Annotated in this window: 59 protein-coding genes (1 of these 59 cut by a window edge); 24 read left to right on the top strand and 35 right to left on the bottom strand. The window is 38.0% G+C overall.

Annotation, left to right across the window (positions count from 1 at the left end; genetic code table 11):
• Positions 1 to 228: 228 nt before the first annotated feature.
• Positions 229 to 1179 (top strand): citrulline utilization hydrolase CtlX, encoded by a 951-nt coding sequence (gene ctlX / locus GVK91_RS15930; RefSeq protein ID WP_153845317.1) that lies wholly within the window; start codon positions 229 to 231, stop codon positions 1177 to 1179.
• A 159-nt stretch (positions 1180 to 1338) separates the two neighbouring features.
• On the opposite strand, the gene GVK91_RS15925 is transcribed toward ctlX, so the two are convergent.
• From GVK91_RS15925 to rpmB, 7 genes are all read right to left on the bottom strand, one after another.
• On the bottom strand, positions 1339 to 4524 hold the full coding sequence (locus GVK91_RS15925; RefSeq protein WP_153845316.1) for a TonB-dependent receptor: 3186 nt from the start codon (positions 4522 to 4524) through the stop codon (positions 1339 to 1341).
• A gap of 298 nt (positions 4525 to 4822) precedes the next feature.
• Positions 4823 to 6412 (bottom strand): bacillithiol biosynthesis cysteine-adding enzyme BshC, encoded by a 1590-nt coding sequence (bshC, locus tag GVK91_RS15920; protein ID WP_153845315.1) that lies wholly within the window; start codon positions 6410 to 6412, stop codon positions 4823 to 4825.
• A gap of 363 nt (positions 6413 to 6775) precedes the next feature.
• Complete coding sequence (gene rimO / locus GVK91_RS15915; protein ID WP_153845314.1) at positions 6776 to 8113, bottom strand: 30S ribosomal protein S12 methylthiotransferase RimO; 1338 nt, start codon at positions 8111 to 8113, stop codon at positions 6776 to 6778.
• A gap of 18 nt (positions 8114 to 8131) precedes the next feature.
• The gene (gene ftsY / locus GVK91_RS15910) at positions 8132 to 9094 is read right to left on the bottom strand and encodes a signal recognition particle-docking protein FtsY (RefSeq protein ID WP_153845313.1); all 963 of its coding nucleotides are present in this window, start codon (positions 9092 to 9094) and stop codon (positions 8132 to 8134) included.
• A gap of 139 nt (positions 9095 to 9233) precedes the next feature.
• Positions 9234 to 9395, bottom strand: coding sequence for a DUF4295 domain-containing protein (locus tag GVK91_RS15905; protein ID WP_153845312.1), 162 nt, complete (start codon positions 9393 to 9395; stop codon positions 9234 to 9236).
• Positions 9396 to 9446: 51 nt separating this feature from the next.
• A complete protein-coding gene (rpmG, locus tag GVK91_RS15900) occupies positions 9447 to 9629 on the bottom strand; it encodes a 50S ribosomal protein L33 (RefSeq protein ID WP_002998409.1) in 183 nt (60 codons plus the stop codon).
• 75 nt (positions 9630 to 9704) lie between these two features.
• Entirely contained in the window at positions 9705 to 9938 is a 234-nt protein-coding gene (gene rpmB / locus GVK91_RS15895; RefSeq protein WP_046672597.1) for a 50S ribosomal protein L28, read from the bottom strand.
• Positions 9939 to 10155: 217 nt separating this feature from the next.
• Here rpmB and GVK91_RS15890 point away from each other — a divergent pair, with 217 nt between their 5' ends.
• The 3 genes from GVK91_RS15890 (at position 10156) to GVK91_RS15880 (ending at position 11843) form a co-directional block, all read left to right on the top strand.
• A complete protein-coding gene (locus tag GVK91_RS15890; RefSeq protein ID WP_120335659.1) occupies positions 10156 to 10407 on the top strand; it encodes a signal peptidase in 252 nt (83 codons plus the stop codon).
• Positions 10391 to 11113 (top strand): DNA repair protein RecO, encoded by a 723-nt coding sequence (recO, locus tag GVK91_RS15885; protein WP_120335658.1) that lies wholly within the window; start codon positions 10391 to 10393, stop codon positions 11111 to 11113. The genes GVK91_RS15890 and recO overlap by 17 nt, the downstream gene beginning before the upstream one ends.
• Before the next feature lie 241 nt (positions 11114 to 11354).
• Entirely contained in the window at positions 11355 to 11843 is a 489-nt protein-coding gene (locus GVK91_RS15880) for a DUF805 domain-containing protein (protein ID WP_088159767.1), read from the top strand.
• 134 nt (positions 11844 to 11977) lie between these two features.
• Here the strand turns inward: GVK91_RS15880 and GVK91_RS15875 are convergent, their stop codons facing one another.
• Both GVK91_RS15875 and GVK91_RS15870 read right to left on the bottom strand, forming a co-directional pair.
• Positions 11978 to 12172, bottom strand: a complete 195-nt coding sequence (locus tag GVK91_RS15875) for a quinol oxidase subunit 4 (protein ID WP_088163406.1) — start codon at positions 12170 to 12172, stop codon at positions 11978 to 11980.
• A 201-nt stretch (positions 12173 to 12373) separates the two neighbouring features.
• Positions 12374 to 12565 carry a cold-shock protein gene (locus GVK91_RS15870; protein WP_046672593.1) on the bottom strand — a complete coding sequence of 64 codons (192 nt, stop codon included), beginning with the start codon at positions 12563 to 12565 and terminating at the stop codon, positions 12374 to 12376.
• Between the two features lie 162 nt (positions 12566 to 12727).
• Here GVK91_RS15870 and GVK91_RS15865 point away from each other — a divergent pair, with 162 nt between their 5' ends.
• The 6 genes from GVK91_RS15865 to gcvT all read left to right on the top strand — a co-directional run bounded on the left by GVK91_RS15865 (position 12728) and on the right by gcvT (position 17122).
• On the top strand, positions 12728 to 13444 hold the full coding sequence (locus GVK91_RS15865; protein WP_075990460.1) for an SIMPL domain-containing protein: 717 nt from the start codon (positions 12728 to 12730) through the stop codon (positions 13442 to 13444).
• 2 nt (positions 13445 to 13446) lie between these two features.
• Positions 13447 to 13938: a DUF4112 domain-containing protein gene (locus GVK91_RS15860; RefSeq protein WP_153845311.1), complete on the top strand. Its 492-nt coding sequence runs from the start codon at positions 13447 to 13449 to the stop codon at positions 13936 to 13938.
• A gap of 145 nt (positions 13939 to 14083) precedes the next feature.
• On the top strand, positions 14084 to 14452 hold the full coding sequence (locus GVK91_RS15855) for a DUF4359 domain-containing protein (RefSeq protein ID WP_159730024.1): 369 nt from the start codon (positions 14084 to 14086) through the stop codon (positions 14450 to 14452).
• 1 nt (position 14453) lies between these two features.
• Complete coding sequence (locus tag GVK91_RS15850) at positions 14454 to 15146, top strand: pseudouridine synthase (protein WP_159730022.1); 693 nt, start codon at positions 14454 to 14456, stop codon at positions 15144 to 15146.
• A gap of 168 nt (positions 15147 to 15314) precedes the next feature.
• Positions 15315 to 15959, top strand: coding sequence for a hypothetical protein (locus GVK91_RS15845; protein ID WP_159730020.1), 645 nt, complete (start codon positions 15315 to 15317; stop codon positions 15957 to 15959).
• Positions 15960 to 16039: 80 nt separating this feature from the next.
• The gene (gene gcvT, locus GVK91_RS15840; protein WP_159730018.1) at positions 16040 to 17122 is read left to right on the top strand and encodes a glycine cleavage system aminomethyltransferase GcvT; all 1083 of its coding nucleotides are present in this window, start codon (positions 16040 to 16042) and stop codon (positions 17120 to 17122) included.
• A gap of 29 nt (positions 17123 to 17151) precedes the next feature.
• On the opposite strand, the gene GVK91_RS15835 is transcribed toward gcvT, so the two are convergent.
• Genes GVK91_RS15835 through GVK91_RS15825 form a run of 3 tightly spaced genes read right to left on the bottom strand, consistent with a single transcriptional unit; the run spans position 17152 to position 17999 of the window.
• Positions 17152 to 17382: a DUF6358 family protein gene (locus GVK91_RS15835; RefSeq protein WP_046672586.1), complete on the bottom strand. Its 231-nt coding sequence runs from the start codon at positions 17380 to 17382 to the stop codon at positions 17152 to 17154.
• A 1-nt stretch (position 17383) separates the two neighbouring features.
• Positions 17384 to 17683, bottom strand: a complete 300-nt coding sequence (locus tag GVK91_RS15830) for a hypothetical protein (RefSeq protein ID WP_046672585.1) — start codon at positions 17681 to 17683, stop codon at positions 17384 to 17386.
• Position 17684: 1 nt separating this feature from the next.
• Positions 17685 to 17999 carry a rhodanese-like domain-containing protein gene (locus GVK91_RS15825; protein WP_070562591.1) on the bottom strand — a complete coding sequence of 105 codons (315 nt, stop codon included), beginning with the start codon at positions 17997 to 17999 and terminating at the stop codon, positions 17685 to 17687.
• A gap of 258 nt (positions 18000 to 18257) precedes the next feature.
• Here GVK91_RS15825 and GVK91_RS15820 point away from each other — a divergent pair, with 258 nt between their 5' ends.
• Complete coding sequence (locus GVK91_RS15820) at positions 18258 to 19562, top strand: M20/M25/M40 family metallo-hydrolase (RefSeq protein ID WP_159730016.1); 1305 nt, start codon at positions 18258 to 18260, stop codon at positions 19560 to 19562.
• On the opposite strand, the gene GVK91_RS15815 is transcribed toward GVK91_RS15820, so the two are convergent.
• The 8 genes from GVK91_RS15815 to surE all read right to left on the bottom strand — a co-directional run bounded on the left by GVK91_RS15815 (position 19559) and on the right by surE (position 27839).
• Positions 19559 to 20059, bottom strand: coding sequence for a GNAT family N-acetyltransferase (locus GVK91_RS15815; RefSeq protein WP_153845305.1), 501 nt, complete (start codon positions 20057 to 20059; stop codon positions 19559 to 19561). The genes GVK91_RS15820 and GVK91_RS15815 overlap by 4 nt on opposite strands.
• Positions 20056 to 20634 (bottom strand): thiamine diphosphokinase, encoded by a 579-nt coding sequence (locus GVK91_RS15810; RefSeq protein WP_159730014.1) that lies wholly within the window; start codon positions 20632 to 20634, stop codon positions 20056 to 20058. Before GVK91_RS15810 ends, GVK91_RS15815 begins: the two co-directional genes overlap by 4 nt.
• A gap of 7 nt (positions 20635 to 20641) precedes the next feature.
• Positions 20642 to 21832, bottom strand: a complete 1191-nt coding sequence (locus GVK91_RS15805; protein ID WP_153845303.1) for a M20 family metallopeptidase — start codon at positions 21830 to 21832, stop codon at positions 20642 to 20644.
• Positions 21833 to 21845: 13 nt separating this feature from the next.
• The gene (locus GVK91_RS15800; RefSeq protein ID WP_153845302.1) at positions 21846 to 22304 is read right to left on the bottom strand and encodes an SPOR domain-containing protein; all 459 of its coding nucleotides are present in this window, start codon (positions 22302 to 22304) and stop codon (positions 21846 to 21848) included.
• A gap of 20 nt (positions 22305 to 22324) precedes the next feature.
• The gene (gene secA / locus GVK91_RS15795; protein WP_153845301.1) at positions 22325 to 25612 is read right to left on the bottom strand and encodes a preprotein translocase subunit SecA; all 3288 of its coding nucleotides are present in this window, start codon (positions 25610 to 25612) and stop codon (positions 22325 to 22327) included.
• Positions 25613 to 25870: 258 nt separating this feature from the next.
• A complete protein-coding gene (locus GVK91_RS15790) occupies positions 25871 to 26740 on the bottom strand; it encodes a menaquinone biosynthesis family protein (RefSeq protein WP_159730012.1) in 870 nt (289 codons plus the stop codon).
• A gap of 48 nt (positions 26741 to 26788) precedes the next feature.
• Positions 26789 to 27049 carry a hypothetical protein gene (locus GVK91_RS15785; RefSeq protein WP_153845299.1) on the bottom strand — a complete coding sequence of 87 codons (261 nt, stop codon included), beginning with the start codon at positions 27047 to 27049 and terminating at the stop codon, positions 26789 to 26791.
• Entirely contained in the window at positions 27039 to 27839 is an 801-nt protein-coding gene (gene surE, locus GVK91_RS15780) for a 5'/3'-nucleotidase SurE (protein ID WP_075990445.1), read from the bottom strand. Before surE ends, GVK91_RS15785 begins: the two co-directional genes overlap by 11 nt.
• A gap of 553 nt (positions 27840 to 28392) precedes the next feature.
• On the opposite strand from surE, the gene kduI reads away from it, so the two are divergent.
• Genes kduI through GVK91_RS15765 form a run of 3 tightly spaced genes read left to right on the top strand, consistent with a single transcriptional unit; the run spans position 28393 to position 31131 of the window.
• Entirely contained in the window at positions 28393 to 29238 is an 846-nt protein-coding gene (gene kduI / locus GVK91_RS15775; RefSeq protein ID WP_159730010.1) for a 5-dehydro-4-deoxy-D-glucuronate isomerase, read from the top strand.
• Between the two features lies 1 nt (position 29239).
• Entirely contained in the window at positions 29240 to 30361 is a 1122-nt protein-coding gene (locus tag GVK91_RS15770) for a DUF4861 family protein (RefSeq protein ID WP_159730008.1), read from the top strand.
• 5 nt (positions 30362 to 30366) lie between these two features.
• Positions 30367 to 31131, top strand: a complete 765-nt coding sequence (locus GVK91_RS15765; protein WP_182333283.1) for an SDR family oxidoreductase — start codon at positions 30367 to 30369, stop codon at positions 31129 to 31131.
• Positions 31132 to 31157: 26 nt separating this feature from the next.
• On the opposite strand, the gene GVK91_RS15760 is transcribed toward GVK91_RS15765, so the two are convergent.
• From GVK91_RS15760 to dnaN, 10 genes are all read right to left on the bottom strand, one after another.
• A complete protein-coding gene (locus GVK91_RS15760) occupies positions 31158 to 31997 on the bottom strand; it encodes an SUMF1/EgtB/PvdO family nonheme iron enzyme (protein ID WP_159730004.1) in 840 nt (279 codons plus the stop codon).
• Entirely contained in the window at positions 31994 to 32776 is a 783-nt protein-coding gene (locus GVK91_RS15755; protein ID WP_159729995.1) for a hypothetical protein, read from the bottom strand. Before GVK91_RS15755 ends, GVK91_RS15760 begins: the two co-directional genes overlap by 4 nt.
• Positions 32757 to 33512 carry a hypothetical protein gene (locus GVK91_RS15750; RefSeq protein WP_153845293.1) on the bottom strand — a complete coding sequence of 252 codons (756 nt, stop codon included), beginning with the start codon at positions 33510 to 33512 and terminating at the stop codon, positions 32757 to 32759. The genes GVK91_RS15755 and GVK91_RS15750 overlap by 20 nt, the downstream gene beginning before the upstream one ends.
• A 222-nt stretch (positions 33513 to 33734) precedes the next feature.
• Complete coding sequence (gene nadD / locus GVK91_RS15745; protein ID WP_075990440.1) at positions 33735 to 34310, bottom strand: nicotinate (nicotinamide) nucleotide adenylyltransferase; 576 nt, start codon at positions 34308 to 34310, stop codon at positions 33735 to 33737.
• Between the two features lie 4 nt (positions 34311 to 34314).
• Complete coding sequence (gmk, locus tag GVK91_RS15740) at positions 34315 to 34884, bottom strand: guanylate kinase (RefSeq protein ID WP_075990439.1); 570 nt, start codon at positions 34882 to 34884, stop codon at positions 34315 to 34317.
• 2 nt (positions 34885 to 34886) lie between these two features.
• Positions 34887 to 35762: a YicC/YloC family endoribonuclease gene (locus GVK91_RS15735; protein WP_083663423.1), complete on the bottom strand. Its 876-nt coding sequence runs from the start codon at positions 35760 to 35762 to the stop codon at positions 34887 to 34889.
• An 84-nt stretch (positions 35763 to 35846) separates the two neighbouring features.
• Positions 35847 to 36419 carry a CAP domain-containing protein gene (locus GVK91_RS15730; RefSeq protein ID WP_159729993.1) on the bottom strand — a complete coding sequence of 191 codons (573 nt, stop codon included), beginning with the start codon at positions 36417 to 36419 and terminating at the stop codon, positions 35847 to 35849.
• A 172-nt stretch (positions 36420 to 36591) separates the two neighbouring features.
• Entirely contained in the window at positions 36592 to 37239 is a 648-nt protein-coding gene (locus tag GVK91_RS15725) for a DedA family protein (RefSeq protein ID WP_159729991.1), read from the bottom strand.
• A gap of 27 nt (positions 37240 to 37266) precedes the next feature.
• The gene (locus tag GVK91_RS15720; protein WP_159729989.1) at positions 37267 to 37929 is read right to left on the bottom strand and encodes a DedA family protein; all 663 of its coding nucleotides are present in this window, start codon (positions 37927 to 37929) and stop codon (positions 37267 to 37269) included.
• A 13-nt stretch (positions 37930 to 37942) separates the two neighbouring features.
• A complete protein-coding gene (gene dnaN / locus GVK91_RS15715) occupies positions 37943 to 39064 on the bottom strand; it encodes a DNA polymerase III subunit beta (RefSeq protein ID WP_088159749.1) in 1122 nt (373 codons plus the stop codon).
• Positions 39065 to 39273: 209 nt separating this feature from the next.
• On the opposite strand from dnaN, the gene GVK91_RS15710 reads away from it, so the two are divergent.
• The 7 genes from GVK91_RS15710 to GVK91_RS15680 all read left to right on the top strand — a co-directional run bounded on the left by GVK91_RS15710 (position 39274) and on the right by GVK91_RS15680 (position 45061).
• Positions 39274 to 40419 (top strand): ATP-binding protein, encoded by a 1146-nt coding sequence (locus tag GVK91_RS15710; RefSeq protein ID WP_153845288.1) that lies wholly within the window; start codon positions 39274 to 39276, stop codon positions 40417 to 40419.
• Positions 40420 to 40425: 6 nt separating this feature from the next.
• Positions 40426 to 41811 carry a regulatory iron-sulfur-containing complex subunit RicT gene (locus tag GVK91_RS15705; protein WP_200845643.1) on the top strand — a complete coding sequence of 462 codons (1386 nt, stop codon included), beginning with the start codon at positions 40426 to 40428 and terminating at the stop codon, positions 41809 to 41811.
• A gap of 53 nt (positions 41812 to 41864) precedes the next feature.
• Complete coding sequence (locus tag GVK91_RS15700) at positions 41865 to 42335, top strand: gliding motility lipoprotein GldH (protein WP_153845287.1); 471 nt, start codon at positions 41865 to 41867, stop codon at positions 42333 to 42335.
• Positions 42332 to 43381: a tetraacyldisaccharide 4'-kinase gene (gene lpxK / locus GVK91_RS15695; protein ID WP_153845286.1), complete on the top strand. Its 1050-nt coding sequence runs from the start codon at positions 42332 to 42334 to the stop codon at positions 43379 to 43381. The genes GVK91_RS15700 and lpxK overlap by 4 nt, the downstream gene beginning before the upstream one ends.
• Before the next feature lie 151 nt (positions 43382 to 43532).
• Complete coding sequence (locus GVK91_RS15690) at positions 43533 to 43901, top strand: hypothetical protein (RefSeq protein WP_145328250.1); 369 nt, start codon at positions 43533 to 43535, stop codon at positions 43899 to 43901.
• Between the two features lie 304 nt (positions 43902 to 44205).
• Complete coding sequence (locus GVK91_RS15685) at positions 44206 to 44589, top strand: hypothetical protein (RefSeq protein WP_159729987.1); 384 nt, start codon at positions 44206 to 44208, stop codon at positions 44587 to 44589.
• 64 nt (positions 44590 to 44653) lie between these two features.
• Positions 44654 to 45061: a hypothetical protein gene (locus GVK91_RS15680; protein ID WP_153845284.1), complete on the top strand. Its 408-nt coding sequence runs from the start codon at positions 44654 to 44656 to the stop codon at positions 45059 to 45061.
• Positions 45062 to 45206: 145 nt separating this feature from the next.
• Here the strand turns inward: GVK91_RS15680 and dnaA are convergent, their stop codons facing one another.
• Both dnaA and dxs read right to left on the bottom strand, forming a co-directional pair.
• Complete coding sequence (gene dnaA / locus GVK91_RS15675; protein WP_046672557.1) at positions 45207 to 46631, bottom strand: chromosomal replication initiator protein DnaA; 1425 nt, start codon at positions 46629 to 46631, stop codon at positions 45207 to 45209.
• 549 nt (positions 46632 to 47180) lie between these two features.
• On the bottom strand, positions 47181 to 49109 hold the full coding sequence (gene dxs, locus GVK91_RS15670) for a 1-deoxy-D-xylulose-5-phosphate synthase (RefSeq protein WP_153845283.1): 1929 nt from the start codon (positions 49107 to 49109) through the stop codon (positions 47181 to 47183).
• 160 nt (positions 49110 to 49269) lie between these two features.
• Here dxs and GVK91_RS15665 point away from each other — a divergent pair, with 160 nt between their 5' ends.
• Positions 49270 to 50058 (top strand): ScpA family protein, encoded by a 789-nt coding sequence (locus GVK91_RS15665; RefSeq protein WP_153845282.1) that lies wholly within the window; start codon positions 49270 to 49272, stop codon positions 50056 to 50058.
• A gap of 32 nt (positions 50059 to 50090) precedes the next feature.
• Here the strand turns inward: GVK91_RS15665 and thiL are convergent, their stop codons facing one another.
• On the bottom strand, positions 50091 to 51143 hold the full coding sequence (thiL, locus tag GVK91_RS15660) for a thiamine-phosphate kinase (protein ID WP_153845281.1): 1053 nt from the start codon (positions 51141 to 51143) through the stop codon (positions 50091 to 50093).
• A gap of 228 nt (positions 51144 to 51371) precedes the next feature.
• Entirely contained in the window at positions 51372 to 52367 is a 996-nt protein-coding gene (gene nadA, locus GVK91_RS15655; RefSeq protein ID WP_153845280.1) for a quinolinate synthase NadA, read from the bottom strand.
• A gap of 3130 nt (positions 52368 to 55497) precedes the next feature.
• On the opposite strand from nadA, the gene nadB reads away from it, so the two are divergent.
• Positions 55498 to 57090: an L-aspartate oxidase gene (gene nadB / locus GVK91_RS15650; RefSeq protein ID WP_088163399.1), complete on the top strand. Its 1593-nt coding sequence runs from the start codon at positions 55498 to 55500 to the stop codon at positions 57088 to 57090.
• 5 nt (positions 57091 to 57095) lie between these two features.
• Entirely contained in the window at positions 57096 to 57602 is a 507-nt protein-coding gene (locus tag GVK91_RS15645) for a gamma carbonic anhydrase family protein (protein ID WP_153847929.1), read from the top strand.
• A gap of 29 nt (positions 57603 to 57631) precedes the next feature.
• Here the strand turns inward: GVK91_RS15645 and GVK91_RS15640 are convergent, their stop codons facing one another.
• Positions 57632 to 57671, bottom strand: the 3' portion of a protein-coding gene (locus GVK91_RS15640) for an Ig-like domain-containing protein (protein WP_153847930.1). It continues 1661 nt past the right edge of the window; 40 of the gene's 1701 nt are visible here — the last part of the coding sequence; its start codon lies beyond the right edge, outside the window; the stop codon is at positions 57632 to 57634.

The raw sequence follows: 57671 nt of genomic DNA, 5'->3' as shown, positions 1-57671 counted from the left end.
TTTCAATAAATTAGTATATGTACCAATTGTAAAGTGACTTCGAAATAACGATATACACTTTTTTGCTAAGAACAACTGATATCAAGGGTATTTTGCTATCAGGAATCTTAACAAAGAAAACATTATCCAGCTAGGGAAGGATCTCTTTTGACAAATGTAAATTATCACAAAAAACGAATATCATTTCTTTTTAACGAATATAAAACAGCGAAGTAACGATTATAAACCATGAGAAAACAGGTAACAGACAGCGTTCTTTTAGTAAGACCCTCTGTCTTCCGTAAAAATGAACAGACTGCGGTCAACAATTTCTTCCAAAAGGATATCGAAAATCTCAGTATAGAAGAAGTCAACAAAGAAGCGCAAGGAGAGTTTGACGCGCTAGTAAATGAATTGAAGTCACATGGAATTTTGGTGACTGTCATTCAGGACGACGAGAAATCAGAAAGCCCCGACAGTATATTCCCCAATAATATTGTCTCCTTTCATCAGGATGGAAAAATAATTTTCTATCCCATGTTTGCTCCCAATCGTCGAAAAGAACATTTATTGGATTTCGAAGGTCCATTGAAGCAAAACGGTTATTATGTAAAACTAACCAAGGATCTCAGTGAAGCCGAAAACAATAAGCAATATTTGGAGGGCACTGGCGCACTTGTCTTGGACCGCGCTCACCGTGTAGCCTACTGTGCCTTATCGGAAAGGGCAGACCGGGATATGCTCGACGAATACTGCAGGACTGAAAACTACACACCTGTTGTATTTCACGCCTTCCAAACTGTCAATGGAGAGCGGAGACCTATCTATCACACCAATGTGGTGCTAGCCGTAGGCGAAGACTTTGCCATCTTATGCCCACAGGCAATCGATAATCAGGCTGAGCTCCAAACCCTACTGAAGAGTCTAAAAGATACAGGCAAAGAGATCATTGAAATCAATGAGAACCAACTCGAATCTTTTGCAGCAAACTGCCTCCAGGTGAGAAATAAATATGGCAATCGTTTTATTGTCCTAAGCAATCAGGCTTTATCTTCATTGACTTTATACCAAACAGCGCAATTAGAAAAGCATGGTAAAATCATCCATCAAGATCTACATGTTATCGAGACATGTGGTGGTGGAAGTGTACGTCACATGATGGCTGAAGTTTTTCTTCCGAAAGAAAACATACTGAGCTAGTCCCAAGCATAATGATGCAGTTAGGCTGCTCTTTTTAAAATAAGCCTATTTTACCTAATCAGGCTTATTTAATAGACAAATAAAAATGCCCCTTGGAGCCATTGCTCTCAGGGGCATTATCTTTTCTAAAACAATCTAATTCCTATTTCTCCAGTCAATTTAGAACGAATACCTCAAACCTAATTGGAATTGGTAAGGATTCCCTGAAGGCGATACAATACCAGAGTTGTTCAATCTATAATTGAACTGTTGCTTAACAGGGTCGAATGCAGGAATTTCGGGATTTCCATTTGCTGCCGCTGTTTTTGATACAGCATACAACGATTGATTACCTAAAGATTCATTGACTCCCCAAGTTTTCTTAAAGAGATTCGCAACATTGAACACGTCTGCTGAAAGCTCTAAAGCATGTGTTTTGTAAAGGTTGAATTTTTTAGCTATTCTTAAATCAATCAAACCATAAAAGCTATTGATACCGCCATTTCTTTCGGCCATCTTACCTTCGTACTTTTTAATATAATCTTTCAGACTTTGACTGGCTTCACCATTCGCCAACAATGCATTCATGGCATCAGCCAAAGCCTTTGGTGTATTTGTACTATTGGGATCGAAAATAAAGGCTAAATCATTCGAATTGGATACAAAATCGCCATTGATATTACCTCCAGCAAGCAAGCTGTAGCGTGTTCCACCAATTCCCGAATAACGAACCCCTACACTGACACCATAAAATGTAGGTAGTGTACCATAAATAACAATTTTATTTCGGAATTGATTATTCGAATAACTCATCTTACTCAAATCTCTTGGATCATCTTTTACCGCCAGCGATAGGGTCGCTGTATTGGCAACATTTCCATTGTAGGATGTGTTATCTTTCGCATCGTTCCACGTGTAGCTTACAGAAATCGATCCGTCTTTGTAGTATTGATAACTCGCGTCCAATACAACTGCAAACTGATTTACTTTTCCTTCGGAATTTAATTCTAACACGCGTCCAAACTTATTGGAAATCCTTCCCTGTTTCCAATCTGGAACACCATTGACAATAGCCGTCGCTGGTACGAATACCCCACGATTATCTTCATTCGCCAATCTAAAGAACGGATCTTGAACCATATTACGATCAACATACATGTAGTTGTTGCGTCCTAGATTCATATATCCTGAAAGACTCGCTTTTAACTTTTCCGTAAAGAAATGTGTGTAAGATACATTGGCCTTGTACACCACTGGTATTTTCGCATCAGCTCCATAGGTGTTGATCGTTGGCACCTGAAATTGTGCCAGGGTTGGCGTTGTTGACGGATCATTTCTGTACCCCACAAAATTAGGTGTAGGCACATCGTTACCACGAACATCCACTGTCGCAAAATGCTTCCCATCAAAAGTTAAATTATTGATGGTCATATAATTATTAATATCAGATGCAAAAATACCTGCTCCTACACGGAAAAAATCTTTTCGTTCTTCATTCACATCCCAAGTCATCTGGAAACGAGGCTGTACAACAAAAGATTTCAACTTGTGATCTGTACGTACCCCCACTTCTTTCAGCAATTCTTCATTCAGTGGAGAGGTTGGATAATGACCATAATCCAATCGTAGTCCCGCAACCAAATCCAATCCTTTCGCCAATTTGGTCTGCAACTGTCCATACGCACCAGCATTAAATATCTTACCGATCACAGTTGGATCGGCCACCAAAGGGACCTCCCGGTAAAATGCATAAGGTTTTAGGTTTGCAAAATTTTGCAATGCCGTATTGTTCGCATCGTCCCTAAAATGAAAACGTCCGTTGACTTCACTTCCGTAAATCGAATTTGCATGTGTATACATCAAATCCACACCAAACGTGTAATTGATATTATCTGTACTGTAATAAAGGTTATTGACCAACTGTACGACATTATTCTTAAAGGACTCCTGTGCAAACCGGTGACCGCCTAATTGAATATTGGTCGACAAATTACTTCCGTCAATGGTAGACACCACATTCTCTACAATGGCACGGGGAATATTTTGACTAGGCAACATATCTCCAGGACTACTTTTTTGAAAAGTATAAAGATGTTGCAATTTCAGTTCATTGGTAAGCTTTGGGGAAATGGAAGTACGTAAAGTTGCTAAAAAACTGTTATCAATATTCTTGTCATTTCCGTATGATTCATATAAATTGATGGCGGTATTATCCTCTAGACCAAGCTTATTGAGGTCACTTGTAAAGTTATTCCGTATTGTCAATAAGTTCTTTTCATTGATCTGCCAATCTATACGACCAAATATGGCATCAGAATTTCGTTTCTTATCGAAAGAACCATATTGCCTATCATTACTCAATCCATATTTTTCACGTCCTATACGGATATACTCATCTAGGGTCGATTGTGTAACATTGAAACGCTTTTCATCTGCTGGCGAATTGATATCGGCGATAATCAAGGGGCGGGCATCGCGTTGATGATCCCAAGCTACAAAATAATGCAACTTGTCTTTAATGATGGGACCGCCTAATGTAAATCCATATTGATAAGTAGAGAAATCATTGCTTCGTTTATTTCCTCTAATATCGTATGGGCTAGACAACCAATCGGCCCTTGAATAAAGCCATGCGCTTCCGTGCGTTTGATTTGTTCCTTGTTTGGTTACCGCACTGACTGTTCCTCCCCCTGCTCTTCCATAAGTCACATCATATTGGTTGGTGACCACTTTAAATTCACGAACGGCTTCTATTGAAATGGAGAACGGAGCACCACTACGACTGGTTGTTGAACCTGCAGAAGTCGGGTTTTTGGCATTCATACCATCAATCGTAAAATTAGTAGAGGAACCCAACTGACCACCGATATTATCTCCCTTACTCAAAGGAGACAGGTCCATCAGCGAAGTAAAATTCCGACCGTTGACAGGCAATTTCGCAATATCCTTGGCTGTAACCGCTGTAGCAGCACCTAGATTTTCTATTTTGTTCTTTAGGGTACTTATTCCTGTTAATTCAACCGTTTCTAATACATTTGAGGTATTTTGGATAGGAATCCTCAGGCGGACCATATCGCCTTGATTTAAATTAAATCCCGAACGCACTTGTTCGCCATAGCCTATATAAGTTACTTTGATTGTGTAGGGGCCGCCTAAAGGCAACTCCTTAAAGTTGAAATCGCCATTTGCATTGGTCGAAGTCTTCGTTGTGAAACCCGTTGATTCATTACGTACTTCAATTGAAGCTCCGTGAACTCCTTTATCATTTTCGTCCGTAATCTTGCCGGAAAACCCGGCTTGGGTCGTTTGGGCGTACAAACCTGTTCCAAGCGCAATGGCACATGTTGTGAGTAAAAATTCTTTCATTTAGTTGTTGGTTGTGATAATGAAAGCAAAACTACACTGGAACTGTTAACAGGAGCTAAACGAAATATTATGAAATTATAAACAAAGCATTTTAAAATATATATTAATAAAAATGAAAGCACTTTTGAAAAAAACAAGGCAATATCGGAACATGCAACAAAAGCATTTTAAATAGGGATAGAAATAGACCGTATCTGCAAAAAGTCTACATGATTCGTAAAAACCAACAGAAATGATCCGAACCGAAGGTCTTTCTTGCGAATAACATCACAAAAAAAAGTCAGCCGAAACTGACTTTCTAATACAAAATTGTAAACTTAAAATCCAATGGATTAAAGTATTTGTAAAGATCCCTAAATAGGTTATCTCCGTATTTGACATAGAGTAACGCGAAATTTTCAGACCTTTCCTGTAGTCCTCCGCCAGGAAAGAGCTTTTCCTTCACATTATCAATATCCGTTAAAGCATGTTGATGATTTCGCTTTTCGGCTTTCATCAGCTTTTTCTCTAAATTATTGATCGCTTTTTTTAACCGCGCTTTTACGGCTTCGGTACTAGGACCCAAACTTGGATCTATTTTATGAGTTCGTAACCTTATCTTACCAAAAATAGCGTTCAGCTCCATCCATTCGTCATTGAGATTCAGACGTTCTTTAGTATGGCGTCGAACATATTCTTTTTTCAGCACTTCTGCCGGACGAAAGATACTCTTAAACGTTAGATCAACGCGAAATAATTTAGCCGCAATGTTGTCCTCTGTTATCATAGCTGAATTGCGCGGTATCAAAATTGGAAAATCTACCTGATATTGGTCAAAGTTAGACTTCAATTGCATCCAGTAGACCATTTCGGCGCCACCGCCAATATAAGCAAGATTGGGAAGTATAATTTCTTGATACATCGGACGCATAACCACATTTGGACTGAAACGCTCTGGATAATGATCAATCTCATGTTCAAGCTCAGCCTTCGTAAAATAAATATTCTGGTGCAATACTTCGTATCGACCATCCGCAGCGAGCACCAAGCGCTCCCTAAAGTCATCCGTCAAATAAAAGAAATTAATCTCACGAGCATGCACTTGGGTAGAGAAACCATTTGATTCCAGCTCTTCCGATCGCGCTGTTATTGCCTTAAAGCTTTTTTCAGATAAGATATCTTCCTTAATAATTGGCTTGAACAGTTCCTTCAATTCCCGGTCATCCGCATCGACGATCAAAAGACCGTAAGACTTAAACAACTCATTGACCATATACCGTGTTGCATCTGCTAATCGATCATGGTTCAAATAGGCTTCTTCCACAATCCGTGTAAGTTTAGTCGAATTTTCGGAAAGCCCTAAAATATTTGTGTACTGCTTCACAGCATCAATGATCGTTGCTGTATCCATTCGCCCGGTAGCAGAAACTGCAGGTGTATCCCAACTAATTTTCTTACCGAAGACTTTCGTATGGTTGATTTCTTCAAAATCATGATCTTCGGTCGCCATCCAATATACAGGAACAAAATTTTTATCGGGGTGTTTGCTCTTCAAATCTTCGGACAAACGTATTGCCGTCATGATTTTAAAAATAAAATACAAAGGTCCGGTAAAAATATTGAGCTGATGTCCCGTCGTGATGGTATAAGAATTCTGGTCGAGCAACAGCTCTATATTGGCAGCTACAGCAGGAGAATCCTTTAATAGCTCACCATATTGATTTTTAAGACGCTCAACAAGAATCTCCCGGTGTTCAAATTTCTTCTTTTCGTTCAATTGCTTTTCAAAACCAGCCCAAGTAGGCCAGTTTCCAACAAAAGATTTTAAGGCTTCATCATGCGCCAAATAAGCCAATAAAGTCTTAGAGAAGCTATTTGTTTCACTATATTCAATATAAGTTGCCTTCATCTGCAAATTTTATTAATTATTCTCTATTCTTAATTGATAACGAAAATCCCCCAAAGCAAGCTGACATGGCAGTGCATCTTTTTCGCTAAATAGAACCTATTTTCAATTTTAATCAGAAGGATGATTCACCATGAAACGACAGGCTTTCTTGAATCTGATTTTAAACGGCTATAGATTGTTTAAAATGGGGATTGTACGCTTACAAATGTATCTAGTTTGCGTCGACAAAATAGTGAATTTTCACAAAAAGCTTGTCCCGCTTTTAAATTATATCATTTTACTGACAATTGTCTAAAAACAAACGGGCCTCCTTTGAATAAAGGAGGCCCGTTTGTTTCTATTATCATCTATAAGCTTTTAAACTTATTTCCTTACAATCTCACCATATAGATCGAAATCTTCAGCTCGGTCGATTTTTACCTGAACAAAATCACCAATACGTGCATAAGAATCTACAGCAGGAATCAAAACCTCATTGTCGACTTCTGGAGAATCGTATTCTGTGCGGCCAATAAAGTAATCGCCGTCTACCCGATCAACCAATACTTTATACGTATTGCCCACTTTGGACTGATTGATATCATACGAAATACCTTGCTGTACTTCCATGATAGCTTCCACACGCTCTTCTTTTACTTCCTGTGGCACATTATCCTCTAGCGAATGTGCGTGCGTCTTTTCTTCATGAGAATAGGTAAAACAGCCTAACCTGTCAAAACGGGTCTCTTCAACCCAATCCAACATCTCCTGGAAATCCTGTTCAGTTTCACCTGGATAACCACAAATTAATGTTGTACGCAACGCGATATCTGGAACTTTGTCACGTATTGCATTGACAAGATCGATCTGTTTCTGTTTCGTTGTACCCCTTCGCATAGACTTCAACATCGGATCAGATATATGTTGCAATGGCATATCCAAGTAATTACAGATATTTGAACGTTCATTCATGGCGTCCAAAATATCCATTGGGAAACCCGAAGGATAGGCATACTGCAGTCTGATCCATTCGATACCATCAACATCTGACAAATGGCGCATTAAATCAGAAAGATTGCGCTTTCCATAGATATCTAAGCCATAATAGGTCAGATCTTGTGCAATCAGAATCAATTCTTTCGTGCCATTCGACGCGAGAAATTTTGCTTCTTTCACAAGATCGTCAATGGATTTGGAAACGTGTTTACCACGCATCAAGGGAATTGCACAAAAAGAGCAGGGACGGTTACATCCTTCAGCAATCTTAAAGTAAGAAAAATGCGAAGGAGTTGTCAATAAGCGTTCGCCCAACAATTCATGCCGATAATCAGCACCAATGGATGACAATAGCTCCGGCAAATCATTCGTACCGAAAAAGGCATCAACATTGGGGATTTCAGACTGCAGCTCTGGCTTATATCGTTCAGAAAGACAACCTGTAACGATCACTTTATTGATTTTACCCTGATCTTTTAGATCCGAATATTGTAAGATCGCATCAATTGATTCCTGTTTGGCATTATCAATAAAACCGCAGGTATTGATGACAACAATATCATTCTCCTGTATATTGGATGCTTCATGAACGACTTCCATCTGATTGCCCTTTAACTGGCCCATCAGGACTTCACTATCGTGAATATTTTTCGAACAGCCCAAGGTCACCACATTGACACGTGGTTTATTGATCAAAGGCGCTGGTTTCGCGTATTTTGTCTTCATATGATTAGAAGGTAGACTCTATTTGAAAAGGGAGTCCACAAATTCCTTTTTGTTAAACAACTGAAGATCACCTATTTTCTCTCCTACACCAATGTATTTCACCGGGATCTTAAATTGATCAGATATACCAATAACCACCCCACCCTTAGCCGTTCCATCGAGTTTAGTCAATGCTAAGGCATTCACATCCGTTGCCTGCGTAAACTGCGTACATTGCTCAATGGCATTTTGTCCTGTCGATGCATCCAAGACCAACAAGATTTCATGTGGTGCACCTGGAACAACCTTCTGCATCACATTTTTGATCTTCGTGAGCTCATTCATGAGGCCAACCTTATTGTGCAAACGGCCTGCGGTATCAATGATACACACATCTTCACCATTTGCCACTGCCGATTTCACGGTATCATAGGCCACTGAAGCAGGATCCGAGCCCATTGCCTGAGCGACAACACGCACGCCAACACGCTCACCCCATAATCTAAGTTGATCAACAGCAGCTGCCCGAAAGGTATCCGCTGCCCCCAATACAACTTTGCTTCCAGCTTGTTTCAGCTGATGAGCCAGTTTGCCAATGGTCGTTGTTTTGCCAACCCCATTAACACCTACAACCATAATGACATATGGTTTATGATCGCCATAATTGAAATTCTCGAAATCAGCACTATTGTTCTCTGCCAGTAGCGTTTGAATTTCCTCTTTCAGGAGATTGTTTAGCTCAGAAGTAGAAACGTACTTATCGCGGGCAACACGGGCTTGTATGCGATCAATGATTTTTAAGGTAGTCGTAACCCCAACATCAGAAGTAACCAAAACTTCTTCCAGATTATCCAGCACATCGTCATCTACTGTTGACTTACCAACGACAGCTTTTGTAATCTTGGAAAGAAAGCCTTCTTTTGTTTTTTCCAAACCTTTATCTAAGGCCTGTTCTTCTTCTTGTGTTTGTGGTTTTTTCTTAAAAAAATCAAATAATCCCATGGAGTGTAGTAGTGAAAATTGATGTTCAAATATAAACAAATGTCTGCAACAAAAAAAGCCCTTTCGGTAGGATACCAAAACGGCTATTTTTATCGAATTCTTTTTAAAGAAAAACTTTAAAAAAGGAAAATGCTACTAGTTATTTTTGAGCTGCTGCAACTGCGTCTTTCACTTTATCGTTGTGAACCATACCTTCTTTGAAAGTATACGCGCCAGTTTTTGCAGATTTAGTAGTAATAATAACCTTTGTAAATTCTTTACCGCCACCTTTTTGTAACGATGCAACTGCTTTCTTTGCCATGGTATATTAATATTTTACTTAGCTTCTCTTTCAAGGGCTAAGATGTGTGACTTACTTAATTTCTTTATGAACAGTAACTTTTCTCAATACTGGGTTGAATTTTTTCAATTCCAAACGCTCAGTTGTGTTCTTTTTGTTTTTAGTAGTGATGTAACGAGACATTCCCGGAAGACCACTTTCTTTGTGTTCAGTACATTCTAAGATAACTTGTACTCTATTTCCTTTTTTAGCCATTGTTTTACTTTATTTTGATCCTATTATAGGATTGAAATTCATGAATAATCTTAATGTAACAGGCGCGACAATCAATTAGATTGACCCTTTAACGATAAATTTATTGATCGCTGCTGTAATCCCGTTCTTGTTGATAGTCTTGATAGCAGAAGTAGATACTTTTAACGTAATCCAACGATCTTCTTCTGGAATGTAAAAACGTTTCGTTTGTAAATTTGGATAGAATTTACGTTTAGTTTTAACGTTTGAGTGAGAAACGTTATTTCCTGTTAACGCCGCTTTGCCTGTTAAATCACAAATTCTTGACATGATATTATTTTTTTGTTGTCTTTATTACAATATGTTAATCCTTTGCACTCTCTGCAAAGAGTTTGCAAATATCTATATTTTTTTTTGGATAAGCAACAAGATAATGGGAATTATTTTTAAAAATAGTTCTACACAGGAATGGTAAGGGCAAAAATAAAGGATTTTATTGTATTATATTTGCTCTGTAAAGAAAAATAGTTTTCAACAATTCACATTTATGAACAAATATCTTCGCAAGGGCTTAAGGGAAATAATCATTGGTGTCGTCCTTGTAATCTTGGGATATTATCTCATGGAACAGCGCTCCAATTGGTATAAACTCGCTATGCTTGTCGGAGTTATTGCATTTAGTATCGGTGTCCTGACTTTAATCTATCGCATGATTCGTAAGGTAGACCGAAATGCCATTATTGAGATGCGTGAAGAATCGCATAAAAAAGATAAAGAAGGAGATGCTGAACAAAACTAGGGGTATAGTCTTAAAAACAACCAACTATTCGGAAAGTAGCCTTGTGGCACAGCTATACACCGAACAGTTTGGCATGCAATCCTATCTCATTACTGGCGCAAGGAAGCCTAAAGCAAAAATCAAGGCCAATATCCTTCAACCCTTACATTTATTGGAAATTGTCGCTACACATAAAGACAATGGTTCATTACAGCGGATCTCCGAAGCTCGTCAAGTCCCTGTTCTGCAAGAAATTCCTTATGATATTGTCAAAAGCTCGCTCGCTCTTTTTCTGAATGAAATACTCTATAAAATTCTGAAAGAACAGGAAAACGACCATTATCTTTTTGAATTCATCCACCAATCTATCCGTTGGCTGGATGAAACGCATTTAAATCTGGCCAATTTTCATCTTGTTTTTTTAATCAAGCTAACCCGTTTTCTCGGGTTTTATCCGGCTGAATCTAAGCAGGCCCACCCTTATTTTAATCTTCATGAAGCGACCTTCTCAAATAGCCTTCCTGAACATCCGCTTGTATTACAGGAACCACATACGTCTATTTTCAGAAATTTAATCGAATCCGAATATTCGAATTGCGACCGCATCAAAATGAGCAGTTCTGATCGTCAATTCCTATTGGAAAAAGTGCTCGACTTCTATCGTCTGCACCGTACAAATTTTAAAGAAATAAAATCACTCTACATTCTTGAAGAGATTTTTAGATAATTAAGCCCAAGTTTCCTATTCAAAAGATCCAACAGGCGCTCTTTGGATAATAGAAAATAAATATCCCCTCTGAAACGCTCAACCAGCCTAAACAAAATATCCAGCAATTACCTACCTGGTACCCCCCCACTTGTCTCTAATAATTGTTCTCTCAGATAAATTCTTGGTACATTTATTGTAACAAAATTGAAATAACATTTGGTTTACTAACATCATTTTCACCTAAAAAAGTATTAAAGATATGGAACTTAAAGAAAACTTTTTAAAGGTTGTTCGAGACAACTATGCCAACTTTGAAGGAAGAGCCCGCCGAAAGGAATATTGGATGTTTTTCCTTGCAAATCTTATCATTAGCGCAGTATTTGGAATACTGGGACAAATTGCAAGCTTATTTACGTATGTCTCAGGCTTAGTAAGTTTAGCTTTACTAATTCCAGGGATAGCCGTTACTGTCCGAAGACTACATGACACCAATAAATCAGGCTGGTTTATATTAGTCGCCTTGATTCCATTTATTGGTTGGATCTATCTGCTTTACTTATTGGTATTGGAAGGTGACAAAGCATCTAATCAATATGGTCCAGACCCCAAGGCTATTGAAAATGGTTCAAATCATCCCTTTAATCAAAGCCAAGATCCTTTTGGTTCTTCTCGGCCACAGGATCCATTCGGAAGTTCGCAACCTTCGAATCCTGCGCCGCCTGCTCCCGATAAAGATCCCTTTGCTTAAGGCTAACCCATATAAAAAGCGCTTTCACAAGATTGTGAAAGCGCTTTTTATTTAAATTCTATTTTTGATCTTTCCCGATCAACTAACGAAAATTCACAGCCCCAAGAATTGATAACGGATTTGATTCTCTAGAATTAATATCTATTCTTTTTCTTTTGTTGCCCGGGAGCAAAATCACGAGCAGACTGCTCTCCGTAGTATTTTTTAGCCTGACCTGGCGGCATTTTTTTCGGACCTCGGCCATGGCTGTGGCCATGATGGGTGGAATAACATGCCGACATGGAAACTGCTATTACAACAGAAAGAACCAATAATAAAGTGCGTTTCATCTTAATCTCCATATTTTAAACACTTCATTACAATTATCAGTCCAAAATGTTTAACCGACCATAACAACCGCCCCCGCGCTTACTCTTTGGAATTGCCAATGCTAAAGGATAATATTGATCCTGGCTCATGAAATATAACTGCATAAAAAAGCCCATGCTGTTCGCATAGGCCTTTTCACAATAAATATATCTTCAATCTAATTAGATAACTCTTACATTTACCGCATTAAGACCTTTACGGCCTTGTTCAACTTCGTAAGATACATTGTCATTCTCACGAACTTTGTCTACTAATCCAGAAACGTGAACAAAAATTTCGCTCTCGCCTGAGTTAGGGATGATGAAACCGAAACCTTTGGTCTCATTAAAGAATTTTACTTTACCTTCTTGCATGGCACTATATTATTAATTTCCCTAAAGGTATAGAAATAAAATCAAAAATCTTAACCTTTTTATTTTTTTTATCCGTTAAACTTTTTCATCAACTTTGGCTCCAATCTTGTAGCAAAGCGATAATAGCAATCGTATTATTATAAAAACTTTAAGACAAAAAACATGAAAAAAATACTTTTAGGACTTGCCTTTTTAGGTTTGATGACTCAATTAAACGCGCAACAAATGGTTAATAAAGAATTTGTATCCACGGTAGGCCGTGCAGAAGAGGAAGTAACTCCCGATATCATCTACATCGATGTGACACTGAAAGAGTTTTATGAGAATGGTAACACCAAGAAAAAAGCCGCAATAGACAAATTAGAAAAGGATCTGTTTGATTCGGCAACAAAAGCTGGTGTCAAAAAAGAGGATTTTACCATCCAGAATATCTGGAGTTATAACGTTCCGGACAAAAAGAAAAAAGATACAGATATTCTACTTTCGAGACAGTACCGTATCAAGGTAACCAACTTGAATAATTTGGATCAATTACTAGATGGAGTCGACAAAGCAGGGATCCAAAGCACTTATATCAGTGAATATGACTATTCGAAGAAAAAAGAACTGGAAAAAAGTTTAAAAACCAAAGCAGTATTGGATGCCAAAGCTAATGCACAGATTCTAGCAGAAGCAGCAGGTCAAAAAATTGGCAAAGCTATCGTATTATCTGAAACACCGCAACAAATTATATTTGGCGTTCAACCGATGATGCGTAACGCGATGTATAAAGGCGCCATGGCCGAAGCTGCAGATAGTGCTGCTGGCAATGGGCTTGATTTAAATATCAGACCGATGAAAGTAACGAGTGAGATCAGCGCTTCGTTCGAGTTATTGTAATCATGCACAGAGAAAAAACTCCAGCAGATAAATTAAAACAAATTGACCAAGATTTCGGTTGGATCGACCGAATATCTTGGTTAATGGATAATCAGTTTAAAATTGGAGGATTTCGGTTTGGCTTAGATCCGCTGTTAAATCTTATTCCCCTAGGAGGAGCAATAGCGGGTTTTGGAACATCATTAGTCTTAGTAATAGCCATGTGGCGTAATGGCGCCAGCCCCAAGCTCGTTATACGCATGCTCCTTAATATTTCCCTGGATGCAATTCTTGGTAGCATTCCTTTCCTCGGAAACCTGCTCGATTTTTTTAGCAAAGCCAACGAAAAGAATATCAAATTACTGAGACAACATTATTATGAAGGAAAACATACGGGTTCCGGTATCGGAATCGTCATCGGCATCCTGGTTGTCTTTTCCCTTCTTATCGCTGTTACATTGTATCTTATTTGGACATTATTCTCCTGGGCATTCTCGCTGCTAAATGGTATCTAATGCCAGCAACTCCCGTCATTCTCCCACTAAAATAGAATCCTTGGTATTTCTGGGGAAACAATGACCTATATCTAATATCTATTTAATAATTTTGATGTCGATAGTCATCCAGTTATGACATCCAAAACTTAATCTCGAATTTAAAATGAGTAAAAAAAGAGTATTTGCACTGATTTTGATCGTCGTCATGCTGGCCGCAATTTTGACTAACCCCAGCAAAGAGGAACATGAAAAAATTGTACGTGCGAAAGCTGAACAGCTATTGAAAAGCCAGCTTCATGCAAAAGATCAGGAATTTTTCGGATTGGGGATGCAGCTTTTTGGCAACGACATTGTCGATAGATTTATTCAAACTTCGGTCGTGGTAGACAACTACTATTTGTTTTCCTTGACAAAAATAAAATGGCAGGGCACCGAACAGATCATAGGCGGAGGAGCCTTCAAACATATTTGGCTGAGCCCAAAAATTGATGAAAAAGCAGATGAAATTATTGCTGCATTGAAAAAGATCTAATATGCCTTTAGAAATACTTTACGAAGACGAATCCATCGTTGCAATCAATAAACCGCATGGACTATTGGTACACCGATCTTCTATTGCGCGCGATGCTTCAGAGTTTGCGCTACAGCTCCTTCGGGACCAACTAGGAAAAACAGTTTATCCCGCACATCGTTTGGACAGGAAGACTGGAGGCATACTGCTATTTTCGCTAAATAAGGAGACTGACCAATATTTACAAAAAAGTTTTCAGGAGCGTAAGGTCGAAAAAAAATACCTCGCCGTCCTCAGGGGCTTCGCGCCAGCAGAAGGTCTGATTGATTATCCCTTAAAAAGGGACGATGGTACGGTTCAGGAAGCGCAAACATCTTTTCGTTTACTTGCTCAAAGCGAGCTGGCAGTTCCCTTCGGAAAATTTCCGACATCGCGATATAGTCTCGTCGAAGCCAATCCAATTACAGGTCGGATGCATCAGTTACGTCGACATTTTGCTCATATCTTCCATCCTATTATTGGCGATCGCCCGCACGGATGCAACAAACAAAATAAGTTCTGGAAAGAAACGTACCAAATGGATACCATGCTATTACATGCATCGGAGCTGACCTTTAAACATCCTTTATCAGGCGAAGACGTTCATATCAAATCTGCCCTACAACCTGATTTTGTGCGAGTATTGGAAATATTAAACCTCAACGAAGTATGTTAAAGTTAATTCTCGAAGCCTTTATCAGCATATCCGGGTATTACTGCAGCTTCTGGCATTGTCTATCAGGATAGGCAGATCCATATCGTTTCTGACAATAGCAATTACCTCTATAGCTATAATCTCACAGACCAGAAGTTGTCTAAAACGGTACTCCGGCAGTCTGATCCGATGGAAAACATTGCTAAAGCAGCTAAAATGGATTTGGAGTCGATCACTTTCGATGGTAACCGCTACTATCTCTACGGTTCGGGATCTACACAAAATAGAAACAGCCGTTTTATCTGGGACGGCAAAACAGTCCTTCAGGAAGACTACAGTAAAATCTATTCTTCCTTAATGGAAAAATTCAGTATCTCCAAAGAAGACTTCAATATTGAAGGCGTTGTTCATTTAAAAGATAAGATCTTATTTTTTAACCGGGGAAATGGTCCTAAAGGCACAAATGCCATTTTAGAGTATCATCCGCTTTCTCCTAGCCGGTCCCGTTGTATCCCGATTGAACTACCCAAGCTAAATGACATACCAACAGGCTTCTCAGATGCAACTCTGGTTGGAAATGAAATCTATTTTATCGCTACCGCCGAAGACGCAAAATCGACTTATCTGGATGGAGAAATAGGTGGTTCCCTTCTTGGAAAAATACCTTCAGATCTTTCTGGTAAACCCGAGACATTCGAAATTCCTGAAAAGCATAAATTTGAAGGAATCACCTTGAAAGAGGAGACGGCCCAAGGTCTAGTTTTCCTGCTGTGTGAGGATACCGATAGCGAAGATGATAATATGACCATCTATTCGCTCCAGGTAAGCAATTAAATCGATTGTTCTAAAATGGATTCACAGTGAGGAATCACGTATATTTTATTAAATTTGTAGCTGATTAAAACTTAATTTTTATGTTAAAAAATACTGCCCTTTCGGAGACGCACATTGCTTTAGGAGCAAAAATGGTTCCCTTTGCAGGCTTCAACATGCCCGTACAATACACAGGCATCAATGATGAGCACGAAACAGTTCGCACAGGTGTAGGAGTTTTTGATGTAAGCCACATGGGTGAATTCATCCTAAAAGGTGAAAAAGCCCTGGATCTACTTCAAAAAATCTCTTCCAATGATGTGTCAAAATTATACGATGGCAAAGTTCAATATGCTTATATCCCCAATGAAACTGGCGGTGTAGTTGATGACTTCCTAACATACCGTATAGACGATAAGACATATTTTTTGGTTGTGAATGCGTCAAATATTGAGAAAGATTGGAACTGGATCTCCAAGTACAATACAGATGGTGTGGAGATGAAGAATATCTCGGATCAAACCTCTTTATTTGCGGTACAAGGTCCTAAGGCTGCGGATGCACTTCAATCGCTTACAGATATCGAATTAGCTCCAATGGAATACTACACCTTCGCAAAAGGTACATTTGCAGGTGTAGAGAATGTGTTGGTCTCTGCAACAGGATATACTGGCGCTGGAGGTTTTGAAATCTATGTGGCCAATGAAGATGCCCAAAAAGTTTGGGATGCTGTTTTTGAAGCAGGTAAAGCTTATGGAATCAAACCAATTGGTTTAGGTGCCCGTGATACTTTACGTCTAGAAATGGGTTTCTGCCTGTACGGAAATGATATCGACGATAATACATCTCCTTTAGAAGGCGGTTTAGGCTGGGTAACGAAGTTTACAAAAGACTTTGTGAATTCTGCGGCGCTTAAAGCGGAAAAAGAAGCTGGTCTAAAGAAAAAGCTTGTTGGTTTCGAGATGATTGACAGAGGCATTCCTCGTCATGATTACGAAATCGTCGATGCTGATGGAAGTGTAATTGGACGTGTTACTTCAGGTACGCAATCACCAACATTGAAAAAATCAATCGGTTTAGGTTATGTGGATACAGCCTTTTCAAAAGACGGCACCGAGATCTTCATTCTGATCCGCAATCAAAAAATAAAAGCAAAAGTAACAAAACCACCATTTGTGAAGTAATAAAAAAAGCCTGCTTAAAGCAGGCTTTTTTACTTCTTCTTTTGTTTTGTAGTAGGTTGCTGTTTACCGCTTTCTTTTTGTTGAATAAGCGATCGAACTCGTTTGCTTAAAACAACGCGGAGGTAGATCAAAACCACCAAAAAGGCGATGGATAATCCCGTTACCAACATGTTGCCGGCCTTATACCCTTCAAAACCACTGTAAACTAAAAATACAATAGCCAAACTCAACACTATATTTAGAAAAAAATACTTTAACATATTACTTTTTTATTAATCCCAATACCCGTTGTCTCCATCCTCCAAAGAAATAGAATGCCCCCCCAACAATGTTTAATAAAACGATCGTCAAAGCCATCAGCATCCTTTCTGTGTTAGAAATTGTCCGCGAAAGCATGATTTCCCGTAGAACCAATATTACCCATAGGAGAGACAATAAAATGGAAAGGCTACCTAATATAGGGAATATACCAAGGTTAAATAATCGCGCTAAAATAGCTACGCTATAAAAAGCAAGACTAAACAAGAAAGCTTGCTTAGTCTGATGCTCCAAATTCTTCATCTTAATAAACGTCTAACTCTGGATCGATTTCCTCTTTCCAAGCTAAAATTCCGCCTTTTAAGTTTGCAAGATTGTCAAAACCCTGTTGTTCCAATAACATAATCGCCTGTGCAGAACGTTTTCCAGAACGGCATTGTACGATAACAGGTTTATCTTTCGCAATCTTATCAGCTTCGATCAATATACCTGAAAGTGGAATGTTCAATCCATTTAAATTTGATACTTCATACTCAAAGGATTCACGAACGTCTATCAACTGAAAATCTTCGTTGTTATCGATTTTATTCTTTAATTCTTGTACAGATACTTCTTTCATTTTCAAACTATTTAATATTCAAATATACTACATTTTTTCCGAAAGTGTTCGCTTTCATGGATGCTCAAAATCAGTCATTGTTAGTGAGAATAGCATAAAATACACCTCAATTTTTAGTGTATTAACGGCGTTAGAAATGCTAGAGGGGTTTTCCCTATCTTCGCATCATTTTGTCTGGATCATTTTAGGAAGTTTTTTGCATGCCCAATTCGCTTGTAGAATTTTCCTTATCTTCACCCCGACTTTACTAAGCTTTATATGAATTCAATACCTAAAATTATACTGTCTATATCCTTACTAGCACTCTCGGCAGTAACTTATGGACAGCAAGTCATTTCCGCACAGGAACGCCAAGATGTGAGCCGCATACTCAATACCTTAGCCGCCGACGATATGCGCGGTAGGTCTGCGCTGACAAAAGACATCGAACCAGCAGCAGATTTTATCGCTGCTGAAATGAAGAGAATAGGCCTTACCCCCTACGCAGAACAAAATTATAGGCAAACATTCCAATTGGATAAAATCTCTCCGGTAAGCAAATCCGCAACCATCAATAAGCAGATTATTCCAGCTGACCATATTATTTCACTTGGAAATCACGTGGATTTACAGTGGGATAATCAAAGTAGCCTTAACATCGTCGAAATAAAATCGGGCGATGATTTTGCGAAAGTATTTAGAGAACATTCACTAGGCAAAGAAAATACACTTGTCTTGGTAGATCCTTCCTTTGAAAGCTATTTTGTACGTTTTGGTCAAATGCTCAACGCTCCAAAATTTATAGAGGAATCCACCAAACAAAAACCATCGATTGTCTACCTTTTGACAGCGGAAAAGCCCAAAACATTTCAAATTCATATTGAACGGAAACTTCAAAATTTCCCCTTGTTTAATGTGGCGGGAATCATCCCCGGAAAAAGTAAACCCAACGAATACGTCATCTTTTCGGGACATTACGATCATATTGGCATTCTTCCGGCAGTCGGCCAAGATTCTATTGCCAACGGAGCCGATGATGATGCCTCGGGCGTAACAGCGATGTTGACCCTGGCAGATTACTACAAAAAACAGAATAAAAATGAAAGGACTCTTATTTTTGTCGCCTTTACCGCTGAAGAGCTTGGCATGTATGGCTCAAAATATTTTTCCAACCATATTAATGCGGATCAGGTAGTCGCGATGATCAATATGGAAATGATTGGAAAAGATTCAAAATTCGGCCCCAATACAGTGTATATTACGGGATATGATCAATCCAATCTTGGTGAATTGATGCAGGAGAATCTGAAAAATACAACCTTCAAATTCTACCCAGATCCTTATACTAAACAGAATCTGTTTTACCGTAGTGACAATGCAGTATTAGCGGCTAAGGGAGTTCCGGCACATTCGTTCTCAACCTCTCAAATGGATAAGGATGAATACTACCACACCGTAAAAGATGAGGTATCTACACTAAACGTTCAGAACATTATTTCCAGTATAGAAGCTATCGCGATAGGTACCTCGGGAATTGTAGAAGGCAGACAAACACCTTCCCGCGTCGAAAAACTAAAAGATTAAGAAACAGCCGAAGCTTTTACTTTCCTTTGCATGACATAATCATTTAGCACATAGTCATAATAAGGAATATCAATAGTTTCAATGACCTCAAAGCCCTGCTTTAAATAGAAATGGTAAGCAGGGTTATTTCTATTTACATTCAGTTCAAGAATACCTTTACCTTTTAGCAATGTTTTTTCTGCAGCGAAGTCTATCAGCGCCTTTCCGAAACCTTTTCCTTGAACATTAGGCATCAAGTAGATCTTTTCAATACGGACGCGATCTTCAAGAGTTCTCAAGGCTATAAATCCCTGTCCGATACCATCTTCTTTCAAAACATAAAAAAATTGGCCATTAACCATGCTTTCTGCAAGTCCTTCAACGGTATAGCTTTTTTCCAGCATAAAGTCTATCTGATCCTGCGAAAGTATCTCTCCGTAAGTAACTGGCCAAATAATATGAGCCATATTTGAAATGCTTCTGATATCGCTTTGTTCTGCCAATTCTATTGTTATCATGCTATCTTTTCTCCTATTAAAATGTATTTTACATGGGAAAATTTAAGGACAAATAAGCCGTCTTTTTCCATTTCGTATTCGTTGTCACCAATCTTAATCAAGCCTTCGTGCATATTTTTTTCATCAGCATCAAGCCCCTCAATTCGGATTCTTTCCCCTGCAGGCTTCCACTTGGTGAATCCCGTTGTCACAAAACAATAGCGAACCCCCTTAGTGATGAGGACAATATTAATCTGCTCAAGATAGGGCTCGTAATACGCCACATCAAGCTGATCGGTCAAGATATTCACCGCTTTATAATGATGTGCTATAAGGTATTCAATAGCTGTCCTTAGAAAAGCATTATCATAGGAAATTACCTTTAAATTTTCCTGTGAATCGTTAATGAATTTCTTTGTAAAAACGATATCGAACTTATAACCACGCGCATCCAATAGATCAACGGTTTCCGCTTCAATTACAATAGTAGGGCTCCATTCCAAAAGCTGTCCCAAGCCCTCTTCATCGATGAGGAAAAGGTCTTCAATCAGTAATGCAGGTTCCTGATTCTCTCTAACAATATGATGAGATGACATATATAATTTAATATCCGAGCCTACGTAACGTGATATATGCCATCAATCCCGTACTGATCTCCAACGAGCTTTCGTCCACATCAAAGGTCGGCGTATGAACAGCTGAAGAGATCCCACGCGCTGCGTTACCTGTACCCAAACGATAGAAACAAGCATTAATTTCTTGTGAATAATAGGAAAAATCCTCCGCGGCAGGCCATAGATCTAAGTCTACAACATTTTCCTTACCGAGATATTCTTCTGCAAAAGTCCGTGCACTTTTAGTCAATTGAGGTTCGTTTATTAAAAAAGGATATCCCTTACGGACCTCAAATTCACAAATTGCCCCCATACTTTCAGCAATGCCGACAGCAATTTTCACCATTCTTTCATGCGCCTCAGCACGCCACTCCTCGTCAAATGTGCGAAATGTACCTTCCAGATATACCTGATCAGGAATAATATTTGTCGCTCCATTGGCTATAATCTTTCCAAAAGATAACACCGTTGGGGTACGTGGATCTGCAAATCGACTAGCGATCTGTTGCAAAGCGGTAATGATCTGTGCTGTAATAACAATTGGATCAATGTTTTGATGCGGATGTGCACCATGCCCGCCCCTGCCTTTGACTGTCATAAACAGTTCATCGCAGGAAGCCATATATTTTCCCTCACGGAAACCAACCTTGCCTACCTCAATAAAGGGCATCACATGCTGTCCTATTATAGCCGAAGGGGCAGGATTCTGCAAAGCGCCCTCTTTGATCATTAGGGAAGCTCCTCCCGGCAAGCGCTCCTCGCCAGGCTGGAAGATCAATTTGATCGTTCCTCCAAATTCGGCTTTCAGGCTATTTAATATTTTAGCTGTCCCCAAAAGAGAAGAGGTATGTACATCATGGCCACAGGCATGCATCACTCCTGGGTTCTTGGACCCATATGAACGGCCCTCCACTTCCTGAATTGGTAAAGCATCCATATCTGCCCGTAACGCAATAACTTCATCTGATGGTAGGTCACCTTTGATTAAAGCGACAATGCCCGTATCAGCTTTAGCCTCATAAGGAATTCCCAATTCATCCAATTGCGCTTTTACAAATGCCGAGGTATTGTATTCTTCGAAGGAAAGTTCAGGATTCTGATGAAGATGTCTACGATTGGAAACCGTATCTTCAAAATATTGATGAGCTAAGGCCAGGACTTTTTCTTTCGTACTTGCCATAAGGTTGATTGATTTATTGATATACAAAAACGTTCTCTGAAAAAACAAAGACGTTGCTAAAATATTGACGTAACTCGCGCATGAAGGCATTTGCCTCAGAGCGACTTCTAAAATCTCCTACCTTAACACGATAATTAGGTTCATCATAGGTGATATAGGTATCAATATCTTTATACATGCTTCGGAAACGTGTCTGCTCCGAAAATGCCTGATTCCGGTTAGATCCAGCGAAGATCTGTACGCGGAATCCCCTTACTTTGACCCGTGTTGCCGCTGAGCGGACGATGGGTTTGGAAGGGACTACTGTCGTTTTGCTTTCGACAGGATTGATCCCCATAGCTGCCCTGAAATTTTGAAGCTGTGTAATCAATGAATCTTTGGTTACAATTACTCCACCTTTTTCTTGTGCGTTCACCTGAACTAGCGCAAACAACACAAGTGCATGTATGAAAATCAATCCTCTCTTCAGCATAGTTTAACCTTTCTTATCGATTAGTTATTTGCGCCGTGGCAATTTTTATATTTTTTTCCTGAACCACAAGGACATTCGTCATTGCGTCCCACAGTATTCTCGTTACGAACAGGTTCTTTTGCACCCTCATTCACATCTTCCTCACTCACACCTGTAGGCGAAGCCAATTCAGCTTTACTTTCAACAGTTTTCACTGGAGCCTGCTGTACTTGTCTAGCTTGCATAGAAGTCGGTTCTTGACCTGGAATCTCTCCTTTGAAAATAAAGCTAATGACGTCTTTATTCATGGAAGCCAACATCGATTTAAACAAATCAAAGGCCTCCATTTTATAAATGATAATCGGATCCTTTTGTTCATAAACAGCATTTTGAACGGATTGTTTCAAATCATCCATTTCACGCAAGTGCTCTTTCCAAGCCTCGTCGATTAATGCTAATACGATTCCTTTTTCAAAAGATTTGAAAACTTCTTTACCGTTACTTTCGATTGCTTTTTTCAAATTCGCCGAAACCTGAATGCCACGGATACCATCCGTAAATGGAATAACGACATTTTCGACGATTTGACCTCTTTCCGCATACACATTATTCAATACAGGAACTGTCAAAGCGCCAACGGCTTCAATTTTATGGTGGTAAGCATTAATTGCATGCTCAAATAGACGATCGGTCAAGCCTTCAATTTTACCCTGTGCAAACTCTTCTGCTGTAATTTCTGGTGTAATCGCAAAAATACGGATTACTTCGATTTGGAAATCTTCATAGTTACCTTGCTCTTTTGCTTCAACGACAATTTCTTCGGCTACATCAAAAATCATGTTGTTCAAATCCACATCCAAACGTTCTCCAAACAAAGCGTTTTTACGCTTCGAATAGATTACAGTACGTTGTGAATTCATGACATCATCGTATTCCAATAGACGTTTACGAATACCAAAGTTATTCTCCTCCACTTTACGTTGTGCACGTTCGATGGATTTAGTCAACATACTATGTTGCATCACTTCGCCTTCTTCAACACCCATTTTCACCATGATGTTAGAGATTCTCTCCGAAGCAAATAAACGCATCAAGTTATCTTCCAAAGAAACGAAGAATTGCGAAGAACCTGGGTCTCCCTGACGACCTGCACGACCACGTAACTGACGGTCAACACGACGAGATTCGTGTCTTTCGGTACCGATAATTGCAAGACCACCAGCATTTTTAACTTCTTCGGTCAATTTAATATCCGTACCACGACCAGCCATGTTCGTCGCGATTGTTACTTGTCCTGGACGTCCAGCTTCAGCTACGATATCAGCTTCTTTTTGGTGTAACTTCGCATTTAATACGTTATGTTTGATCTTACGTAATTGAAGCATACGGCTCAATAACTCCGAAATTTCAACCGATGTCGTACCGACCAATACTGGACGTCCCGCATCTGTCAATCGTTGAATTTCTTCAGCTACTGCATTGTATTTTTCACGTGCCGTACGATAAATCAGATCTTGACGGTCATCGCGTTGTGCAACACGATTAGTCGGAATTTCGACCACATCAAGTTTGTAAATTTCCCAAAGCTCACCGGCCTCTGTAGACGCTGTACCTGTCATACCCGAAAGCTTGTGGTACATACGGAAGTAATTTTGCAGTGTAATCGTTGCGTAAGTTTGTGTTGCATCTTCTACTTTCACATTCTCCTTTGCTTCGATCGCCTGGTGCAAACCATCTGAGTAACGACGGCCGTCCATGATACGACCTGTTTGCTCATCAACAATTTTCACTTTACCTTCATCAACGATATATTCAACATCATTTTCAAACAAGGTATATGCTTTTAAAAGCTGGTTAATCGAGTGAATACGTTCTGCTTTAATTGAATAATCGCGTAACATATCTTCCTTCTGAGCGGCCTTTTCTTCCAAAGTCAAAGAAGACTTTTCAATTTCAGCGATCTCAGTACCAACATCAGGTAAAATAAAGAATGAAGGATCCTCACCTGTTGCTGTAATCAACTCAATACCTTTTTCTGTCAATTCTACTTGATTATTCTTTTCATCAATCACAAAATAAAGTTCTGCATCTACTTTAGGCATATTTTTATTTTGCTCTTGCATATAGTAGTTTTCTACTTTTTGTAAGATAGAACGATTAGCACCTTCGCTTAAGAACTTGATTAATGCCTTATTTTTAGGTAAACCTCTATAAGCTCTTAATAATGCCAAACCTCCGCCTTCAACATCAGAATCTCCTGCCGCCAACGCTTTTTTAGCATCATTCAAGACTGTATTGATGTAAGCTTTCTGTACGTGCACCAAACGTTCGATACGCGGTTTTAATTGGTAGAATTCGTGTTGATCGCCACGAGGAATCGGACCTGAGATAATTAATGGTGTACGTGCATCATCGATCAATACAGAGTCAACCTCATCGACCATGGCAAAGTGTAATTTTCCTTGCACCAATGCGTCCGGAGTCTGAACCATATTATCACGTAGATAATCGAAGCCAAACTCATTATTCGTACCATATACGATATCCGATTGATAAGCTTTACGACGTTGTGGGGAATTTGGTTGATGTTTATCGATACAGTCAACAGATAGCCCATGGAACTCAAATAACGGTGCATTCCACTCCGAGTCACGACGAGCAAGGTAATCATTCACCGTTACGATGTGTACTCCTTGACCAGAAAGAGCATTTAGATAGGTCGGTAATGTTCCTACCAACGTTTTACCCTCACCTGTTGCCATCTCGGCAATTTTACCACTATGCAAGACAATACCACCGATTAACTGGACGTCATAGTGTACCATGTTCCAAGTGACCTCAGTACCTGCAGCCATCCATTTGTTTTTCCAAATCGCTTTATCACCATTGATGATAACGTTTGATTTGTAAACAGCCAATTCTCTGTCAAAATCGCTAGCAGTAACTTCTAATTCTTCGTTTTCTGTCAAACGTCTTGAAGTTTCTTTTACCACGGCAAATGCCTCAGGCAAAATATCCTTCAATACCTCTTCCAACTTCTTGTCACGGTCTTTGGACAATTTGTCCACTTGCTCGTAAATAGAAGTTTTCTTTGCCATATCGTCCTCGTCTTGATCCGCTTCTTTTTTAAGCGCATCAATTTCTTGGTCAATATCTGCTAGGTAATTTTTAATTCTTTCTTTGAAATCAACGGTCTTGGCACGTAACTCGTCATTGGTTAGATTTGAAAGCTTCTCATATTCAGCTTTGATTTGGTCTACCACAGGCTGAATTCCCTTGATATCTCTCTCGGATTTACTTCCAAATAATTTACTTAAAAACTTTAACATAATTTTTTTTCTATCTCAACTTAAGATTTTGTACAATAATGACTCCAAAGTAAAATTGCAGACAATTTGACACTAATCGGGCAAATTTAGTTATTAGATATGATATCTAACAGCTTACATCCATTTTTTTTACGTTATTTTTATTGAAAATGTCAGTTCCTTTCAGCCAGTAAGAATCCTATATATATTTATCCCCTTTTATGCTACCTTTACGTGAAGTTTTTCTGGGTAATATATAGCCTCTAAACCGTCAGCTGATTATGATAAAAACAACTTTTGGTCTGATTGCGGAATGAATCCCATTTCCTGAGCCTTTTCAAACATTCTCGTAATCGCATCACGTCCTTCAAGCCCCAATTCTACTGAATATTTATTGACATAAAGTTCAATATGCTTGTACATCACCTCTTCACTCATTTCCTGTGCATGCGCACGAATAAATTCAAGTCCAGATTTCGGATTGGCAAATGCGAATTCTACACTTTCCTTTAAAATTGTATTCAATGTTTCCTTCACTTCTTTTGGCAAACTACGTTTTACGACAATTCCTCCAAGAGGAATCGGAAATTTTGTCGTCTTCTCCCAGTACTCGCCCAGATCCACGACTTTATGCAGTCCTTTTTCGGCATAGGTGAACCTATTTTCATGAATAATCAATCCCAAATCAATGGATCCATCAAGTAAGGCTCCCTCAATATCCGAAAAAACAAGTTCTACTTTATTTTTTAATTCGGGGAATGCCAAGCTTAATAAAAAGTTAGCGGTTGTATATTTTCCTGGATAACCGACTTTCAATTGATCGAATCCCTCCAGGCTCTCAGCTCTTTCTAATTTTTGCTGAAGTAATTTCGCTAATTTCGGATCCTTCGTAATCAGCATAGGCCCTACACCAAATCCTAAAGCACTACCTGCATCGAGCAGTTCATAATCTTCAACCGCGTAGGCAAAGGCATGATAGCTCAGCTTGGTGATGTCAAGATCGCCTTGAAAAGCTTTCAAGTTCAAGGTCTCCACATCTTGATATTCCACCTCAAAATCCAGTCCTTTGGTATCTATCTTATGATGAATCAATGCATCAAAAATAAATGTATCGTTTGGACATGGAGAAAATCCTAATGTTAATTTCATGTTGTACAAAATTTTTCCCATCGGTCAGATGGGATTTATGAATTTTAATCAAATCGTAATTCTATGCGTTATCAGGTAAAGTATCATTGCCAAAAAAGTACTTGCAATAATTCCTTTTCCGAGATGATCATTCCCCGATCGATACGCAAAACGTAAAAGCACTAAATTAACCAATATGGCTATGGTATAGATAGCCATGGGTTTCTCGGGTAAAAAATGAAGTTCAAGATCCGTAAAACGTACTAAAATATGAGCCAATACTGGAGATACAGTACCGATACCCAATCCTATCCAGAGATTATTTTTCACGTTTATCGTCTCCCCTTGTATTTCCCAGATGATCAAAGCTCCATGAATTCAATTCTGGGATAGCGTGATGTGCCGTCATATCGAACTGTGTCGGAACGACAGATACATAACCATTGGCCAATGCAAAACTATCGGTATCTTCCCCCCTGTCCTGCAAGACAAATTTACCCGTTGTCCAATAATAATCGCGATTGTGTGGATCAATGCGTTCATCAAATTCTTCTACCCAATGTCCTCCAGCCTGTCTACAAATTTTAATACCTTTAAAACCTGCTGTTTGCGGAAAATTAACATTCAGCAATGTATTTTTAGGAAGACCATTCGCCAGCACCTGCTCGGCAATAGAAATCACGTAAGGTCTGCAATAGCTAAAATCCGCATCATGGGAAAAGTTATCGAGCGAAAAACCAACAGAAGGAATCCCTTCAATAGCCCCTTCTACCGCAGCGGACATCGTACCGGAATACAAAACATTGATTGAATTGTTGAGCCCATGATTGATTCCCGAGACGCATATATCTGGCTTTTGCCCTTTGAAAACTTTATTCACCGCAAGTTTCACACAATCTACCGGTGTTCCTGAACACTGATACATTTCAACCCCTTCATATAAATTGATTTTATCCAAACGTAGCGGTCTACCAAGTGTAATGGCATGCCCCATTCCAGATTGCGCCGAATCAGGAGCAACGACAACAACATTTCCTATTTTCTGCATCTCCTCTAACAACACCTTAATCCCCGGCGCTGTGATACCGTCGTCATTAACAACTAAAATATTGGGTTTCATATGTAAATAATTTCTTTTTTAAAAGCCTTTATAGCATACCCAGCTATTTCTATCCCTGTTTGTGCTTTTAGAACCGGGTATTTCTTTTTAACCATATACGAAGTTAGTAAATCTGAAACCGAGATGTAAATAATATTGACACAACAGGCAATTATTATCTGTAAAGGTTGCTCATTAGGACATGGCAAACAGCATAAGCGACTGTGGAAACAGGGGTTCAAACGAATACAGGGAAGCTGCAAAGGAGCGATGAGTTTAGGTGCAACAAACGAAGATGAGATGGTAACCAAACTATACGTTTTAACAGTGCTTGTTCAGTGCTCGTTCAGTGCTCGTTCAGTGATTGTTCAGTGCTTGCTCAGTAACGACTGAATAAACACTGATTAATCACTGTCTAAACATTGGTTAAATATTATTATTAGGTATAATTTGGTAGGGGGTATGATTTACCACCGATCACTACGACATCGTTTGCGTAAGATTGTGTCGTTATTGACAAATATTAGCCCTAAATTTAGCATTCAAACAGACAAACAAAGATAATAATTCAGTTATGAGCATTAATTTTGAATCCCGTTATGCAATAGGGCCAAAGGAATACAAAACTTTAGATACACAAGGGTTAAGGGAGAATTTTCTAATTGAAACAGTTTTTGAAGCAGACAAAATTAACTTTGTCTATACCCACTATGATCGCTATATGGCTGGTGGAGCAATGCCTGTAAGCTCAAAAATCAAATTAGATACCATTCCCGCGTTATTAAAAGAACCTTACTTCCTTTCTAGAAGAGAGTTGGGTATTATCAATGTCGGTGGGAACGGTCAAGTTGAAGTTGACGGCATTACATATGATCTCAATACCAAAGAAGCCCTTTATATCGGACAGGGTGCTCAAGAGGTTTATTTTTCAAGCAAGGACGCCACACACCCCGCAAAATTCTATTTAAACTCTACACCTGCACATTGCAGCTACCCAACTAAAAAGGTAACGAAAGAAGATGCAAATAAAATAGAATTGGGTTCATTGGAAACAGCTAACCACCGTACGATCAACCAGATGTTATTGAACAAAGTGGTACAAACCTGCCAATTACAGATGGGAATGACCGAATTAAAACCGGGGTCTGTATGGAATACAATGCCATCCCATACCCACGATCGTCGTATGGAAGTCTATTTCTATTTTGAATTACCAGAGGGACAGGCAGTATCACATTTTATGGGACCCATCGATGAGACCCGCCATATTTGGATGCATAACGATCAGGCTGTAATTTCTCCACCATGGTCAATTCACTCCGGAGCTGGAACTTCCAATTATACCTTTATATGGGGGATGGCGGGTGAAAATTTAGATTATGATGATATGGACAAATGTGCCATCACAGAATTGAAGTAATATGAAAAAAACACTCGTATTGAGTTTAGCGCTAGGACTTTCAACACTTGCTTTTGCGCAGAACAACAAAACCATTACTGTAAACAACTCTTCCGCTAGCGCAAGAACAGAGTTGATCAGTATTCCTTATACAACATTCGAGAAACACTTCGAGTTAAAAAACAGTGTATTTACGATTGTGGATAAGGATAAAAAGGAACTGGCCTATCAACTTGAAAAACTAGGAAAACCGACGGCACAAAATATTTTAATCCAAATAACCGTTGCTCCTAAAAGTTCAACAACCTTCGGGGTAAATGGGAATAAACCCACAGCTATTGCTTCCAAGACCTATGCAAGGTACGTCCCTGAACGCAAAGATGACTTTGCATGGGAAAACGATATTGCGGCTTTTAGAGCCTATGGAAAGGCTTTAGAAGGCAGCTCAGAAGATGCACAGGGCTTTGACTTCTGGGCAAAACGTAGCAATGACCTTGTTGTTGACGAATGGTATAAAACCGGGGATTATCATGCCGATCATGGCAAAGGCTTAGATTATTATTCCGTTGGACAAACCTTGGGCGTTGGCGATGCAACTCCATTTATTGACGAACAGGTTGTTTACCATAAGCATTATCGCCAATACGAGGTATTGGACAACGGTCCGTTGCGCTCCACATTCAAACTTATCTATGAACCGGAGAATGTAAAAGGTCAGCAGCTACAGGTTGAAAAGACCGTTTCCCTAGATGCTGGGAGTCAATTGAACAAAATAAGCTATTCCATCAAAAACGCAACCTCTGCCTCTACGCCAATTGTTGTGGGGATCGCTAAAAGAAAAGAGGAAAAACCTCAAATTCTAAATGATGTAAAGAATGGTATTTTAGCGTATTGGGAACCTGCAGAAGGAGATAAAATCACTGGAACTGCGGTTATTCTACCGAAAGTAAAATATATATTCAAAGATAGTCCAAAACAATTTTTATTGGCAACCACCGTCAAAAATGATAAACCATTAGTTTATTTTTCGGGTGCTGCGTTCAATAAAGCGGGTAAAATAGGTAGTTTTGAGCAATGGCAGTCTTATGTAAAAACATTTAAAAATAATTTAGATCAACCGTTAACAATAAAATATTCAAAATAATGTCCATACTGCAATCTTTTGACTTAAGTGGGAAAGTAGCCTTGGTAACAGGCTGCAAAAGAGGAATTGGCAAGGCAATTGCCGAAGCATTGGCTGAAGCCGGAGCAGATATTATCGGCGTTTCAGCGTCATTGGAACCTGAAGGCTCTGCAGTAGAAAAATCCGTTAAAGCATTAGGCAAAAATTTCTATGCCTATCAGTGTGATTTCTCTAAACGGACAGAACTTTACAAATTTATCGAAAAAGTAAAATCAGCGCACCCGACGATTGACATCCTGTTTAACAATGCCGGAAATATACTTCGTAAACCTGCTGCCGAGCATCCGGATGAATATTGGGATGAAATTATCGAGATCAATCAAAATGCGCAATTTATATTGACTCGTGAAATCGGAAAGGACATGATTTCACGTGGAACTGGAAAGATCGTATTTACAGCATCTTTATTAACTTTCCAAGGTGGTATCAATGTTCCGGGATATGCCGCTTCAAAAGGAGCTGTAGGATCTATGGTAAAGGCTTTTGCGAATGAGTGGGCTTCCAAAGGTGTCAACGTAAACGGATTTGCTCCAGGATATATCGCCACGGATAATACCGAGGCACTTAGGGACGACCCTGAACGCTCTAAGTCCATTTTGGACCGTATACCTGCAGGTCGCTGGGGAACTCCAGAAGACTTTAAGGGGCCAGCGGTATTCCTCGCTTCAAAAGCTTCTGATTATGTACATGGAACTATCCTTACCGTGGATGGTGGCTGGATGGGAAGATAACAATCAACCTCTAAGATGAGTTTGTTTTAAAAGTCTTTATCCGAAGGGGTAAAGACTTTTTTTACAATTCTAAATCCCAGATTACTAAAAGATGCATTGGGACTAACTGAACCTATATATACTGTATTAAAAGCAGCACAGCTATTTTTACTACACCACCAGGAGCCTCCTCGGGCATGGGCAATAGAGCGATCACCATCTCTTTCAAGCTTTCCGGTACAAAATTCAAAGACATTTCCAAAGATGTCATAGAGCCCCCATGGATTGGGTTTGAATTTTCCGACAGGAGAAGTATACAGATAACCATCTGAATAATCCGCTTTCAAATGATCTCTTCCATGCCATACATTTGCATATTCACCCATATTCTCTTTACTGAAACCTTCAAAATAATAGCCTTCGCTACCCGCTCTTGCCGCCACCTCCCATTCGTCAAAAGAGGGTAATCTACAGTTTGCCCATGTACAATATGCCAGCACATCCTTATAGGAAATGCAGGTAACAGGGTGATCCATCTTGGCCTCAATGCCGCCACGACTTACACCATTCGGAAAGCGCCAATAGGCTGTACTATCCTGTAGCCAACGAAACTCCGCCAAGCCAGGTTCAAAGACCATGGCGTTGTGATAGCGTTCTGCTAATGTTTTATAACCTGTTGCTTGAACGAATTTCTCAAATTCAGCATTCGTCAGCTCAAACTTAGCGATCCAAAACGATTCAATTTGCACAACTCTTTTTGGATTGTCTAGACTACCTGTATCACCCAAATGATAGTCTCCGGCCGGAATCTGGATAAAGTTTCCAGCTTGGGCTTCACATTGGAGATGCAAAACAATCAATCCTATCAAATAGAGTAACCTTCTCATTCTCCTTGCCGTTTGTTATAATATGCTTGTGCTGTTTCAATAATATACTGTTCATTTGCCTCGGAAAAATCCATCCAGCTCTCATAGTTTGTATCCGGACCGTAGAGTTTGTGATATATTTTCGACTGTTTAAAATCGGATAATTCTCCCTTTTTTAAAAGCAACAAAAGTGTTGTCAATATGTCTTTGTCCCGCCGGTTATTCTGGTAAAAATCAATTAGAAAAGGGATACTTTCCCAAGCGTTCATCTCCAAAATCGCCGACTTATAATTTAGGCCCATTTCATTCGTTTTGCCAGATAGCTCCCGGATGAAAGTCAAAACCTGAGCCTTATTTTTTTTCATATAGGAGATTTGCCGTTCACTCCAAAAGACACCGTTGTAAACAAAAAGCAACTGACCGAATATCTTTTTCTGGGGGTCATTTACAAACATCCGTTCCGCACAGGCCTGACTAAATATTTCTGGATAAATCATCGTATACGTGAATTTTTCCTCAGCAGTCAAAGTATTAAAATCACGAGCAGGTATTCCAGCATCATAATCCGTCAATGCTTCGTCAGGAAGGGTCTTTAAACGTTTATCGATTAAAAATTGAATCTTTTTTGTACTAAAAGGGGGAATACTATTTTTTTCACGGAAGGCATAATAAGAAGAATCCTGAGGCCGAGGATCCCCCCATGCAACATCCGTATTTTCCTGTGCACTAACGACGGTCCCCACTAATCCCAAATACAGGAATACTAAAAATCCAACTGCACTACTTGCTTTTTTTCTCATCGTAATATTTCAGCGCTCGACTAAAGATCAGTGCCTCATTTTCTTTATTGTAATTTAGATAGGAGTAATAATTGCTATTTTCTCCATATAACTTTTTAAAAGACGTAGACTTTATAAATTCACTATATTCACCACGTTTCATCAGCAACATAAGTAAGGTCAGGGCATCTTTGTCTTTCGATGTCTTCTTGGCATACTCAATAATAAAAGGAATCATTTGCCAACCGTTTAGCTCCACTAGGGCATGCTTATAATTTACACCCATCCGTTTGCTTCGGATAACAGATTCCTGAATAAGTTTGATTACTGAATCCCTATTCTCCTGCAAAAAATCAGTCTGCCTTTGTGACCAGGACGATTCATTAAAACCGTCCAATAATGTACCAAAGATTTTTTTGTCGATCTGCGTTTGGTATTCAGGTATAGCGCAATTCTGTGCATATAGTTCTGCGTGAATCATGGTATAAGTAAACTTTTCGCGCAGGGATAGCTTTTTAAAATCAGTAGCCGAAATTGCATTTGTTCCAGCATCGGTAGTTTCTTTATCTTCTTCGGGGATTATTTTTGCGATTAACGCTTTTACTTTGTCCAATCCATAGGGCGGAATGGTCATTTTGTTCCGCATTTCGATAGCAGCAGGATCCATAAAAAGACTCTCGTCATCCTCTGGATTCGTTTGTGCAAAAACACCCACCCAACACAGGAAAGAAATAAAAAATAAAAGTCCCCTTTTCATATCGTATGATTTAATATCTTTTAAAAATAAAGAAATTACTGCTACAAAAATTATTCCTCTTTATTTTATAGGGCTCCCTTTCGCCCTGATCTGCCTTTTCCTAATTGCAATGATTCCTAAATACAATGATTCCTCTTTGCAATGAATACCATCTGCTCCTAACAAAAATCCCCGGATTTAATAAAACCCGGGGACGCTATATTTCTTTTACTTTTGCCTATATCAAGAATATAAACCTTTCTTATCGATAAACTCTATCACCTTTTGCGGTACAAAAAATTGAATATTTTTATTTTCCTTGATTGCCTTTCGCAAAAAGGTAGAAGACAATTCCATCAATGGTGTAGCTGTGATGGTGATTGAAGGATGATCCTTAAGCTTTCCACCATCATATCCAGGACGTGGATAGACATAAATCTGGTAGTCGCGTAAGATAATATCCGCATTTTTCCATTTTTCCAAAGATTCCAAACTATCTTCTCCCATGAGCAGCACAAATTCACGATTGGGATATTTTGCTTTTAAATGGGTGAGCGTATCTATCGTATATGACGGTATTGGTAAATGGAATTCAATATCTGTTACCCGCAGGTGTTCAGCACCCTCCAAAGCCAGATTTAACATCTCCAGACGATCGTAGGGATCTGCCAATGTAGATTTCTTCTTAAATGGATTTTGAGGAGAGACCACAAACCAAACTTCATCCAATTCAGTAAAACTGGCCATATAATTAGCGATGATCAGATGCCCTATGTGCACCGGATTAAAAGAACCAAAATACAAACCAATTTTTCGCATGGACTTATTTATTGATAAATCCCATAACAATTTCTTCAGCTTCGGCACATGCAGTAGCTAAATCAAAGTTATTCAATATGACATCAAATTTATTAGCATAGGTAAGTTCCAGTTCAGCCTTGGCAAAACGTTCTTTCAATTTTTCTTCTGAATCCGTTCCACGTCCTGTCAAACGCTCCTTAAGCACCTCCAATGATGGTGGTTGTACGAAAATAGAAATTGCCTGTTCTGGGAATTTTGATTTCAAACGTAATCCACCAACAACATCGATATCAAATATAACATGTTTACCTTCTTTCCAAATACGTTCAATTTCTGAACGCAAAGTACCATAGAAAGTCCCTGAATATACTTCTTCAAATTCGATAAACTCCTGTTTGGCGACCTTATGTAGGAACTCCTCCTTTGACATAAAATAATAATCTTTTCCGTCTACTTCCTGTCCTCTGGGGTCACGGGTACTCGCAGAAATGGAAAACTCTATTTTATCGCCATGTTTACTTAAAAGATCTCTTACTATTGTTGTTTTACCCGCTCCTGATGGAGCCGAGAATATAATTAATTTACCGCTCATCCTTATAATACGTTGAGCAATTGCTCTTTTATTTTTTCTAATTCTTCTTTCATTCTAACCACAATCTGTTGGATTCCGGCATGATTGGCTTTAGAACCAAGGGTATTGATTTCTCTACCCATTTCTTGTGAAATAAAACCTAATTTTTTACCATTTGAATCGGCTGAATCAAATGCTTTTAAAAAGTAGTTGCAATGGGCGCGCAATCTCACTTTCTCCTCAGTCACATCCAATTTGTCGATGTAATAAACCAGTTCCTGCTCAAATCGATTTTGATCGACATTTTCTTTACCAACCGTATCATTCAAAAATTGCTCGATACGCTGTCTGATCAAAGGTATACGTTCTACTTCCAAAGCCTCTACCTCAGCAAGGTAAACTAAAATAAGCTCAGCCCGCTTCTTTAAGTCTCCAGCAAGTACATTTCCCTCATCTTCACGAAATGTATTAAAACGTTTGACGGCATCATAAAAAGCATCCATCAATACTTTAGACTCCTCGTCATCAACCGAATCATCATTGTTCGTGATTACCTCAGGCATATTTAATGCGAGTTCAAACAGGTTGACATTCGTATCGTTGAGCTCTACAGCGATCTGCTGCAATTGACTATAATATTTTTTGAGTAAATCAGCATTAATGGAAGACGCCTTCGCAGTTTGATCCGTGTATTCAACCGTTACATTCATGTTAACTTTACCACGTTCAATAAGTTTGCTACTTTCAGTACGCAGGGTCAATTCTTTGTCCGAAACAACTTTGGGCAAACGAAGATTTAATTCAAGGAATTTTGAATTTAAGGACTTTATTTCGACACTATATTTAACTTTACCGTTATCAGCGGAAGCTGTGCCATATCCTGTCATGGATTTTATCATATGCAAAGGTATGACTTTTCAGGAAAAATTAAATACACTGTATTGATTAATTGCTGATACTCGCCAAATTACCTTTCTTTTTATTTACCAATCGTGTTTGGCAATGATAACAACTAAGTAACTTTCATAAGGTTTGGCACCTTTGCATTCAACATAACCAATCCCAATATCATATAGCGAAGCGTTCCACTGATCCATGCCCAATAAATGGGTACGATGATGATAACCCGGAGCTTCCTTTCCAATAATTAAGGCCTTAATGCCAGCGGTAGCACTGGCTCGGTTGGCGGCAATGGACTCAAAATTGTTGGTGTTTCGTTTTGACAGCCATGCCGGATTAAGCTGATATCCTGCTTCGTCAATGAAATAATTAGGTCCATACCCCTCAGGTGAGACATGGTCAAAATAAGAACGTTTAGCCATATCTTTTGCTCGATAAACCGCAACCTCGGCCAACTGCTTATTCCAATTGAGTTTGGTTCGTTTAATCTTCTGCAAATTAAAAAGCTTCAGCTCCTTCTTATACTTTTCGGGATTTGTACGAATTTTGTTCAATAGCTCATAGGCCTCGATGGCTTGATTATGATCGACAACCACACGTTGTGCAAAAATAGACTGTGTAAAAAGCAGGGTAAATGCTAAAACCAAATAGTTCATACGTAAATAATCTCTTCTTCAATGACCTTACGAAATATCCAGACGATCTTGTCCGCTTAACTTAATTTTATCGCGTACAAACTACATTTTGCGCACAGTATCTGTACTTTCTCAATAGGGATATTTCGTATCAATCCTTTAACCTTAAAAGACCGTATTTAGTATGTAACGTTTAATCTTTTTTTGTTTTTTTCGCAGACAAAAACTGTATAAGCATGGGTATTAAGCTAATAAAGATAACCGCCAAAATAACAAGGGAAAAATTATGCTTAAAAAATGGCAGCTGTCCAAAATAATAGCCAGCCATAACAAATAATGAAACCCATAATATCCCCCCTAGTATATTATATTTTCCGAAGACCACATAGGGCATTTTGCCAATACCTGCTACAAATGGTGCAAAAGTCCTTACAATCGGTACAAATCGGGCATAAACAATAGTCTTTGTTCCATGTTTAGCATAGAAATCTTGTGTTTTTTGCAGATAAGTTGGCTTAAATATTCTTGATCCTGGCTTAAAAATACGGATTCCAACATATTTGCCAATTTCATAATTCACAAAATCTCCGGAGATAGCGGCAAAAATAAGAATGACTATAAATATTGGTAAGGAGAGCTGACAATCTGGGCGGGCAATTATTGCCCCCAAGGCAAATAAAACTGAGTCACCAGGAAGGAATGGTGTAACAACAAATCCTGTTTCCGCAAAGATGATTAAAAACAAAATCAGATAGGTCCAATTTTCATAACTATTGATCAGTTGCAAAAGATGCTGATCGATATGCAATATAAAATCAATAAGCTGTAAAATGATTTCCATTTTTTTGATCTATAAAAAAAGGGAATCTTATTGGACCCCCTTTTTAGTTTTTATCTTTTCTTTTATAAGCTCGAAGATTATTGGTAATATGGATATAAAAATAATAATCAATACGACCTTCGAGAAGTTATCTCTTATAATAGGAATATTTCCTAAAAAATATCCCGCGAGGGTTATACCACCAACCCAAAAGACAGCACCCACGACATTATAGGTAATGAAAGTACCATAATTCATCCTTCCAATACCTCCAACGAAAGGTGCCAAGGTACGTACGATTGGTACAAATCGAGCGATAACGATTGTTTTACTGCCATATTTCTCATAAAACGAATGAGTCTTGGCAATTTGCTCATCTTTGACTACCTGCTTACCAAAGAGCTTAAATCTTGTTAGGCGCATACCAAAATGCTTACCGATAGCATAGTTTAAGGAATCCCCAGAAACCGCGGCTACCAATAAAATGAAAATCATCAACCATACGTTAAGATCATTTGGTTGTGCGGCTAGCATGCCCGCTGCAAACAATAAAGAATCTCCTGGTAAAAAGGGCATCACAACCACTCCTGTTTCTACAAAAATAATAAGAAACAGAATAAGGTACGTCCAAGTCTGATAATCATTGACTATTTCAACCAAATGTTTATCAATATGGAGAATAAAGTCTATAAGATGCGTAATTAGTTCCAAACCCTGACGAAGATTAAGCGTTGTTTAACATAACAGGCATCACCAACATCAAAATATCTTCATGATCTTCAGATACGGCCGGAATCAATAAACCGGCACGATTTGGCGTACTCATCTCCAAAACAACTTCTTCACTCTCTAAGTTATTTAACATCTCCACTAGGAACTTGGCGTTAAAACCGATTTCCATATCATCCCCTTCAAATTGACAGGACAAGCGTTCATGCGCTTCATTAGAGAAATCTAAATCTTCTGCAGAGATATGCAATTCACTTCCTGAGATCTTCAGACGAACCTGATGTGTCGTTTTATTAGCGAAAATCACCACCCGTCTCAAGGTATTTAAAAACAATAATCGATCTACGGTCAACTTGTTCGGGTTGACCTGAGGGATTACAGCAGCATAATCTGGGTAACGTTCATCAATTAAGCGACAGATCAAATTAATATTACCAAAGCTAAAGAACGCATTGGTTTGATTATATTCTATCGATACTGTAACATCATCGGATGGTAGCGATGATTTGAGCAGTGAAAGTGCCTTTTTCGGCAAAATAAGGGATGCTGGTTTCTCAGCACCGATATCAGTTCTCGAATAACGCACCAACTTGTGCGCATCAGTAGAGACAAAAGTCACATTCTTTTCAGCTAATTGCACCAAAACACCAGACATCGCAGGTCTCAATTCGTCGTTACTGACAGCAAAGATCGTTTTACTGATCGCTTCTGACAAAATAGGAGCTGGCATCTGAATAACTGACCCGTTATCGATTGAAGGAATTTTAGGGAAATCGTCGGCATTTTCTCCACTCAACTTATATTTTCCATCACCTGCACTGATCTCAATAGCCAAGGTATTCATATCTACTGAAAATGCTACTGGCTGATCTGGTAAGGTTTTTAACGTCTCGATCAAAATCTTCGAAGGCATGGCTACTCTTCCCTCTTCTTTTGCTTCGATCTGTAAAGAAGTAACCATACTTGTTTGCAGATCCGTAGCAGAAATAGTCAAGTTATTGTCTTTTATTTCAAAAAGAAAGTTTTCCAAGATAGGCAAAACAGTACTTGTACTGGATGCGCCATTGATAGCTTGTAACTGCTTTAATAAAATTGATGTTGATACAATGAATCTCATTTCCTGAATACTAATTATTATGTGCAATAATACACAAATTAATCAATATTTTTCAGTTTTACAGGCCGCTTTCTTTCCACATAAAGAGATTTTGATCGCTCAAATAAGCAATTGTATTTCAATTAATAAGCACAGCGCCAAAAGTATAGAAAGCAAATTCGGCCCGATAAATCACAATATTTATTACATTTGTATAATAGCAGTAGTGTATGCAGTTTAAAGAGATCATTGGGCACAAAGACATCAAGGAACATTTAGTTCGCACGGTTCATGAAAATCGTGTGAGTCATGCGCAATTATTTCTTGGTCCAGAGGGCTCCGGCAGCCTTGCATTAGCCTATGCTTATGCACAGTTTTTGAATTGTGAAAACCGACAGTCAGCCGACAGTTGTGGCGAATGCCCCTCCTGTCGAAAATATAATAAGCTGATCCATCCCGATCTCCACATGTCCTATCCTTTCATAGCCAAACATAAGGAAGATACGGCAACCGATTATGCGGACAGCTGGCGAAAATCTTTTTTATCCAATCCATACATGGGATTGGAATATTGGCGCAATCAATTGGATGCGGACAACAAACAAGTCAATATCAATATTGCCGAGGCGCATGGTATCATCAAAAAATTAAGCCTAAAGTCCTTTGAAGCTGAATATAAGGTTTTAATTATGTGGCTTCCCGAATACCTGGACACACAAGGCAATGCGCTGTTAAAGTTAATCGAAGAACCACCCGAAAAAACGCTCTTTATTCTGGTTGCAGAAAATCAGGACAAAATATTAAATACAATCATATCACGTACGCAATTGGTCAAAATAAAGAAGTTGGACCACACAGAGATCGCACAACATCTAAAAAGCGTACATCATCTTTCGGATCAAGAATCAGCTGAAATTGCTTTTATTGCGGATGGAAACCTACAAGAAGCAATGAATCAAATCCAGTCGCAAACAAATAATCATTTTGGCATTTTAGTCAATTGGTTACGTTTCATTGTTTCAGATGCGGGAACCAATATGATCTCTTTAGTGGAAGAAGAACTCTCAAAAATGGGGCGAGAAAACCAAAAAAGCTTTCTTTTTTATGCAATTAATATGATGCGTCAAATTATATTAATCAAAGAAGGGCTTTCCAGCTTAGTATTCTTACCGGCCAAAGAATTGGATTTTGTTCAAAAATTTGCTGTACACTATACCGTTGAACAAATTGAAGCAACAATAAATCTATTTGAGGAAACACATTATTTTGTAGAAAGAAATGCAAATCCCAAAATATTATTTTTAGATTTATCTTTGCAGTTAACATTAATATACAAGTACAAAACGTTTCCGAAAGGAACTCAATATATAATATAGAAAACTATGGGATGTGGCAGTTGCTCATCCGGCGGAGGTTGCGGTACTACCACGGCAAATGGTACACCGGCAGGATGTCAGAATAATGGCTCTTGCATGACTAGCGGATGTAATAAATTAGATGTATATGACTGGCTTTCCGATATGGATATGCCTTCAAACTATAAACCATTTAATATCGTCGAAGTACGATTTAAGGGATCACGAAAAGATTTCTTTATTAATGTAGACAATACCTACCTTGAAATGGGGGAGATGGTCGTTGTAGAACCTTCTACTGGTGGCTATGATGTCGGGCATGTCTCCTTAACAGGTGAATTGGTCAGACTACAATTAAAAAAGAACAATGTTACCCCAGAAATGGTAACTAAAAAAATCTATCGGAAGCCCAATGAAATGGATGCAGAGAAGTATAACGCAGCAAAAGATCTCGAATGGGAAACTATGCACAAAGCACGTAAACTGGCTTTGGACCTGGGTTTGTCCATGAAGATTTCTGATGTTGACTACCAGGGTGATAAAACCAAGGCTACCTTCTACTACACTGCTGAGGGCCGCGTGGATTTCCGTGAGCTTATCAAAAAAATGGCTGAAGCTTTCAGAATACGCATTGAAATGCGCCAGATAGGTATGCGACAAGAAGCTAGCCGCCTCGGTGGAATCGGCTCCTGTGGTCGCGAACTTTGCTGTTCAACCTGGTTAACGGATTTCAAAACGGTTTCTACATCGGCAGCACGTTATCAAAATCTTTCTTTGAATACGTTAAAGTTAGCGGGACAATGCGGAAAATTAAAATGCTGTCTCAATTATGAATTGGATAGTTACATGGATGCTTTAAAAGACATCCCGAATAATATCGACCGCATCGAAACGCTAAAAGGAGTTGCTTATCTTCAAAAGACCGATATTTTCAAGAAAATGATGTGGTTCTCTTTTCCTGGAGCCGAAAATTGGATCGCCATTCCCGTTCAACAAGTTAAAGAGTTTGTCGAAATGAATAAGCAGGGGATCAAACCGGAAGCAATTTCGAGTGCAGTAGATAACGATGAAGTCAGAGAAGAGAAAAATATCAATTACGATTACGAAAATGTAGTCGGACAGGATAGCTTAACTCGACTTGATGATCGGAATAAAAGAAAGAAAAAAAGAAAATCCAAAAGCAGTACTGTCAAACCTGAAAGTAAGGCTGGACAAAAAACTGAGAAGTCCGAACAAAGTACACCTAGACAAAGTACTAAACCTCAGATTTCGACCGATGCTGGAGCTCCAAGCGCGAATAAAGAGAATAAAGAGAATAAAGAAGGATCTAATAACAGGCCCAAAAAGCGTTTCAATCGCCATCGGAATAAAAACAAAGGTAATAACAACAATGCTGCACCGAAAGCAGAATAAAAAAAAATATGCCTAATTTTAACCCATTAGGCATATTCTTTTTATAAATAAACATGAAACTCAAAAGCTCTCCTTTCCTTATTGGTTTGTTATGTATTGGCATAGGGTGTTCTTGTGACCAAACTTTTGTCATAAATGAAAATAAACCCATTGATAATAAAGCTTGGCTGAATACATCACCGCCTAGTTTTCAATTTCATATCGGCGACAAGACCAAACGATATGATGTATTGATGGATGTCCGTCATACACCGGAATATGCTTTTTCCAATCTTTTTGTACTTATTTACCAACGAGGCCCAGGTAAAAAGCAATATACTTTTCGTAAAGAAATAAAAATGGCCAGATCGGATGGAAAATGGATAGGAAAATCCTCCGGTAGCTTGTATAACAATCAATCCATCATCCATAAAGATTACCTATTTCCGGATACAGGAATTTATACGATTTCCATCGAACAGAACATGAAAGAAAATCCGTTGAAAGAAATCACAGACGTAGGGTTAACCGTTGTTCCAAAATGATACGCTTATTACGATATCTATTATTTCCTTTTACCATCATCTATGCCCTTGTAGTGTGGATAAGAAATAGATTATATGATCTTAAGCTGCTTCACTCGCGGTCTTTCGACATTCCAACTGTTGTCATAGGAAATCTTGCCGTAGGTGGAACAGGAAAAAGTCCAATGACTGAACTTGTGGTCTCTAGCCTTAAAGGTCATTTTAAAACGGCAATACTCAGTCGAGGATACGGACGTAGCTCCAAAGGGTTTTATCTGGTACAGACGGATTCATCGGCTATGGACGTCGGTGACGAGCCCTTACAGTTCAAAAATAAATTTCCGGCTATCACTGTTGCGGTTTGTGAAGATCGCTGTACGGGAGTAGAAAAACTTCAATCAGATCATCAACTGATTATTTTGGATGATGCCTATCAACATCGGAAATTATCGCCGCTTTTCAATATTCTATTGTTTGATTTTCTATCATTTGCTAGTCCAATGTTTGTTTTTCCTACAGGAAACTTTAGGGATCTCCTTATAGAGGCCAAACGCGCACAGATCATAGCAATTACGAAATGTCCTATTGATCTTTCTACCAAAGAAAAAAAACGGATAGAAAACAAAATCAGGTATTATAACAAAGAAGCTTTAATTGTTTTTAGCTATATCGACTATCTTGAACCCATCAATAGTAAAGGAAGTATAATCGATATCAAAGGCAAAGACATTATTTTGGTTACGGGTATTGCTAAACCTAAGCCCTTAGTGGATTATCTCCAAAACAAAGCCAATTCAATCCAACACATTTCCTTTGAAGATCATCATTCTTTTACTGAATCGGATATCAATCAAATTGCAAAATCTTACTACAATCTGGCGAGTAGCAACAAAATAGTATTGACAACAGAAAAGGACTTTCAGCGATTAAAACCTTTTAAACAGCAATTTACTGCAATTGATTTGGCTTATCTGCCAATTGGTCTTCAATTTCACGACCCCATCCAACAGGAAATATTCCATAAAAGGCTATATGATGCAGTGGATCAAAGTGTTAATCAACCTTAAATTTTGTTAATATCAGATGCTATACTAAACTTTTTCATCAAATTTATATTCTATATGTAAACAGAGAATCTCAAAAGTTTTCGCTCTGTCTATAATGAACAAATTGAGTGTACACCCGATATTCGGCACTCATGATATAAACTATACAAAGATGAAAAAGAAAATTTTAATGGCAGTAGCTTGTCTATTTTTAAGTGCTACAGGAGTTTTTGCCCAACAACGTCAGCAACGTAGTCCTGAAGAACAAGCTAAAATGCGCGTAGAGCATTTAGACAAATTATTAAGCCTCAATCAAACGCAAAAAGATTCGATCTATAACCTTACATTAAGTCAGGCTCAACAACGGGCTGCACTTAGAAATGATGGTGGAGATCGAAAAGCGAGTATGGAAAAATTTAAACAGCTTCAGGAAATACAAACAACCAAAATCAAATCATGGCTTACTCCTGACCAAGCTAAGCTATTTGACGAACAGCAAGAAAAAATGAAAGAAAGAATGTCTAAACGTTCCGACAATTAAATAAAGCTATCTTAGAAAAGGCCTTGTAAAAAAACAAGGCCTTTTTCATTTTACGTTCAGTTCTATTCTGATGCTGTCATCACAATTAAGCTCGTCTAACTTTATCGATACTGTTAATATAGCAATAACGCCGATATCATCAATTTTTGTATTTCACACCATATATCAAAATACATATTTCTATGAATTACAACCAGTTAATGTTAAAACTTTGTTAAAGTAACATAGTTGATACAATATAAACATCCCTTTCCGAGTTTTTATAGTAAGATCGTTTAATTGTAACTTTTTAAATACAATAGATATGAAAAAGCTAATTTTAACAGGAATAGGATTTTGCTTGGCTCTCAGCCTGACGTTTGCACAACAGGGTAGTCCCGAGGATGCAGCTGCTAAAGCAACGACTGAACTTGTACAGAAACTGCATCTGAATGATGAGCAAAAAACTGCGGTATCAACCATTCTATTGGATCAGGTAAAAGCAGAACAGACAATAGTAAAAGATAGTGGGTCTTCTGCTCAAATGAAAAGCGAAGCACTTAATAAGCTACAGACTGAAGTGGATACCAAAGTCAGTCAATTACTTACCGAAGATCAGAAATCCCTTTATCAAAAAGTCATAACTGAAAGACCAGCTAAAGCTGTGCCGAGCGCAGCTGAGCCTACGAAAACTGAATCTGGTCAATAATCGACAACAACGTAAAATTAGGTAGCAGAAAAACATTGAATAATTTCATCTAAAATTGAACATCATGAAAAAGTTATTTTTAGCAGGCATAGGTTTCTTCCTAGCGATGGGCCTAACATTTGCACAACAAACAACACCGGAAGAAAATGCAACAAAGGTAGTGACTGAATTAGTCACAAAGCTGACATTAAATGACGAGCAGAAAACTGCGGTATCAACAATCGTATTGGATCAAGAAAAGGCTATAGCGGCTGTCATTCAGGATTCCACGACTAAGGTTGACGTCAAAAAGGAGAATATAGCCAAAATACAGGGTGAATCAGATACTAAAATAGCTCAGTTGCTAACAGATGAACAAAAAGTTGCTTATCAGAAATATGTTACTGAGCGACCTCCAGTAAATATTCCGGCAACGCAAGAAACAACAGAACAAAAAGAATCCGGTAACGGACAGAGCAATCAACAACAATAATCATTCGAGAACGAATGAAAAGCCTCTGGACATGCAGTGCATGTCCAGAGGCTTTTTTATGCCTTACAGCGTCTTAAATACATCAAAAAAGGGCTGTCCATATTACTTGGACAGCCCTTTTTGTTTTTACTTACTGTAATTGATATTAAGATTTCAATTTTTTCATAATATCACTTACATAAGTCTTAAATTTCTTGTCAGTTTCAATTAAATCCTCTACGGTTTGACATGCATAAATGACTGTCGAGTGGTCTCTTCCTCCGAAGAATGCTCCGATCGATTTTAGTGAAGATTTGGTATGGGCTTTTGCTAAATACATCGAAATTTGCCTGGCCTGCACGATTTCACGCTTCCTCACTTTCGACTTTACCATATCTACAGGAACTTCAAAATATTCACAAACTAATTTCTGAATAAAGTCCATTGAAATTTCCTTATGGGTATTCTTCACAAAATTCTTCAACATCGATTTTGCTAAGCCCAAATCAATCTCTTTCTTGTTCAATGTAGACTGAGCCAATAATGAAACCATGGCTCCTTCCAACTCACGAACACTATTATCGATTTGTGTTGCGACATATTCCACTACATTTTCAGGTAAATCAATACCATCAGAATACATCTTCTTCTTCAAAATTGCCATTCTCGTCTCAAGATCAGGAATTTGAATATCTGCAGATAATCCCCATTTAAAACGACTAAGCAAACGTTCCTCCAAACCAGCTAAATCCTTAGGCGCTTTGTCTGAAGTTAAAATAATCTGCTTTCCAGATTGATGCAAATGATTAAAAATATGGAAGAAAATATCCTGTGTTTTTTCTTTACCAGCAAAATTGTGCACATCATCCATAATGATGACATCCATTGCTTGATAAAAGTTAACGAAGTCATTGATCGTGTTATTTTTCAATGAATCCACAAACTGTTGACAGAATTTTTCACAAGACACATAAATGACCAATTTATCGGGAAGATTTCTTTTGATTTCATTTCCGATTGCTTGGGCAAGGTGTGTCTTTCCCAAACCAACATCACCATAAATCATCAAAGGGTTGAATGAAGTACCACCTGGTTTATTCGCTACAGCATAACCTGCAGAGCGAGCAAGACGGTTACATTCACCTTCGATAAAATTTTCGAATGTATAGTTTTGATTCAATTGCGGATCAACCTGCAATTTTTTCAATCCAGGAATAACAAACGGATTTTTGATATCCCTATTTAAAGATACCGGCACAGGGATAGATTGCCTTTTCCCTTCTGCTCCATTGCCATTCGATGGAAGATTAGTCGTATAAGGATGAGAAGCTGAAGACTTCTCTACTACAATATTGTATTCCAATCTACCTTGCTCTCCTAAGAATTTCTTTACGGTCTTGCGAAGAATTCCTACATAGTGTTCTTCCAGCCACTCATAAAAAAATAAGCTAGGCACTTGAATAGTCAAAACGTCACCCTCCAAACGGACTGCTTTCACAGGTTCAAACCAGGTCTTGAAACTTTGTGCTGGTATATTATCTTTGATAATCGAAAGACAATTATTCCAGACACTTGAATACGTTTTTTCCATTCTAAAATTGTTAATAAGTTGATTTACAATACGCGACAAAAAATATGTTGATAACTTTCTCTGAGAACGAAGATGACAAAAAAAAATCAGCTAAAAAACTAAAATATAAAATAATTGATAAGATGCTATATATCAGATTTTTACCGTGTAAAATTGTGGAAAACTAGCGCTAAAATTGATCTCTAAAAATAATTATTAACATTCCAAATTTATTTCAAAAAAAAGAACAAAAAAAGTAGCAAACTTACTACCTATCAGTCTTTAAGGTCTAAATCTAAATTAACCAAAATAATAGCTAATTACAATCTTTAGTTCATATATTTTTAATATTAAATTTATAAGAATTTAAAGCCAACTTAACATCATTGTCAGAGGACTATTAAAGTTATTTATGCATAACCATAAAAGAAAAATCAGTGCAAATTATATCTCAGAAAAAAACAAATTGTAACAGATGAGATTAATTGTAAACTTAAACATACGCACACTTGGCAAACAAAAAAGGAGGTCCATATGGATCTCCTTTTTTGTTTGTCAAATATATAACTCTTATCCGACCATTGAACTGGTCAATTTTCCATTACAAAGTTTTTTAGCTTCTGCTATGATCGCATTCGCATCGTAGTGCGCATTCTTCCACTGTGCATTTTGTTCAGCATGTTCAATGATCTTATCCGGAATACCCAAACGAACAACCTGGCTATGATATCCGTGATCGGCCATAAATTCCAATACAGCCGAACCTATGCCCCCTTGTAAACTTCCATCCTCAACCGTGATAATTTTACCAAACTTCTGAAAGACCTGATGGAGCAAGGCTTCATCCAATGGTTTAGCAAATCGAAGATCATAATGCGCTGGATGTATTCCCAATTCATTTAACTGCTGTACCGCTTTAACAGCTTCATTTCCTATCGCTCCAAAACTTAAGATAGCAAGCTCCTCTCCTGCTGTTATAAGACGTCCCTTTCCTATTTCTATTTCTGTAAATGGACGACGCCAATCCGGCATAACGCCATTTCCTCTCGGGTATCTGATAACAAAAGGACCTTTATTAGGCAACTGTGCAGTAAACATCAAATTTCGCAGTTCCTCTTCGTTCATCGGAGCAGAAACTGTCATGTTTGGGACACATCGCATAAACGCTATATCATAAGCGCCATGATGTGTAGCGCCATCTGCACCGACCACTCCCGCACGATCCAAACAGAAAACAACATTTAGATTTTGTAATGCAACATCATGGATTACTTGATCATAAGCGCGTTGCATAAAAGACGAATAGATATTACAGAACGGTAATAATCCCTGTGTTGCGAGTCCTGCACTGAACGTAACCGCATGCTGCTCAGCAATACCAACGTCAAATGCGCGGTCAGGCATAGCTTTCATCATAATGTTCATAGAAGAACCAGAAGGCATTGCAGGCGTTATACCCACAATCTTATCATTTTCTTCCGCAAGCTCAACTAAAGTATGTCCAAAAACATCTTGAAATTTAGGCGCTACCGGTTTATCATTCGAAGACTTCTTGATCTCACCCGTAATTTTATCGAATAAACCTGGAGCATGCCATTTCGTCTGATCTTTTTCAGCTAACGCAAAGCCTTTACCTTTGATGGTGACGGCATGCAATAATTTAGGGCCTGGTATATGTTTAAGGTCTTCAAGGGTCTTGGCTAATTTCTTGACATCATGCCCATCAACCGGTCCAAAATATCTAAAATTTAAAGATTCAAAGAGATTGGCATTTTTTAACAAAGTTCCCTTTATGCTTTTTTCCAGTTTTTTGGCAATACCAAGTGCATTTGGACCAACTTCCGAAATCTTGGTTAATACAGCTGCAATATCGTCTCTAAAACGATTATATCGTTTTGAGGTTGTAATACTTGTCAAATACTCCTTCAATGCACCTACATTAGGATCAATGGACATGCAGTTATCATTCAGAATAACCAAAAGGTTGGATTTGGAAATACCGGCATGATTCAATGCTTCAAATGCCATTCCACCAGTCAACGCACCATCACCAATAACCGCGATATGCTGACGATCCTTTTCGCCCTTTATTTGGGAAGCGACCGCCATACCTAATGCTGCAGAAATAGATGTTGATGAGTGCCCAACGCCAAATGCATCGTATTTAGATTCAAAACGGTTAGGAAACCCAGAAATTCCGTTCTCAATTCGATTTGTATGAAATATATCGCGACGCCCCGTTAGGATTTTATGCCCATAAGCCTGATGACCTACATCCCAGATCAATTGATCGTATGGGGTATTCATTACGTAATGTAACGCCACCGTTAACTCGACGACTCCCAAACTTGCTGCAAAGTGACCACCATTAACCGAAACCTGATCAATAATAAATTGACGTAATTCCAGACTCAACTGTTCTAATTGGTCTTCCTTTAGCTTTTTAAGATCAGAGGGATCGTTTATTTTACTTAATAGTTCTCCAGCCTCAAACTGCATAGTACTGCTATTTACATGATATGTTCGTACAAAGTAACGACAATTTTATTTAATCTTTAAAATTAAATCGCATTTACATATTGGGGTACAACAAATAAAATAATGAATAGTTTGTATCGAAGTTATTCCAAAAGATTTTATATGTAAATTTGTATAAGATATGCAAGTAGAAGAAGGCTACGAAATCAAGCTTCCTCAATTTGAGGGACCTTTTGATTTATTATTATTTTTTATCGAACGGGATGAACTAAATATCCACGATATACCGATTTCAAAGATTACAGATGATTTTTTATCGTATGTGAGCCAAATGCAGGCGCTCAATATGGAAATGGCAAGCGAGTTTATCTTTGTTGCTTCAACACTGATGCGTATTAAAGCTAAAATGCTCTTGCCTCGTCTAGATCTAGACGAAAATGAGAATGAAATCGATCTTAGAGAAGATCTTGTTCAAAAACTTATTCTCTATAAGCAATTTAAAGAGACCTGTGAAGATTTGAGAGCCTTGGAAGAGGATCGTCTCAAACTATACAACCGAGGCAACATACGCTATGATATCCAACAGAGACTAAAATTAGATTCTACCGGAGAAAATTTGGATAGCTTCGACCTTTATAGTCTAATGATGATTTACGAGCAAATGATGTATCAATTCCGTAATCGTCCCCCTGAAGTAACACATACAGTTGTCAAATATCCATACACCATTGAACAACAGAAGAAAGCAATAGCCGAACTAATTGAAATCAATAAAAAATTGGATTTTCAAGAAATTCTTAAAAACTCAGAAAATAAAATACAATTTGTCTATAACTTTTTAGCAATTCTTGAAATGCTGCAACAGAGATTATTACAGATCGAAGTGGGCTTAGGCTATAACAATTTCAATGTAGGTGAAAGAGATCCAAATGAGGCGGAGGAACTCCGGCTTGAAGAGCAAGAAGCATAAAAAAAGACCTGTCTCGAACAGGTCTTTTCGTATCAATCTTTTTTCTGAAAAGCATTCCAACCTTGGGCTGTTATCGGATAAAGATTCCCAGATTTGGAAATCATCTCACAACCTTCGGATCTTGGCGTCATATAACCAATAATGCTGATATCCGGTAAGTTTTTGATTTTATCATGATCAGCCTGAGCTATTGTAAACAGTAGTTCATAATCTTCACCGCCATTAAGTGCAGCTACGGTTGGATCAATGCCAAATTCCCGCCCTGTATCATAAGTCATCTGATCCAATGGAATCTTTTCTTCATATAATCTGCAACCTTTGTCAGATTGTCTGCAAATATGTAGAATTTCTGATGCAAGCCCGTCTGAAATATCCATCATCGCTGTGGGCTTGATCCCTAGCTTGGCAAATAATTCAACAATATCTTTCCGGGCTTCAGGTTTCAATTGACGTTCAACGATATAATCTTTTCCCTCTAAATCAGGCTGTACATTTGGATTTTCTAAATAGATATCCTTTTCACGCTCCAAGAGCTGTAAGCCCATATAAGCTGCTCCTAGATCACCAGACACACACAAGAGATCACCTTCCTGTGCACCACTACGATAAACGATCTGATCTGCATCAGCATGACCAATGCTTGTCACAGAAATAACCAAACCCTGGGCTGAAGCCGAAGTGTCTCCCCCAATTAGGTCAACATTATATTTCTTACAGGCAATCAAAGCTCCCTGATAAATCTCTTCTACAGCTTCCAATGGAAATTTTGAGGACAGACCTATTGAAAAGGTAATTTGCGAAGCTATTCCATTCATCGCGTAAATATCGCTCAAATTGACCTGAACAGCTTTATAACCTAGATGTTTTAACGGAACATATCTAAGATCAAAATGAATCCCTTCCAACAGTAGATCAGTAGATATCAAGGTTTTCTTACCTCCAAAATCTAGAACAGCAGCATCATCGCCAATCCCTTTAATTGTGGATTTTTCTGTTAATTCTACAGCTTTTTTTATATAATCAATCAAACCGAACTCACCCATTTCTTCCAAATTAGTTCGCTCGGTGTTATCAAAATCAAACATGCTAAAAAGTTTAAAAGTTTAATATAGATAATGCCAGCTGATAATCATCTTCCAAAGATTTATTTGGATGGCATTACAAAATAAGTATTACTATAAGACCAATGACTCCCCTGCTCATACATTGGACTCTTTCATTGAACTACATATAAACAGCTCAACGAAATCATTATTGATCATTGAAAACCAATCAGTTATTGTCTTGGTTATGATCAAAAATTATGCAGATTTCTATAAGCCTAAACTTGCCGATATTTCCAACATACGTTCAATAGGACGCTGGGCTCGGAGAATAACATCCTCGGGAAGAAGGATTTCGGGCGATTCATACTTCAGACAGTTATATAGTTTCTCAAGCGTATTAAGCTTCATATGCGGGCAATCATTACATGCACAGGCATTATTAGGAGGTGCAGGAATAAAAGTCTTATGTGGACTTGCTTTTTGCATTTGGTAGAGAATACCTGATTCTGTAGCAACAATATAAGCTTGGGCCGTATCTGTCTGGGTAAATTTAAGCATGCCGGCAGTCGATCCCACATAATCAGCTATCGCCAGTATATGATCTTCACATTCCGGATGGGCAATAAACTTAGCCTCGGGGTGCTCGCTTTTCAAACGATCAATTTTATCTTGAGAAAAAATTTCATGGACCATACATGCACCGTTCCAAAGCACAAGATCTCGTCCTGTTTTCTTTTTAACGTATGCTCCGAGATTACGATCCGGGCCAAAAATGATTTTCTGACCCACTGGCAGGCTCTCTACGATCTGAACAGCGTTACTAGAGGTACATACAATATCGGAAAGCGCTTTCAATTCCGCTGTACAGTTTACATAAGTGATGACCAAATGATCAGGATATTGTTCCTTAAATTTAGCGAAAAGATGCGGAGGGCAAGAATCTGACAGCGAACAACCTGCTTTGGCATCTGGCAAAAGAACCTTCTTTGTCGGTGAAAGTATTTTAGCCGTCTCAGCCATGAAATGTACTCCAGCAAAAACAATTACATCTGCATCAGTTTTCGCAGCTTCCTGGGATAAGCCAAGGCTATCTCCTATATAATCTGCTATATCTTGAATTTCAGACTCTTGATAATAGTGAGCCAAGATGACAGCGTTCTTTTCTTTCTTTAATCGTTGGATCTCTTTAATCAAATCCAGTGAGGGATCAATCGGAGCATCGATATAACCTTTTGCTTGAAGCTCATAATTTACAATTTCCATGCGAGTAGTTTCAACTTTTATGAACAGCAAAAATAAGCATTGTTAGATATATAAAAGTCAATTAAAAGCAAATTAATCAGGTCATGGTAATATACCTCTTGCTTGAATGTGCCCCATTATTAGATAATAACAAATAAAACACTGATATAAAACGTATTATTAATCAGTAACAGATTACAACGGATTTGCCAAGTCCAGCTTATTGGGTAAAGTCAGTTTGCAAATTTGATCGAACAACTGCACCTATTGCCCAATTCCATGATCTTGCAGAACTGACAGCTAAATACCTATTTCAAAATACAAATCAACCGTTTGCAAGTATTAATAGTTAAATTAGTTTATATAAAGTTTAATCAAACAATATTACGCCCATATAAACTCTTTTAGACTTGAATATTTCGGAAACTATTCGAACTCTTCATTTATACCAAAAGCTGAAAGGGTTTATTTCACATTATTTCTATCTTCGAAAATCAGTTTCATCTACATCCAACCTTCATAGCCTAAGGAACGTTTTTAGGCATATTACAAAACAATGAAAAATATAGCACAAAAGGAAGCTTTATTTATTAACATTTCAGATTAAAAAACGTTTTTGAGCTCGTATAGGAGAGATTAATGGATTCTGGATTGATCTATAATTTTATATCAAATTCTCAGCGAGTTCATTCGGTAAATTTTAAGGAAATTGTGCATGCATCCAACACTGAAACCGTATAAATAGCAACGAATAAAAAACAAACGCTCTTACAATCGTGTATAGCTTATTTTGTCATTACGGTCTTTATATATGCCATTCTAATTGCAAAGATTTGAAGTTTATATATTCGCCATTTACCAACTTATACAGCAACGAAGGCTAGAATGGGGCCAAAACCAATTTTTCTAAATCAAAATTGGTCATAGATAATCAATAGAAGGCGATAATTTCTAGAATAAATGCTTTTAGAATTGCATATAAAAATAATAGCAGCTTGTAAAAATGAATATAGGACTCTAGTAAGGGTAAACTCACGCTGATTCAGGGCCAATAGCGTTGAATTAAATAGTTCAAAATAAACCCAATAAGAATTGGATATTTATAAAAAAATATAAAAGAGTAGAGTAGAAGGGAATCTAGAAGAGAATAGTTCGCGGAAATTGAAATATCCGACTAAATAACGGCTACAGAATCCAAAATAAAGCGGATGAGAATTAAATATTGACTACTGTAATCGAGGGTAGTGTCTTTATTTAATTCTAAGAGGGTTTAATAAAATTTTTGCAAGTTAATTTCACAAAATTCAAAAGCAATAATAAATACAACTTAAATAAAATCAATTATACCCAGTATCTGGATAGGAATCGAGTAAATAGCTCCCCTCGACAGCTCAATATAACAGAATCGGACTGTATATCCCGCTAGACTGAGCATCTGGCAATCATTATCGCATAAATTACAAAAACTCAGCACATGTAAGTTAAAAGATATTAATTAATATAAAGAGAAAGATAAACTTGTTACAGATTATAAATTTTCAATTTTATATTTAATTTAATGAATTAAAACGCTTCATACTCAAATATATAGATAATATTAAAAGAAAACACTAAATATGCGACTGACAAAGCACTTTCAAAACAATTTAGTCGCTTAGAATTAAATATTCGAAACAAATAGCGAATCAAGTCAATATATTCGACCTATAAGAGCTTTATTTTAGAAAAATACGCCCTGAGAATGATCTAAAAAAATACTAAAGAACAATAATCCACAATATTCGAATGTCATTGATCTAAATTTGGATAATTCCGACATCTAATGAATGTTGGGCTGCAAATATAGTAAGATTGTTTGTTCTACAATAAATTATTTAAAGAAATTATTTGCAATCCAAAACTATAAACAAGCTAATCTTCGAATTCACGCTAGATCGTAAAAAATTTACTATTTAAACGCATAGAATGCGGTAAAAAGTATTGAAAACGAATTTTTAAAAAATATCCAATTTTAAACGGGTTTATTTTTAAATAATCGCCTTTAGATTCTGTTCAAAATTTAATGCTGTCAAAATCAAATGGATATTTTAGCCAAATCCGAATACAATCGCCCAGATCCAGGAATAAAAAATCCCAATAACCAAATCCGTTACAATTTTCATTTTGAAAAATTTCGCATTCCAATTTTAACTTGTTGACAAAGCCATATTCAAATATTTTTGGTTATGATTAGCAAATAACCAAACCTAAAACGACTTAAAATCCAAATAATAAAATCAACTAAATTGCCTTTTTCAAAGAAATTTTCAAAGCAAAAATTAGTAGCTATTAGAATTCAATAAAAGAATTTATCTGGTTGAAAGCCAAAAATATTGAAATCTCATAGCACCCAAATGAGAATTAAACCTTTTCTTCATCGATTTCTATCAGTTACAATCCAATTAAATTGAAATAAGACCCTACAAGGGAAAATATTCAAGTATAAAACAGCTTAAACGAATTTTTCCTTGAAAAAATTATAAATAACGCGCTGAAACTACATTAAATCCATATGTAAAAAAAAATAAAATAAATATCCAATCCTAAAGCGCTTTAAAAGCCAATAGGAAATTAAAAAAATAATATAAACTCAATTAGAATTAAATATTTCAATAGGGGACTCTATAATTCCCAGATATTGAAATCTAACGGCCTCTAATCGAACTTGACAAAACTAAACAAAGATTTTCGAACGTATTCCACAATCTTTTTTTTCAATAAATACTAATTATTTAAAATAGAAAATCTCTTATTGTTTATTATGGTGTGGAAAAGTGGTATAAATTCCTTTATTCCAATTTTGATTTTAGGTTTTTATGGAGTTTTCAACAATTTTTCAACAGGATTTGTCTATTAAAGAGCTGATTTTTAAAATTCTAATTTATCGTATTTTTTATTTTCCATATTTTTTTGTTGAATAGTTTTTGTTTGGAAAATGTGGAAATCTAGGGATTTTTGTGCGGAAAAATTTTAGAAATAAGGCTTCAAAATAGGGGATTTGTGAATTGTTAAATACTTTTCATTTTTATTTAACCTTTTATTTACACGTTTTCCACATTTTTCGTTAATTTGAATCGTCACTTTTGGGGATAGTTTGTGAATTTTAATTTATATGGCAGATAGAAAGGTAGATTTTTTGGTCATTGGATCAGGTATTGCTGGATTAAGCTTTGCTTTGAAGGCATCGAAATTCGGTAAAGTATTGATAGTCACTAAGTCCAATGAGGATGAGTCTAATACAAAATATGCGCAAGGGGGAGTGGCTGCCGTTGTGGATAAGTCTGATAGCTTTGAAAAGCATATCATTGATACTCAGATTGCTGGGGATGGTTTATGCGATGTTGAAATTGTGGAAAACGTAGTAAGAGAAGCGCCGGAACGGATAGCAGAACTTATTTCATATGGCACATCATTTGACAAGGAGGAATCGGGCTTGTATGACCTGGCAAAAGAGGGTGGACATTCAGCTCATCGTATTTTACATTATAAAGATATAACCGGTTATGAAATTGAACGGGCATTATTGGCTCAAGCACATAGTGATCCTAATATTGAAATTGTAACGCATTACTTTGCCATTGATTTGATTACACAGCATCATCTGGGTGAATACGTGGATAAAAATAGGGAAGACATTACCTGTTATGGAATTTATGCTTTTAATACCTCATCACATTTAGTTGATCAGATTTTGAGTAAGGTCACCGTGATGGCCTCTGGGGGAGCTGGACATGTTTATTCGAGCACAACAAATCCAACTATTGCGACTGGAGATGGTATAGCGATGGTGTATCGGGCAAAGGGTAAGGTACGTAATATGGAGTTTATGCAATTTCACCCTACTTCTTTATATAATCCAAAGGATTCGCCTGCATTTTTGGTATCCGAAGCTGTACGTGGATTTGGGGGGATTTTAAGGAGGATCAATGGTGAATCTTTTATGGAGGAGTACGATGAACGTGCTTCTTTGGCACCAAGGGACATTGTTGCTAGAGCTATTGATGCCGAAATGAAGAAGTCGGGAATTGATTATGTTTACCTCGATATTACGCATCGGGATAAGCAGGATATTATCAAGCATTTTCCAAACATTTATGAAAAGTGTCTTTCGATCGGACTGGATATGGCGAAGGATTTTATACCAGTTACACCGGCGGCGCATTACCTCTGCGGGGGTATCTATGTAGATGATTTTGGACGCAGTAGCCTTGTTAATTTATATGCTTGCGGTGAGTGTTCTTCTACTGGACTACATGGTGCAAACCGATTAGCTTCTAATTCGCTTCTTGAAGCACTTGTTTATGCACATCGTATTTTCTTAGACGCCACAAAGTCGATAGGATTGATTAACCATATTGTTGACGTTCCGGAATGGGATGACTCTAAAACCTCACTTTCAAATGAGGATATTTTAGTAAGTCATAATTTGCGCGAATGCCAAAAGATTATGAGTGACTATGTTGGTATTGTGCGTTCCGATTTTAGGCTGGAGAGAGCCCTAAAGCGATTACATCTTTTATATGAGGAAACTGAAGAGTTTTATCGGAATACAAGGCTTTCTGTTAAATTGTGTGAATTGCGTAACGTTATTCAAGTAGCTTATATTGTGACAAAATCAGCTATGTTGAGGAAAGAAAGCAGGGGATTGCATTATACAACGGACTACCCGAAACATTCGGAGGTACTACAGGATACAATTTTTTAAGGAACATGGCACTTATTTTACCTGTTTTAGATATATCTCCGGTGATAGCCGAAGAATGCTTCTTAGCTCCTAATTCAACGATTGTGGGAGATGTAAAGATTGGACATCACTGTTCGGTATGGTTTAACGCTGTAATACGTGGGGATGTCAATTATATTCGTATTGGTAATTATACGAATATTCAAGATGGTGCTGTTATACATTGTACCTATAAGAAATGCGGTACAACGATTGGAAATTATGTGAGTATAGGCCACCAGGCTATGGTACATGGATGTATTTTGGAAGACCATGTACTCATTGGTATGGGAGCTATCGTTATGGATAATGCTATTGTTGAATCGAATGTTATTGTAGCAGCTGGGGCAGTAGTTTTGGAAAATACACGTTGTGAGTCGGGATTTTTATATGCTGGGGTACCTGCAAAAAAGATAAAGGCACTTACTGAAGAGCAGAAAGATCTATTGCAGCAGTTACCACATAATTATGTTCTGTACAGCTCTTGGTTTTAGCTTAATCGAATTAGCAGTATTTAAAGTTATTATTTTGGAATGGCCTCAATTATTCTTTTTTTGAGGCCA

Origin of the sequence: Sphingobacterium sp. 18053, from assembly GCF_902706145.1 — a bacterium.
GTDB classification, from domain to species: Bacteria; Bacteroidota; Bacteroidia; order Sphingobacteriales; family Sphingobacteriaceae; genus Sphingobacterium; species Sphingobacterium paramultivorum.
This window is presented reverse-complemented; position numbering and strand designations above follow the sequence as displayed.

Bases quoted from the DNA above. Each gene is read 5' to 3' on its own strand.
- ctlX (WP_153845317.1), top strand. From the start codon at position 229: ATGAGAAAACAGGTAACAGACAGCGTTCTTTTAGTAAGACCCTCTGTC.
- GVK91_RS15925 (WP_153845316.1), bottom strand. From the start codon at position 4,524: ATGAAAGAATTTTTACTCACAACATGTGCCATTGCGCTTGGAACAGGT.
- bshC (WP_153845315.1), bottom strand. From the start codon at position 6,412: ATGAAGGCAACTTATATTGAATATAGTGAAACAAATAGCTTCTCTAAG.
- rimO (WP_153845314.1), bottom strand. From the start codon at position 8,113: ATGAAGACAAAATACGCGAAACCAGCGCCTTTGATCAATAAACCACGT.
- ftsY (WP_153845313.1), bottom strand. From the start codon at position 9,094: ATGGGATTATTTGATTTTTTTAAGAAAAAACCACAAACACAAGAAGAA.
- GVK91_RS15905 (WP_153845312.1), bottom strand. From the start codon at position 9,395: ATGGCAAAGAAAGCAGTTGCATCGTTACAAAAAGGTGGCGGTAAAGAA.
- rpmG (WP_002998409.1), bottom strand. From the start codon at position 9,629: ATGGCTAAAAAAGGAAATAGAGTACAAGTTATCTTAGAATGTACTGAA.
- rpmB (WP_046672597.1), bottom strand. From the start codon at position 9,938: ATGTCAAGAATTTGTGATTTAACAGGCAAAGCGGCGTTAACAGGAAAT.
- GVK91_RS15890 (WP_120335659.1), top strand. From the start codon at position 10,156: ATGAACAAATATCTTCGCAAGGGCTTAAGGGAAATAATCATTGGTGTC.
- recO (WP_120335658.1), top strand. From the start codon at position 10,391: ATGCTGAACAAAACTAGGGGTATAGTCTTAAAAACAACCAACTATTCG.
- GVK91_RS15880 (WP_088159767.1), top strand. From the start codon at position 11,355: ATGGAACTTAAAGAAAACTTTTTAAAGGTTGTTCGAGACAACTATGCC.
- GVK91_RS15875 (WP_088163406.1), bottom strand. From the start codon at position 12,172: ATGAAACGCACTTTATTATTGGTTCTTTCTGTTGTAATAGCAGTTTCC.
- GVK91_RS15870 (WP_046672593.1), bottom strand. From the start codon at position 12,565: ATGCAAGAAGGTAAAGTAAAATTCTTTAATGAGACCAAAGGTTTCGGT.
- GVK91_RS15865 (WP_075990460.1), top strand. From the start codon at position 12,728: ATGAAAAAAATACTTTTAGGACTTGCCTTTTTAGGTTTGATGACTCAA.
- GVK91_RS15860 (WP_153845311.1), top strand. From the start codon at position 13,447: ATGCACAGAGAAAAAACTCCAGCAGATAAATTAAAACAAATTGACCAA.
- GVK91_RS15855 (WP_159730024.1), top strand. From the start codon at position 14,084: ATGAGTAAAAAAAGAGTATTTGCACTGATTTTGATCGTCGTCATGCTG.
- GVK91_RS15850 (WP_159730022.1), top strand. From the start codon at position 14,454: ATGCCTTTAGAAATACTTTACGAAGACGAATCCATCGTTGCAATCAAT.
- GVK91_RS15845 (WP_159730020.1), top strand. From the start codon at position 15,315: ATGGAAAACATTGCTAAAGCAGCTAAAATGGATTTGGAGTCGATCACT.
- gcvT (WP_159730018.1), top strand. From the start codon at position 16,040: ATGTTAAAAAATACTGCCCTTTCGGAGACGCACATTGCTTTAGGAGCA.
- GVK91_RS15835 (WP_046672586.1), bottom strand. From the start codon at position 17,382: ATGTTAAAGTATTTTTTTCTAAATATAGTGTTGAGTTTGGCTATTGTA.
- GVK91_RS15830 (WP_046672585.1), bottom strand. From the start codon at position 17,683: ATGAAGAATTTGGAGCATCAGACTAAGCAAGCTTTCTTGTTTAGTCTT.
- GVK91_RS15825 (WP_070562591.1), bottom strand. From the start codon at position 17,999: ATGAAAGAAGTATCTGTACAAGAATTAAAGAATAAAATCGATAACAAC.
- GVK91_RS15820 (WP_159730016.1), top strand. From the start codon at position 18,258: ATGAATTCAATACCTAAAATTATACTGTCTATATCCTTACTAGCACTC.
- GVK91_RS15815 (WP_153845305.1), bottom strand. From the start codon at position 20,059: ATGATAACAATAGAATTGGCAGAACAAAGCGATATCAGAAGCATTTCA.
- GVK91_RS15810 (WP_159730014.1), bottom strand. From the start codon at position 20,634: ATGTCATCTCATCATATTGTTAGAGAGAATCAGGAACCTGCATTACTG.
- GVK91_RS15805 (WP_153845303.1), bottom strand. From the start codon at position 21,832: ATGGCAAGTACGAAAGAAAAAGTCCTGGCCTTAGCTCATCAATATTTT.
- GVK91_RS15800 (WP_153845302.1), bottom strand. From the start codon at position 22,304: ATGCTGAAGAGAGGATTGATTTTCATACATGCACTTGTGTTGTTTGCG.
- secA (WP_153845301.1), bottom strand. From the start codon at position 25,612: ATGTTAAAGTTTTTAAGTAAATTATTTGGAAGTAAATCCGAGAGAGAT.
- GVK91_RS15790 (WP_159730012.1), bottom strand. From the start codon at position 26,740: ATGAAATTAACATTAGGATTTTCTCCATGTCCAAACGATACATTTATT.
- surE (WP_075990445.1), bottom strand. From the start codon at position 27,839: ATGAAACCCAATATTTTAGTTGTTAATGACGACGGTATCACAGCGCCG.
- kduI (WP_159730010.1), top strand. From the start codon at position 28,393: ATGAGCATTAATTTTGAATCCCGTTATGCAATAGGGCCAAAGGAATAC.
- GVK91_RS15770 (WP_159730008.1), top strand. From the start codon at position 29,240: ATGAAAAAAACACTCGTATTGAGTTTAGCGCTAGGACTTTCAACACTT.
- GVK91_RS15760 (WP_159730004.1), bottom strand. From the start codon at position 31,997: ATGAGAAGGTTACTCTATTTGATAGGATTGATTGTTTTGCATCTCCAA.
- GVK91_RS15755 (WP_159729995.1), bottom strand. From the start codon at position 32,776: ATGAGAAAAAAAGCAAGTAGTGCAGTTGGATTTTTAGTATTCCTGTAT.
- GVK91_RS15750 (WP_153845293.1), bottom strand. From the start codon at position 33,512: ATGAAAAGGGGACTTTTATTTTTTATTTCTTTCCTGTGTTGGGTGGGT.
- nadD (WP_075990440.1), bottom strand. From the start codon at position 34,310: ATGCGAAAAATTGGTTTGTATTTTGGTTCTTTTAATCCGGTGCACATA.
- gmk (WP_075990439.1), bottom strand. From the start codon at position 34,884: ATGAGCGGTAAATTAATTATATTCTCGGCTCCATCAGGAGCGGGTAAA.
- GVK91_RS15735 (WP_083663423.1), bottom strand. From the start codon at position 35,762: ATGATAAAATCCATGACAGGATATGGCACAGCTTCCGCTGATAACGGT.
- GVK91_RS15730 (WP_159729993.1), bottom strand. From the start codon at position 36,419: ATGAACTATTTGGTTTTAGCATTTACCCTGCTTTTTACACAGTCTATT.
- GVK91_RS15725 (WP_159729991.1), bottom strand. From the start codon at position 37,239: ATGGAAATCATTTTACAGCTTATTGATTTTATATTGCATATCGATCAG.
- dnaN (WP_088159749.1), bottom strand. From the start codon at position 39,064: ATGAGATTCATTGTATCAACATCAATTTTATTAAAGCAGTTACAAGCT.
- GVK91_RS15710 (WP_153845288.1), top strand. From the start codon at position 39,274: ATGCAGTTTAAAGAGATCATTGGGCACAAAGACATCAAGGAACATTTA.
- GVK91_RS15705 (WP_200845643.1), top strand. From the start codon at position 40,426: ATGGGATGTGGCAGTTGCTCATCCGGCGGAGGTTGCGGTACTACCACG.
- GVK91_RS15700 (WP_153845287.1), top strand. From the start codon at position 41,865: ATGAAACTCAAAAGCTCTCCTTTCCTTATTGGTTTGTTATGTATTGGC.
- lpxK (WP_153845286.1), top strand. From the start codon at position 42,332: ATGATACGCTTATTACGATATCTATTATTTCCTTTTACCATCATCTAT.
- GVK91_RS15690 (WP_145328250.1), top strand. From the start codon at position 43,533: ATGAAAAAGAAAATTTTAATGGCAGTAGCTTGTCTATTTTTAAGTGCT.
- GVK91_RS15685 (WP_159729987.1), top strand. From the start codon at position 44,206: ATGAAAAAGCTAATTTTAACAGGAATAGGATTTTGCTTGGCTCTCAGC.
- GVK91_RS15680 (WP_153845284.1), top strand. From the start codon at position 44,654: ATGAAAAAGTTATTTTTAGCAGGCATAGGTTTCTTCCTAGCGATGGGC.
- dnaA (WP_046672557.1), bottom strand. From the start codon at position 46,631: ATGGAAAAAACGTATTCAAGTGTCTGGAATAATTGTCTTTCGATTATC.
- dxs (WP_153845283.1), bottom strand. From the start codon at position 49,109: ATGCAGTTTGAGGCTGGAGAACTATTAAGTAAAATAAACGATCCCTCT.
- GVK91_RS15665 (WP_153845282.1), top strand. From the start codon at position 49,270: ATGCAAGTAGAAGAAGGCTACGAAATCAAGCTTCCTCAATTTGAGGGA.
- thiL (WP_153845281.1), bottom strand. From the start codon at position 51,143: ATGTTTGATTTTGATAACACCGAGCGAACTAATTTGGAAGAAATGGGT.
- nadA (WP_153845280.1), bottom strand. From the start codon at position 52,367: ATGGAAATTGTAAATTATGAGCTTCAAGCAAAAGGTTATATCGATGCT.
- nadB (WP_088163399.1), top strand. From the start codon at position 55,498: ATGGCAGATAGAAAGGTAGATTTTTTGGTCATTGGATCAGGTATTGCT.
- GVK91_RS15645 (WP_153847929.1), top strand. From the start codon at position 57,096: ATGGCACTTATTTTACCTGTTTTAGATATATCTCCGGTGATAGCCGAA.